51 protein-coding genes (2 of these 51 only partly in view) are annotated in these 57,671 nt (G+C 40.2%); 28 read left to right on the forward strand and 23 right to left on the reverse strand.

Annotation, left to right across the window (positions count from 1 at the left end; genetic code table 11):
- Positions 1-410: the 5' end (the start) of a TMAO reductase system periplasmic protein TorT gene (gene torT / locus PR809_RS06330; protein ID WP_442959984.1), read on the reverse strand. It extends 613 nt beyond the left edge of the window; the window shows 410 of its 1,023 coding nt (coding positions 1-410); the start codon lies at positions 408-410; the stop codon falls past the left edge of the window.
- Between the two features lie 93 nt (positions 411-503).
- Here torT and torS point away from each other — a divergent pair, with 93 nt between their 5' ends.
- On the forward strand, positions 504-3,257 hold the full coding sequence (torS, locus tag PR809_RS06335) for a TMAO reductase system sensor histidine kinase/response regulator TorS (protein ID WP_272524491.1): 2,754 nt from the start codon (positions 504-506) through the stop codon (positions 3,255-3,257).
- A gap of 51 nt (positions 3,258-3,308) precedes the next feature.
- On the opposite strand, the gene cfa is transcribed toward torS, so the two are convergent.
- The 3 genes from cfa to PR809_RS06350 all read right to left on the reverse strand — a co-directional run bounded on the left by cfa (position 3,309) and on the right by PR809_RS06350 (position 7,169).
- Positions 3,309-4,472 (reverse strand): cyclopropane fatty acyl phospholipid synthase, encoded by a 1,164-nt coding sequence (gene cfa, locus PR809_RS06340; protein WP_239979069.1) that lies wholly within the window; start codon positions 4,470-4,472, stop codon positions 3,309-3,311.
- A gap of 472 nt (positions 4,473-4,944) precedes the next feature.
- The gene (locus PR809_RS06345; protein ID WP_206275935.1) at positions 4,945-6,237 is read right to left on the reverse strand and encodes a cytosine deaminase; all 1,293 of its coding nucleotides are present in this window, start codon (positions 6,235-6,237) and stop codon (positions 4,945-4,947) included.
- 32 nt (positions 6,238-6,269) lie between these two features.
- The gene (locus PR809_RS06350) at positions 6,270-7,169 is read right to left on the reverse strand and encodes a LysR family transcriptional regulator (RefSeq protein WP_102140003.1); all 900 of its coding nucleotides are present in this window, start codon (positions 7,167-7,169) and stop codon (positions 6,270-6,272) included.
- 101 nt (positions 7,170-7,270) lie between these two features.
- Here PR809_RS06350 and PR809_RS06355 point away from each other — a divergent pair, with 101 nt between their 5' ends.
- Positions 7,271-7,714 (forward strand): PACE efflux transporter, encoded by a 444-nt coding sequence (locus PR809_RS06355; protein WP_102140002.1) that lies wholly within the window; start codon positions 7,271-7,273, stop codon positions 7,712-7,714.
- A gap of 56 nt (positions 7,715-7,770) precedes the next feature.
- On the opposite strand, the gene dbpA is transcribed toward PR809_RS06355, so the two are convergent.
- Positions 7,771-9,144: an ATP-dependent RNA helicase DbpA gene (gene dbpA, locus PR809_RS06360; protein ID WP_206275934.1), complete on the reverse strand. Its 1,374-nt coding sequence runs from the start codon at positions 9,142-9,144 to the stop codon at positions 7,771-7,773.
- 556 nt (positions 9,145-9,700) lie between these two features.
- On the opposite strand from dbpA, the gene PR809_RS06365 reads away from it, so the two are divergent.
- The 3 genes from PR809_RS06365 to PR809_RS06375 all read left to right on the forward strand — a co-directional run bounded on the left by PR809_RS06365 (position 9,701) and on the right by PR809_RS06375 (position 13,664).
- The gene (locus PR809_RS06365; RefSeq protein ID WP_102140000.1) at positions 9,701-10,846 is read left to right on the forward strand and encodes a trans-sulfuration enzyme family protein; all 1,146 of its coding nucleotides are present in this window, start codon (positions 9,701-9,703) and stop codon (positions 10,844-10,846) included.
- Positions 10,847-10,886: 40 nt separating this feature from the next.
- Complete coding sequence (locus tag PR809_RS06370; protein WP_206275933.1) at positions 10,887-12,311, forward strand: Na+/H+ antiporter NhaC family protein; 1,425 nt, start codon at positions 10,887-10,889, stop codon at positions 12,309-12,311.
- Between the two features lie 210 nt (positions 12,312-12,521).
- Complete coding sequence (locus PR809_RS06375) at positions 12,522-13,664, forward strand: trans-sulfuration enzyme family protein (RefSeq protein WP_206275932.1); 1,143 nt, start codon at positions 12,522-12,524, stop codon at positions 13,662-13,664.
- A 143-nt stretch (positions 13,665-13,807) separates the two neighbouring features.
- On the opposite strand, the gene dmsD is transcribed toward PR809_RS06375, so the two are convergent.
- The 7 genes from dmsD to PR809_RS06410 all read right to left on the reverse strand — a co-directional run bounded on the left by dmsD (position 13,808) and on the right by PR809_RS06410 (position 21,299).
- Positions 13,808-14,425, reverse strand: coding sequence for a Tat proofreading chaperone DmsD (gene dmsD, locus PR809_RS06380; protein ID WP_102139996.1), 618 nt, complete (start codon positions 14,423-14,425; stop codon positions 13,808-13,810).
- Between the two features lie 121 nt (positions 14,426-14,546).
- Positions 14,547-15,404: a DmsC/YnfH family molybdoenzyme membrane anchor subunit gene (locus tag PR809_RS06385; protein ID WP_206275931.1), complete on the reverse strand. Its 858-nt coding sequence runs from the start codon at positions 15,402-15,404 to the stop codon at positions 14,547-14,549.
- Position 15,405: 1 nt separating this feature from the next.
- On the reverse strand, positions 15,406-16,023 hold the full coding sequence (locus PR809_RS06390) for a DMSO/selenate family reductase complex B subunit (protein ID WP_102139994.1): 618 nt from the start codon (positions 16,021-16,023) through the stop codon (positions 15,406-15,408).
- Between the two features lie 10 nt (positions 16,024-16,033).
- Positions 16,034-18,460 (reverse strand): selenate/tellurate reductase subunit YnfF, encoded by a 2,427-nt coding sequence (gene ynfF / locus PR809_RS06395; RefSeq protein WP_206275930.1) that lies wholly within the window; start codon positions 18,458-18,460, stop codon positions 16,034-16,036.
- A 476-nt stretch (positions 18,461-18,936) separates the two neighbouring features.
- The gene (locus PR809_RS06400; RefSeq protein ID WP_102139992.1) at positions 18,937-19,683 is read right to left on the reverse strand and encodes an energy transducer TonB; all 747 of its coding nucleotides are present in this window, start codon (positions 19,681-19,683) and stop codon (positions 18,937-18,939) included.
- Positions 19,684-19,967: 284 nt separating this feature from the next.
- Entirely contained in the window at positions 19,968-20,438 is a 471-nt protein-coding gene (locus PR809_RS06405; protein WP_166265516.1) for a hypothetical protein, read from the reverse strand.
- A 390-nt stretch (positions 20,439-20,828) separates the two neighbouring features.
- Positions 20,829-21,299: a multidrug/biocide efflux PACE transporter gene (locus tag PR809_RS06410; protein ID WP_166265513.1), complete on the reverse strand. Its 471-nt coding sequence runs from the start codon at positions 21,297-21,299 to the stop codon at positions 20,829-20,831.
- A 109-nt stretch (positions 21,300-21,408) separates the two neighbouring features.
- Between PR809_RS06410 and PR809_RS06415 the strand changes: the two genes are divergently transcribed.
- Both PR809_RS06415 and PR809_RS06420 read left to right on the forward strand, forming a co-directional pair.
- A complete protein-coding gene (locus PR809_RS06415) occupies positions 21,409-22,269 on the forward strand; it encodes a LysR family transcriptional regulator (RefSeq protein ID WP_102139989.1) in 861 nt (286 codons plus the stop codon).
- 179 nt (positions 22,270-22,448) lie between these two features.
- Positions 22,449-22,928: a DUF4822 domain-containing protein gene (locus PR809_RS06420; protein WP_102139988.1), complete on the forward strand. Its 480-nt coding sequence runs from the start codon at positions 22,449-22,451 to the stop codon at positions 22,926-22,928.
- A 67-nt stretch (positions 22,929-22,995) separates the two neighbouring features.
- Here the strand turns inward: PR809_RS06420 and yegD are convergent, their stop codons facing one another.
- Positions 22,996-24,348, reverse strand: coding sequence for a molecular chaperone (gene yegD / locus PR809_RS06425; protein WP_206275929.1), 1,353 nt, complete (start codon positions 24,346-24,348; stop codon positions 22,996-22,998).
- A 220-nt stretch (positions 24,349-24,568) separates the two neighbouring features.
- Here yegD and PR809_RS06430 point away from each other — a divergent pair, with 220 nt between their 5' ends.
- On the forward strand, positions 24,569-24,820 hold the full coding sequence (locus PR809_RS06430; RefSeq protein WP_272524492.1) for a GDCCVxC domain-containing (seleno)protein: 252 nt from the start codon (positions 24,569-24,571) through the stop codon (positions 24,818-24,820).
- A 179-nt stretch (positions 24,821-24,999) separates the two neighbouring features.
- Here the strand turns inward: PR809_RS06430 and PR809_RS06435 are convergent, their stop codons facing one another.
- The 7 genes from PR809_RS06435 to nrfA all read right to left on the reverse strand — a co-directional run bounded on the left by PR809_RS06435 (position 25,000) and on the right by nrfA (position 32,339).
- Entirely contained in the window at positions 25,000-25,398 is a 399-nt protein-coding gene (locus PR809_RS06435; RefSeq protein WP_102139985.1) for a hypothetical protein, read from the reverse strand.
- A gap of 328 nt (positions 25,399-25,726) precedes the next feature.
- Entirely contained in the window at positions 25,727-26,776 is a 1,050-nt protein-coding gene (gene nrfF / locus PR809_RS06440; RefSeq protein WP_206277058.1) for a heme lyase NrfEFG subunit NrfF, read from the reverse strand.
- Entirely contained in the window at positions 26,769-28,643 is a 1,875-nt protein-coding gene (locus PR809_RS06445; RefSeq protein ID WP_206277059.1) for a heme lyase CcmF/NrfE family subunit, read from the reverse strand. Before PR809_RS06445 ends, nrfF begins: the two co-directional genes overlap by 8 nt.
- A 24-nt stretch (positions 28,644-28,667) precedes the next feature.
- Positions 28,668-29,624 (reverse strand): cytochrome c nitrite reductase subunit NrfD, encoded by a 957-nt coding sequence (gene nrfD, locus PR809_RS06450; RefSeq protein WP_166265501.1) that lies wholly within the window; start codon positions 29,622-29,624, stop codon positions 28,668-28,670.
- Positions 29,621-30,292 carry a cytochrome c nitrite reductase Fe-S protein gene (nrfC, locus tag PR809_RS06455; RefSeq protein WP_206277060.1) on the reverse strand — a complete coding sequence of 224 codons (672 nt, stop codon included), beginning with the start codon at positions 30,290-30,292 and terminating at the stop codon, positions 29,621-29,623. The genes nrfD and nrfC overlap by 4 nt, the downstream gene beginning before the upstream one ends.
- Positions 30,289-30,858 (reverse strand): cytochrome c nitrite reductase pentaheme subunit, encoded by a 570-nt coding sequence (gene nrfB / locus PR809_RS06460; RefSeq protein ID WP_102139980.1) that lies wholly within the window; start codon positions 30,856-30,858, stop codon positions 30,289-30,291. The genes nrfC and nrfB overlap by 4 nt, the downstream gene beginning before the upstream one ends.
- Positions 30,859-30,905: 47 nt before the next feature.
- Complete coding sequence (gene nrfA / locus PR809_RS06465; protein WP_102139979.1) at positions 30,906-32,339, reverse strand: ammonia-forming nitrite reductase cytochrome c552 subunit; 1,434 nt, start codon at positions 32,337-32,339, stop codon at positions 30,906-30,908.
- 805 nt (positions 32,340-33,144) lie between these two features.
- Here nrfA and napF point away from each other — a divergent pair.
- The 16 genes from napF to PR809_RS06545 all read left to right on the forward strand — a co-directional run bounded on the left by napF (position 33,145) and on the right by PR809_RS06545 (position 48,004).
- Positions 33,145-33,636 carry a ferredoxin-type protein NapF gene (gene napF, locus PR809_RS06470; protein ID WP_004262238.1) on the forward strand — a complete coding sequence of 164 codons (492 nt, stop codon included), beginning with the start codon at positions 33,145-33,147 and terminating at the stop codon, positions 33,634-33,636.
- Positions 33,626-33,904 carry a chaperone NapD gene (gene napD, locus PR809_RS06475; RefSeq protein ID WP_181490085.1) on the forward strand — a complete coding sequence of 93 codons (279 nt, stop codon included), beginning with the start codon at positions 33,626-33,628 and terminating at the stop codon, positions 33,902-33,904. Before napF ends, napD begins: the two co-directional genes overlap by 11 nt.
- Entirely contained in the window at positions 33,885-36,371 is a 2,487-nt protein-coding gene (gene napA, locus PR809_RS06480; protein ID WP_206276922.1) for a nitrate reductase catalytic subunit NapA, read from the forward strand. Before napD ends, napA begins: the two co-directional genes overlap by 20 nt.
- A gap of 6 nt (positions 36,372-36,377) precedes the next feature.
- Complete coding sequence (gene napG, locus PR809_RS06485) at positions 36,378-37,088, forward strand: ferredoxin-type protein NapG (RefSeq protein ID WP_102139976.1); 711 nt, start codon at positions 36,378-36,380, stop codon at positions 37,086-37,088.
- Entirely contained in the window at positions 37,075-37,938 is an 864-nt protein-coding gene (napH, locus tag PR809_RS06490; protein ID WP_102139975.1) for a quinol dehydrogenase ferredoxin subunit NapH, read from the forward strand. Before napG ends, napH begins: the two co-directional genes overlap by 14 nt.
- Positions 37,935-38,384: a nitrate reductase cytochrome c-type subunit gene (gene napB / locus PR809_RS06495; RefSeq protein WP_004913351.1), complete on the forward strand. Its 450-nt coding sequence runs from the start codon at positions 37,935-37,937 to the stop codon at positions 38,382-38,384. The genes napH and napB overlap by 4 nt, the downstream gene beginning before the upstream one ends.
- Before the next feature lie 9 nt (positions 38,385-38,393).
- Positions 38,394-39,032 carry a cytochrome c-type protein NapC gene (gene napC, locus PR809_RS06500; RefSeq protein ID WP_102139974.1) on the forward strand — a complete coding sequence of 213 codons (639 nt, stop codon included), beginning with the start codon at positions 38,394-38,396 and terminating at the stop codon, positions 39,030-39,032.
- 197 nt (positions 39,033-39,229) lie between these two features.
- Positions 39,230-39,970 (forward strand): heme ABC transporter permease, encoded by a 741-nt coding sequence (locus PR809_RS06505; RefSeq protein ID WP_195697564.1) that lies wholly within the window; start codon positions 39,230-39,232, stop codon positions 39,968-39,970.
- On the forward strand, positions 39,967-40,179 hold the full coding sequence (gene ccmD, locus PR809_RS06510) for a heme exporter protein CcmD (RefSeq protein ID WP_004262214.1): 213 nt from the start codon (positions 39,967-39,969) through the stop codon (positions 40,177-40,179). Before PR809_RS06505 ends, ccmD begins: the two co-directional genes overlap by 4 nt.
- Positions 40,176-40,667, forward strand: a complete 492-nt coding sequence (gene ccmE, locus PR809_RS06515; protein WP_036958480.1) for a cytochrome c maturation protein CcmE — start codon at positions 40,176-40,178, stop codon at positions 40,665-40,667. The genes ccmD and ccmE overlap by 4 nt, the downstream gene beginning before the upstream one ends.
- Complete coding sequence (locus tag PR809_RS06520; protein WP_102139971.1) at positions 40,664-42,595, forward strand: heme lyase CcmF/NrfE family subunit; 1,932 nt, start codon at positions 40,664-40,666, stop codon at positions 42,593-42,595. Before ccmE ends, PR809_RS06520 begins: the two co-directional genes overlap by 4 nt.
- On the forward strand, positions 42,592-43,149 hold the full coding sequence (gene dsbE / locus PR809_RS06525; protein WP_004262204.1) for a thiol:disulfide interchange protein DsbE: 558 nt from the start codon (positions 42,592-42,594) through the stop codon (positions 43,147-43,149). The genes PR809_RS06520 and dsbE overlap by 4 nt, the downstream gene beginning before the upstream one ends.
- Entirely contained in the window at positions 43,146-44,216 is a 1,071-nt protein-coding gene (locus PR809_RS06530; protein WP_102139970.1) for a cytochrome c-type biogenesis protein CcmH, read from the forward strand. Before dsbE ends, PR809_RS06530 begins: the two co-directional genes overlap by 4 nt.
- A 154-nt stretch (positions 44,217-44,370) precedes the next feature.
- Complete coding sequence (locus tag PR809_RS06535) at positions 44,371-45,111, forward strand: hypothetical protein (protein ID WP_272524493.1); 741 nt, start codon at positions 44,371-44,373, stop codon at positions 45,109-45,111.
- A gap of 252 nt (positions 45,112-45,363) precedes the next feature.
- The gene (locus PR809_RS06540; RefSeq protein WP_206276920.1) at positions 45,364-45,789 is read left to right on the forward strand and encodes a DUF2946 domain-containing protein; all 426 of its coding nucleotides are present in this window, start codon (positions 45,364-45,366) and stop codon (positions 45,787-45,789) included.
- 181 nt (positions 45,790-45,970) lie between these two features.
- Positions 45,971-48,004: a TonB-dependent copper receptor gene (locus PR809_RS06545; protein WP_206276919.1), complete on the forward strand. Its 2,034-nt coding sequence runs from the start codon at positions 45,971-45,973 to the stop codon at positions 48,002-48,004.
- Positions 48,005-48,088: 84 nt separating this feature from the next.
- Here the strand turns inward: PR809_RS06545 and PR809_RS06550 are convergent, their stop codons facing one another.
- Positions 48,089-48,973, reverse strand: a complete 885-nt coding sequence (locus tag PR809_RS06550) for a helix-turn-helix domain-containing protein (RefSeq protein ID WP_166265486.1) — start codon at positions 48,971-48,973, stop codon at positions 48,089-48,091.
- A 908-nt stretch (positions 48,974-49,881) separates the two neighbouring features.
- On the opposite strand from PR809_RS06550, the gene PR809_RS06555 reads away from it, so the two are divergent.
- Positions 49,882-50,136, forward strand: coding sequence for a helix-turn-helix domain-containing protein (locus PR809_RS06555; RefSeq protein ID WP_102137344.1), 255 nt, complete (start codon positions 49,882-49,884; stop codon positions 50,134-50,136).
- Between the two features lie 99 nt (positions 50,137-50,235).
- On the opposite strand, the gene PR809_RS06560 is transcribed toward PR809_RS06555, so the two are convergent.
- Together PR809_RS06560 and PR809_RS06565 are read right to left on the reverse strand one after the other, a co-directional pair.
- Positions 50,236-51,231 carry a hypothetical protein gene (locus PR809_RS06560; protein ID WP_229597474.1) on the reverse strand — a complete coding sequence of 332 codons (996 nt, stop codon included), beginning with the start codon at positions 51,229-51,231 and terminating at the stop codon, positions 50,236-50,238.
- 234 nt (positions 51,232-51,465) lie between these two features.
- Positions 51,466-52,302 (reverse strand): MurR/RpiR family transcriptional regulator, encoded by an 837-nt coding sequence (locus PR809_RS06565; RefSeq protein ID WP_004913314.1) that lies wholly within the window; start codon positions 52,300-52,302, stop codon positions 51,466-51,468.
- 393 nt (positions 52,303-52,695) lie between these two features.
- On the opposite strand from PR809_RS06565, the gene PR809_RS06570 reads away from it, so the two are divergent.
- The 3 genes from PR809_RS06570 to iolG form a co-directional block, all read left to right on the forward strand.
- Complete coding sequence (locus PR809_RS06570; RefSeq protein ID WP_195697558.1) at positions 52,696-54,207, forward strand: CoA-acylating methylmalonate-semialdehyde dehydrogenase; 1,512 nt, start codon at positions 52,696-52,698, stop codon at positions 54,205-54,207.
- Positions 54,208-54,219: 12 nt separating this feature from the next.
- On the forward strand, positions 54,220-56,157 hold the full coding sequence (gene iolD / locus PR809_RS06575) for a 3D-(3,5/4)-trihydroxycyclohexane-1,2-dione acylhydrolase (decyclizing) (RefSeq protein WP_206277039.1): 1,938 nt from the start codon (positions 54,220-54,222) through the stop codon (positions 56,155-56,157).
- 600 nt (positions 56,158-56,757) lie between these two features.
- Positions 56,758-57,671 carry the 5' portion of an inositol 2-dehydrogenase gene (gene iolG, locus PR809_RS06580; protein ID WP_206277038.1) on the forward strand. Its footprint extends 73 nt past the window's final position, so the window shows 914 of its 987 coding nt (coding positions 1-914); it begins with the start codon at positions 56,758-56,760; the stop codon falls past the right edge of the window.

Raw genomic sequence — 57,671 nt, forward strand, 5'->3', positions numbered from 1 at the left:
TTATCGTGGGTGGCATTGATGACTTCTATGACAGGCGTATTTCCCACGAGTTGGCTAAGGTTTGGAAAAGTTGTGGTGCTACTTCCCAGTAAGATAGCATCTGCTCCCCATTGTTGGCATTGCGTAATTTGCTTTTGCTGGGTTGCTAGTTGGTTATATCCACCGGCTTCTAGTACGTTTAAGTCAACGTCATAGTGTTTTGCCGCTTTTTGCATGCCATAATTAATTGATAACCAATAAGAATCTTTTAAACTAGGGTAAAGCGCGCACAACTTCCAGGTTTTTGTGGCGGTTACGGGATCATGTGTTTGGTGATTAAAATGTAGGTTATCACGCCACTGAATGAGTGAACTATTCTGTGCCATTGCTAGGTTCAACAACGAGTGAAATATGAACAGGAGTAAAATCAATACACGCATGATAGCCTCACAAACCAGAAACCGTTATCCTAAATGCTTTCTTACTACTAACTCAATCATTTTAATTTTTAGGCTAACCAAACCGTGAATTTATCACTAACTAGACGATTGTGGATGGGCTTTGCGCTGATGGCCGCATTGACCTTTATCAGCACCCTTGTAGGGTGGTACAACTTACGTTTTGTTAGCCAAGTTGAACAGGCCAATACCGAGGCTCTGATCCCAACCATGAATATGGCAAGGCAACTGAGCGAAGCAAGTGCTTGGGAATTATTTTCTGCACAAAATCTCACAAATGCGGATAGTGAAAGTATTTGGTTAGCACAAGGGCGGATGTTAACAGCACAAAGCCTGAAAATCACGAATATACTGAAAACATTACGAGAACAAGGTTTTAATACACAAGATATTGAACAGCAAGAAAAAGAAATTGCTCAATCATTAAGCCAACAGGGTGAGTTAGTCGGGCAGCGTTTAAAACTGCGCGCAGAGCAACAACAATTAAGGCAGCATATAATTGCAGCGGCAGGTGATATCGCCCAAATGGCACATGGTCAGGCAAACAATGCTGCCACTTCAGCGGGAGCAACTCAGGTCAGTATTTATGACCTTATCGAAAGGAATCAAGGGGAACAAGCCCAACAAGCCCTTGATCAACTAATTGATATTGACCTTGAATATGCTAGCCAAATGAATGAACTTCGATTAAGCGCGATGCGTGTACAGCAAATGGTACTTAATTTAGGTTCAAACCAGCCCCACCGTAATATGGCTGAATTAGAAAAACAGTTGAATTCTGCAGTTAAAATCTTACAACGTCGGCAAAAATATATTGAAGACCCCGCAGTGCGAGGCCAAGTAGAAAACGCGTTAAATAGCGTGAAGCGCTATACAGAGTTAATTGCGTTGTACCGGCAAGATAACGACATCACAACACGTTTACAGATTTTATCACAAAATAATATTGACCAATTTGCACGTTTTAGTAGTGAAGTAGCGCAATTAGTTAACATCATTGAGCTGCGTAACCAAACCGCATTGGGGCAACTAAAGCAAGCCAGTGAGCGGGGGCAGAATTGGTTGTTAGCATTGAGTATTGTCTCTCTACTCTCATTGGTTTTGATCCTTTGGCGAGTGGTTTATCGCTTAGTGACAAAACCGTTGGCGCAGCAGACTCAAGCACTTCAACGGTTGTTAGAGGGCGATATTGACTCCGCATTTCCTGAAACCGCAGGAGTGAAAGAGCTTGATACTATTGGCCGTTTAATGGATGCATTTCGTGAAAGTGTTCATGCCTTAAATAATCAGCGTGAACAGCTAGCAGATGAAGTCAAAGCGAGGACGGCAGAACTGCGTGTGATGGTCGTTGAGCACCGAAAAGCTCGTTCTGAAGCGGAACAAGCCAATCAGGCGAAATCGGCATTTTTGGCGGCAATGAGCCATGAAATCCGTACTCCTCTTTATGGGATTTTGGGGACAGCGCAACTGTTATTAGAAAATAAAGCACTTAATCAGTATCATGATGATTTATATGCAATTACTGACTCAGGTGAATCTTTATTAGCCATTTTAAATGACATTTTGGACTACTCCGCAATTGAAGCCGGAGGACATAACGTGTCTATCAATGATGAGCCTTTCGAACCCAAGCCGTTATTAGAAAGTACTTTGTATTTAATGAATGCGAGTAATAAAAACCCTGCTATTCAGTTAGTTGCAGATATTGCGGATGATTTGCCGATTGCTTTACAAGGGGACCCGCTACGGATCCGACAAATTATCACGAATTTACTCAGTAATGCATTGCGCTTTACTCAACAGGGGCAAATTACGTTACGCAGTTGCCGTTATGGCAAATATTGGTTTATTGAAGTGGAAGACACAGGGTGCGGCATTGATAGCTCGCGATTTACGGATATTTTTAAGCCATTTGTGCAAGTAGATAGCCAGCGGGGTGGAACGGGGCTTGGACTGACAATTAGTGCAAGTTTAGCGCAAGCGATGGGCGGTGAATTAACGGTTAGTAGCCAATTAGGGAGCGGGAGCTGTTTTCGTTTAACACTGCCGCTATGTATCGCCTCGCATCCCGTAAGTAAATCGTCTGATCTGCCATTAGACATGTTGGGCGTGCATTTATTACTCATAGAAGACAACCCATTGACTCAGAAAATTAGTGGGGAAATGTTAACCCGCAGCGGGGCACAGGTCACTATTGTTGGGTCTGCAGCTGAGGCGCTAGCAGCCCTACAAACTGGGCAACAATTTACCGCGGCATTGGTGGATTTCGGTTTACCTGATATCGATGGTATCACCTTAGCTAAACAATTAGCGAAAACCTATCCCCAATTGATTTTGATTGGTTTTAGTGCTCATGTGATTGATGAAACTTTACGCCAACGGACCAGCCAAGTTTTTCGTGGAATTATTCAAAAACCGGTACCAAGAGATACGTTAAACAAGTTAATCGTTAAATATATTTCAGGCGGTGAATATACATTGCCTGCTCCTAGTATTCAGGAGAAATTTATAGATTTACAACAGCTTATTAGTGATGCCGAACTAATGGGGCTTCCGAAAATTCGCGAATGGGTGAGTATTTTTAAACAGCATTCCTTGCCTTTGATTGACCAAATTGACATTGCACGAGCAGAAAATAACACAGAACAAGTCAAGCGCCTTGCTCACCAGTTAAAAAGCAGTTGTGCCAGTTTAGGAATGCAAAGTGCAGTAAAAACTTGTGAGTTATTAGAGCAGCAGCCAATGGCGGATACTCAATTGAAAGATAATGTGCAGCAAGGCTTACAGGCTATTGAGCAATGGTTGAATGAAACACATTGATTCTTTAACTAGCCCGTAAGATTAACGAAGGTATATGTTCAAGACAGAAGCTTAGCGAGCAACCCGTAGGCCTCCATTCACACCTTGTGGGCTCCAAAGTATTTGCCATAACTGAATGTCTCTAGCTCTAAATGCACCTGCACAAGCATTTAGATAATAGGAAAACATGCGTTTGAAACGAGGTGTATAATTAAATTCGAGTTCAGGCCAAGCGGCTTGGAAACGGGAGTACCATGCCATGAGTGTATGGTCATAATCAGCACCAAAATTATGCCAATCCTCCATCACTAATTTACCTTCACTGGTTTCACCAATATTTTGCACAGAAGGTAGGCAGCCGTTTGGAAAAATATACTTATTGATCCACGGGTCGACATTCACTTTACTTTGGTTAGAGCCAATGGTGTGAAGTAAAAACAGGCCATGAGTTTTTAAATTGCGCTGAATAACATCAAAGTAAGCCGCATAGTTTTTCGGGCCGACATGCTCAAACATGCCGACAGAGACAATACGGTCAAATTGGTCATTGAGACCTCGATAATCTTCTAATTTAATATTGACATCTAAGCCTGCACAGCGCGCTTGAGCATATTTTTGTTGCTCCGCGGAGATAGTGACACCGGTGACAGAAACGCCAAAGTTTTTTGCCGCATAGGCGGCAAGTCCCCCCCAGCCACAGCCAATATCAAGTAATCGCATCCCCGGTTTTAATTGCAGTTTTTCGCAAATTAAATTTAATTTTTGTTCTTGTGCGAGATGAAGGTTTTCAGGAACCGTTTCTATGCCTTTCCAGTAGCCACAGGAATATTGCATATAAGGGTCGAGCATCAAGGAAAATAAGTCATTCCCGAGGTCATAATGTTCTTCTCCAACAATACGAGCGCGTTTTAAGGTTTGTAGATTACGAACACGTGCAACAGCAATTTTTAATGTATCACTGAAGTTATGAGGTATTTTTTTATCGAGTCTATGGCGTAATACATATTGGAAAAATATATCTAAGCGCTCGCAATCCCACCAACCATCCATATAGCTTTCACCTAATCCTATTGAACCTTGTTGTAGCACGCGTTTAAAGAATAGGGGGTTGTGAACTTGAATATCAAAAGGGCGGGAACCATTAATTTTAATGCCAGCTTCACTTAATAGCTCGGCAGCAATGCGTTGCCAAGGGTCGATAGTGTTTTTTTGGTTAACGATGTGTTCAGTACTCATCTGATCTCCAATTTTTTTCAAAGTGGGATTCAGAGAACTTTATTTGTGACGTATTCGCGGTACAGCAAAACAGGAATATTGACCACCACTGCATGACAGTCAGTGTATTAGCGTTATTGTTGCTATAAATAAAGCTCAAATCCAGTTTCAGATAACTCTCTAAAAAATATAAAACGTTCACATTGAATTTCAATAGAAAATGCACTTAATACGTAGAAATGGCACTTATAACCAAAAAAGGAGTTCTTATAAGACGTTTATTTGCACTCCAAAGCTTTTTAAGCTCTGCAATAAGTATTGGATTAAGTCTAGTATATAGGAATGACTTTTGTGTGAAAAATACGCTATTAGTTGCTTTTTGTCCGATTAAGATTAGTTTTCGGGCTGATCATATTTAAATTTAATGATGAGCTACAAGATAAATGGCTCACCGATGATTATAGGGAGCCATTTTGGAATAAAAAATTAATGGTTAGATTTTTGGAGTATATCCATAACGGATTGTTTCCGTTTGTTCTAAATGAATTTGGGTTACCGCAGGTTGGGTATTGGCGATCACCTGACCATCTCGAATAGAGTAACGCACGGGGACTTGACGGCGCACGGCATCGAAGCCATTTTCTGCTGGTAAAATCAATAAACTAGCGCGTTTTCCTTCACTCACACCATAATCTTGCAAGTTCAACGTACGTGCGCTGTATTCACTGATCAGCTTTAATCCGTCATTGATTTGCTGGTAACCCATTAATTGGCAAACATGTAATCCCATATGCAAGACTTGCAGCATGTTGGCAGTACCTAGTGGGTACCATGGGTCAAATACATCGTCGTGACCGAAACAGACGTTAATCTCCGCGGCTAGCATCTCTTTAACACGGGTGATACCTCGACGTTTAGGGTAAGTATCAAAACGGCCTTGTAAGTGAATGTTCACTAACGGATTAGCCACAAAGTTAATCCCAGACATTTTTAGCAGGCGAAATAAACGAGATGTATAAGCACCATTGTATGAATGCATTGCGGTGGTATGGCTTGCTGTGACGCGAGAGCCCATGCCTTGTGCATGCGCTAACGCTGCGACCGTTTCAACGAAACGGGATTGCTCATCATCGATTTCATCACAGTGGACATCAATCAAACGGTCATACTTCTGCGCTAAAGCGAATGTTTTATGGAGAGATTCTACGCCATACTCACGGGTAAACTCAAAATGTGGAATAGCACCGACGACGTCGGCACCGAGGCGTAATGCTTCTTCTAACAGGGCTTCGCCATTTGGATAAGACAGGATACCTTCTTGAGGGAAAGCAACAATTTGCACATCAACCCAAGGTGCGATTTCTTGTTTTACCTCTAACATCGCTTTCAGTGCAGTTAATGTCGGGTCTGACACATCCACATGGGTGCGAACATGTTGAATACCATTGGCTATTTGCCATTTAAGGGTTTGCCACGCTCGGCTTTTAACGTCATCGTGGGTGAGCATCGCTTTGCGCTCAGCCCAACGTTCGATACCTTCAAAGAGCGTTCCAGACTGGTTCCAATTGGGTTGCCCAGCGGTTTGAGTGGTATCTAAGTGAATATGTGGCTCAACGAAGGGAGCGGTTACTAAACCACCTTCACCGTCTACGCTGTCTGGCAATACTTCGCCTTTAATTTGTGGAAGAATAGCTTGGATTTTCTGATTATCGATATCAATACGCCACAGCCCATCACACTCAGGTAAACGGATATTATGGATATGTTTGATAGTTTGATTAAGCACGGTTATCTCCGAATCAGTAGTATGGCGGCGATTTAAGAATGGGTTGAGGGTAGCGTCACTTTTTTTAGTAATTCAATGCATTCTTGTGCACCACGTTTAAGCACATGCCCTTTCAAACATACTGCATGAATAGGCAACTTAAAGCCATTTGGGGTATTTTTAAACTCAAGGGGTTTTAGTGAGCCATCGTTTAATTTATCTTTAATCAGTGATAAAGGAAAATTTCCCCATCCCATACCATTCTCGACTAAACCGAGAGCCAAAGAGAAACTGTCTGCTTTCCAATAATTACTGGAAACTAGAATGCGGATATCACTCAGTTCACGCTGACGACTCGCAATAATTATTTGCCGACTTTCAACAAGATCTTCGATATAAAGTGAAGTTTTATTTTGTAGAGAGGGATGTTTAGCAGAAATGGTAGCAATAATTGATTCTTCGCCAATATAATGAAACTGCTCTTGGGAATTAACATTTAAACCACCAAAGACAATTGCGAGATGAATTTGTTGTTCATGTAATAACGGTAAAAGATCATCTTGAGGGGCGGTAATCAGTTCAATATGCAGTAAAGGGTAACGTTGGCTTAAAATATGTAGAGCATCAAAGAGTAAATTGGCATTAATACCAGCCGCAATACCAATGGTCAGTGTGCTTTCAACACCTTGAGATAATTCCAGAGAAAAAGTATTGAGTTGAGATAAATTGGCAATAATATGTCGTGCGTAGGGCGCTAATGAAAGCGCTTTTTCTGTGGGTTTAGGTTCCCGCGTATGTCTATCAAATAATTCAAATCCAAGTTCAGCCTCTAGATTCGCTACTGCCATGCTAACCGCTGAAGGTACGCGTTTTAAGGCCCTTGCCGCTGCAGAAAATGAGCCTTTATCTAATACAGTAAGAAAAACTGTTAAGTTATCACTATTAAATGGCATTGTTGACCTTTCAATAAAACTGATAGAAGCTGACTTTTATTATCATTGAATTATATTTATTTTACCACCTTATTGATAATGATATTTTTGGGGGTGGAAAAATGCAGGGGATTAAACGTAAAATTGTTTTTGTAACGGCTTATGAGGTTATTGGTTGGTTAATTTCAGCTTTAGCATTAGCTTTTCTTTCTGGTAATTCTGCGGAAACAACAGGTCCATTAGCTTTAGTCATAACAACGATTGCGGTTAGCTGGAACTTTATTTTTAATACTGCGTTTGAATATTGGGAATCAAAGCAAAAATCACGCATTAGAACTTTTAGGCGCCGGTTTGTACACGCCATATTATTTCAATTAACGTTGGTGGTTTTTTTAATTCCTTTAATTGCATGGTGGTTGTCAATTAGTCTTTTACAAGCATTAATACTTGATTTTGCCCTAATTATTTTTATCCCAATCTATACTTTCTTTTTTAATTGGGCTTTCGACAAAATATTTGGTTTACCGAAATCGGCATTACCGCAAGAAAACAACGTGGCATTATAGAATGACTAATGTGTTTCCTTCCTTTTTATATTGGAAGGAAACACAGAAAACATTGGTTATTTTAGTAGCCTAGCTTTAACGGATTTCCCTTTGATTTTCCCTTGCTGTAAATGTTTCCACGCTTGTACCGCAACTTCACGTTTGAGTGCGACATAGGCATGGGTAGGGTGGATCACAATCTTGCCAATATCGGCACCATTGAGGCCAACTTCGCCGGTCAAGGCACCGAGAATATCACCGGGGCGTATTTTGGCTTTTTTACCACCATCAAGGCATAAGGTCATCATCGTCGCTTCTAACGGAGCGATACGTATACCTGTAGGCTCGGCTTGCCAATTAAGCTTCATATTTAACATTTCTTCTAGAGCATTGGCTCGCTGGGCTTCTTCTGGTGCACACAAACTCACCGCTAAACCGCTTTCTCCAGCACGTGCAGTTCGGCCGATGCGATGAACATGCACTTCAGGATCCCATGATAATTCATAGTTAATCACCATTTCGAGGGCTTTAATATCTAACCCTCGGGAGGCAACATCCGTAGCCACTAATACACGGCTACTTCCGTTAGCGAAACGCACAAGAGTTTGGTCGCGTTCACGCTGTTCCATGTCACCATGAAGCACTAAGACACTTTGCTTGCTTGCGGTTAAGGCATCATAAACGGCTTGGCAATCTTTCTTCGTATTACAAAAAACGACACAAGAAGCTGGCTGTTCACGGCTCAAGAGTTTTTGTAATAATTCAATTTTTTCGTGACGAGCGACTTCATAAAATTGTTGTTCAACGGCAGGAAGTTCATCAACACTATTGATTTCAATTGTTTGAGGGTCATTCTGAATTTGCTGACTAATTCGTGCAATTTCATCTGGCCAAGTAGCTGAAAATAATAGTGTTTGTCTATTAATTGGTGCGTAGTCAATGATGGACTCAATATCTGGCATAAAGCCCATATCGAGCATTCTGTCTGCTTCGTCTAAAACTAATGTTTGCAATGCATCAAGTTGTACTGTTTCACGATTTAAATGATCAAGTAAACGTCCCGGGGTGGCAACAATAATATGAGCAGCATGGGCAAGGGAGTCGCGTTGTACACTAAATGGCACACCACCACAGAGCGTTAAAATTTTGATATTAGGGATCGCGCGAGCTAAACGACGTAATTCATTAGCGACTTGGTCTGCCAGTTCGCGAGTTGGACATAAAACTAATGACTGAGTTTTAAATAATTTAGCGTCAATATGTTGTAATAAACCCAGACCAAAAGCAGCCGTTTTGCCGCTGCCAGTTTTGGCTTGTGCTCGAACGTCTTTTCCGGCAAGGATAGGGGGAAGAGCGGCCGCTTGGATATGCGTCATGTTTAGGTAGCCTAACTCTTGCAAGTTAGCGAGTTGTTCCGCAGAAAGCGCGTTTAGGTCAGCAAATGAAGTCACAATACAATCTCAAATAGAATAAAAGACATAATGGCGCTAATAATACTATTCCTACCTTACTCTGTCTGTTTTTAATTCAAGATTAACGTTAAACCCTACAATCATCGATATGGGTTAAATGTCTGAAATGAGAGGGGGAGAATAAATTTCTCTCATATTCTTCTTTAATAGTATTACTCGATGGAAATTAAGAGTAATTACAGATATTAATGTTAAATAAACTCGGTTTTTGCCACCAATCAATTACATTACGTGATGATACATTTAACCAAAACAAAACATTTATTGTTTTATTTTAATGGGTTATATGATTATTGCGATATGGTTGATTGTGAAGGATAAACAAAATAATAATATTGTGACGGCTAGCTCATTTGCTGGTAATTAACTAACGTTATGAATTTAAAGAATATTAACATCCAAATAGAAAAGTTTTCTCTTAATTTGGAAAAAGGCATCAGTTTTTAGAAAAAATTTTCTATTTCCCTGTGGCATATTTCTTTTGGCAACAAATATAAAGATATCGTTTTTATTTTACTATATTGGGTTTTAGATTATGACTAAGAATATTGCTACAGTTTTAATTCATGGTGGGAAGCAGCAAGATACTGTTAATCATGCTATTTTTCCTGCTATTACAACGGCCAGTACATTTGTTCAACAAAGTTTAACCGAGCATGGCGAATATTGTTATTCACGTTGCAGCAACCCAACGCGTTATGCATATGAAACCTTATTAGCTGAAATCGAAGGTGGAAGCTATGCAACAGCAACGGCTTCCGGTGTGGCTGCTTCAAGTTTAGTATTAAATTTATTACCAAAAGATTCACATATTATTGCGATGAAAGGTGTTTATGGTGGAACATTTCGGTTATTTGAACGAGTTTCAACCATTAATAGCGGTCACCAAATAGACTATGTTGATTTGAATAATCTTGATGAAGTTAAAACAAAAATAAAAGATAACACACGCTTAATTTGGATTGAAAGCCCAACTAATCCATTATTAGAATTAGTTGATATCAATGTCATTTGTTCACTTGCCAAAGAGCATAATATTTTAACTTGTGTTGATAATACATTTGCAACAGCTTGGAACCAAAAACCATTAGAATTAGGAGCCGATTTAGTGATGTTATCGGCAAGTAAATATATTGGTGGCCATTCCGATTTAATTGGTGGTGCGGTGATCACCCAAAGAGAAGACTTAGCCAGCCGCCTCGATTTTCTAAAAACGACCCTTGGAGCAATTGCCTCTCCTTTTGACGCCTACCTTGCTTTACGTGGATTAAAAACATTGGCTTTACGTATGGCGGCACAATGTAGCAATGCAGCACAAGTCGCGAAATATTTATCAACTCACCCGAAGGTGGAGCAGGTTTATTACCCGGGGTTAGCTTCACATCCACAACATGAATTATGCAAAAAACAAATGCGTACAGGTGGAGCGGTTGTGACGATTAATTTGAAAGGGGATATTGAAGACACCAAAATATTTTTATCTAAAGTTAAATATTTTGTTTTAGCGGAATCGCTAGGTGGTGTTGAGAGCATGGTAAACCATTCGGCAACCATGTCACATGGGTCGATGACAAAAGAAGAAAGAGAAAGTATCCATGTCTATGATACTACGTTACGTTTATCTGTAGGCATTGAAGATATCACAGACTTATTAAATGATTTAGAAAACGCATTATCTTAATTTATTAAAATCAAAATAAAATATAATAAGAGAGCATCTAATGAATGATTATGGAATTTGGACCATTGTCACGCCAATGGTGACGATACTTTTAGCCATTTTTACACGACAAGTTATATTGTCATTATTACTGGGGATATTAGTTGGTTTTACCGTTATATATGATCACAATATATTATTGGGTATAAATGGAACGCTCGATGGTATTATCAATACATTTGCATCCCCGGGAAATACTAAAACAATTCTATTTATGGTCATGATTGGCGGTATTATGCGGCTAGTCGTTGTTACTGGTGGTGTGCGATCATTAGTTAAATTATTAACGAATAAAACAAAGTTAATTAAAAATAAAAAAGCTGTTCAATTAATGGCGATGATTATTACATCATTAATTTTTATTGAAACCTCTATTAACCAATTAATTGCTGGAGCATCAACAAAAACATTAGCGAAAAAATACGGTGTTTCGCCAGAAAAAATGTCCTACATTGTGCAGACTTCCTGTGTATCAGTGTGTTCATCAGCCATGATCAATGGTTGGGGAGCGGCAATGATGGGCGTTATTGGCGTACAAATATCTAAAGGCCTTATTACTGGAGAACCTTTTGAAATTTTAGCCGGCTCCATGGTATTTAATATCATGGCGTGGTTTTCTCTCGCTTCAGTGCTATTTTATATTTTCTCCAATGTGTCTTGGGGGCCAATGAAAAAAGCAGATTTACGTGCAGAGCAGCAGGCTTTAACGCTGTTATCCGCGGAAGAAACTGAGCAGGATGATGAAGATATTATTGAGCACCCTAATTGTCATACCTCTCTTAACTTCTTTATCCCAATTTTATCAACGGTCTTAATGGTACCTGTTGCACTTTATATCACAGGTAATGGGGATTTTAGTAAAGGTAGTGGTTCAACATCGGTATATTGGGGAGTCATGTTTGGAACTTTAGTCTCTTTTGTATGGTTCTTAGCGCGTCGAGTACTCAATATTGAGACTTTCTTTAAAGAATTATATATCGGCTATGCCAGCATGGTAAAAATTAGCTCAGTGATGATCCTCGCTTTTTTAATGGGAACCGTTTCTTCCGATTTAAATACCGGTGCTTATATCGCAGAAGTCACCTCGGGTGTTATTTCGCCTGCTTTCTCAATTGGTTTTATCTTTTTAATCAGTGCGGTGATGTCATTAGCAACGGGAACATCGTGGGGAACATTTGCCATTATGATCCCAATCGGTGTGCAGTTAGGGCTTTCAGTTGGAATGCCTGTTGAATATATGATTGGTGCAGCCATTGCAGGTTCAATATACGGAGACATGACATCACCCATTTCCAGTGATGCAATTGTGGCGTCTATGGCAACAGATTGTGACCATATTGAGCACATTCGTACCCAAATGCCTTATGCCACTGTGACAGCTGCATTTGCGCTGATGGTTTACCTCTATTTAGGTTTTACATACTAATAAGGTGAATAATTCAACGAATATTAGACAACGATCAGTCGCCATAAATAAAATAGATTTACTTCAAGGGCTAACACCGTTAGCAAAATTAAATAATCTTTCAGAATACTTAGGTCGTGATATTTATACGAGTGGTGCACTCGCTATTTTTGCTTATTCTGAAATCAATGTAGCAATGATTAAATACACTTTTGATAATGCGATTTATTTATGAAAATTAATACTAAGGTTATTCATGGTTACCCCATGACGGATAAATATACCGGAAGTTCCTCTATCCCGTTATATCAATCATCGACTTTTTCACAAGCCAATATTGAGGAAAGTTACGACCATATTTATTCGCGTTTTTCCAATCCAACGAGAGATGCATTAAGTGAGGCTATTTGCGCAATTGAAAATGCAAAATTTGCTGAGGTTTTTTCTTCAGGAATGGCAGCAATAAGTGCCGTATTGCTTAATTTTAGTCAGGGCGACCATATCGTTGCCTGCAAAAATATTTACGGTGGTTCTTTTCAATTAATGACTGAGTTTCTGCCTCGTTATGGCATTTCAGTGACCTTTGTTGATGCGACCAATCCAATGAATTATCAGCAAGCCATAACGGAAAACACCAAAGCGTTTTATATTGAAACGCCATCTAATCCAACATTACAAGTGACTGACTTAAAAACTGTTATTGGGATAGCGAAACAGCATAATATGATCACCATCTGTGATAATACCTTTATGACGCCATTGTTATCAGATGTTATCTCTCTTGGAATTGATTTTTCTATTAATAGCGCGACTAAATTTATTAATGGCCACAGTGATGTGATCTTGGGGACGGTAGCAACGAATAACGCTGAATACGCTAGGTGGTTACATAAGTCAGCAGTTGCTATTGGTAGTATTGCTGCACCATTTGACAGCTGGCTGACGATGCGTGGTTTAAAATCAATGGCAATGCGAGTTGAACGAGCCAGTGAAAATGCACAAAAGCTTGCAGAATATCTGAATGAGCACCTAAAAGTACAACACGTTTTTTATCCGGGGTTAGCTTCACACCCAAATCATATGACTCATATGCAGCAGTCTAAAAATGGCGGAATGGTGGTTTCCTTTGATTTAGGGAGTTATGAAAACGTAAAACGATTTTTAGATACGGTTCGTATTCCACTTGTTGCGGTCAGCTTAGGGGGAATTGAGTCAATTATTTCCTACCCCAGAATGATGTCCCATGCTTGTATTCCTGATGAGGAGAGATTATTGCAAGGCGTAACAGATGGGTTATTACGGTTCTCATTGGGCTGTGAAGATATAGATGATTTACTCGCTGATGTCGATTCTGCTTTATCGCAGATTCAGTAATTAGGCCATTAGTGATGCATTTTACTTCTGAGTGATACCTGCCATACACCTAAAAAACCCCCATAATATTTTAAGCCCTCTAAATAGTCAGATTATTTAGAGGGCGTTATACTTCGCAAAATACTTATTTGAGTAAGGTAAAATTAAAGACAGATTTCTTTATTGACAGGATTTAATTGAACAGCTTGTTGGATATGTTTTAAAGTTTCAGTCGCGAGCAGCGCGCTGGCTACATAAAATGCATTCCCACTTTGCAATTGCATTTTTTCTAAATAGCGATATACCCAAGGTAAAAAATGTATTTCTAGAAATTCACGTAATAATTCTGGTTTATTTTCAATCACCCAAGCGGTGAGAAGAAATAATAGCCCTACATGATCTTCAGGTTCTTTTTGATTTAATTCAATATTAATTTGGTTATTACGAAGCCATGCTCTTAATTCAAGTGTCGAAATACCAAAAATAACATTTTCTTTATCAAGATAAACGGAACCCCAAGGTGGTGCAGGTAATGCATAAGGGCCAATAAATAAGCGCTGGTAGGCTTCTTGTAATGTTTCTGTTTCAGAAAGACTATCTTGAAAGAGTTTATCAATAGATTGGCAATCATAATCCTGAGTAAATGGCCACTCAGCTAACCATTCGCTCGTTGTAAATAAATCAATTAACGTATTTACGCGTGCATCAGAAGGATCATAATAAAATAATGCTCCCAAAGTTTGCGCGCAAAGCGAAAAATCTGCCAATAATTTTTGTTCCATATTTGTCCACTTGCTATGTTGATGATGATGCGTTGGTGTGATCGTAGCGAAACATGAGATTGTTGTCGATGATAAGAAGGTAATTGTCCTTCTTATCATCGCAAAAACAAGGGATTAGTAATTAGCCTACAACCGCCATACCCACAGTCATATGCAGCCCGTAGAATATGCCTCTACCAATCAATTCACCAAGAATTACTAATAAGACGGCGACTAATAGCCCAATAATTGAAGGGTTCTTCATTTTAACATGCGGGTAAATCCAGAAAGCTAGCCCCAATGTTAAGCAAACAGTACGCCATCCCATTAGCGAGGCATAATCAGGAACAAGCTCTGAGGCTTTTTGTACTGAACTTTGGATAGAGCCTAATTCAAACCCTTGTGCCGTTACCAAAATACTACTCGCAATCACCGCAACAATACTGATTAATGTAAAAAAGCGGACGTTATTGATATCATAGCTTGCTATGCGCAATAAAAATGCAGCAAGTACAGGCCCCGCAATAAAACTGGTTAAGATAAACTGCAAACTACCATAATGATTAAACCAAGTTGGGACGGTATCAATTTGGTATACGCGAGATATGGCATAAATAAATATTGCCGCACAAATAATTGTGACAATTAACCAAATAGTACCAATAGACTTGGGCATCTTCTTCAGTAATGACAGTAACCAATACAGCCCACCTAAGACAAAGAATATTGAGCCACTGACTATTTCGTTACTGAGCGCTGAATGACCAACACGTATCATTGAATTGAAGGCGCGCATCGGTGATCCCATATGCAACATGGACAGTAAAAAGCCAATTCCCATTAATGCCCATAAACCGAACATGCTCATGACAATTCTATGATGCTGTTCTTTTATGGGTTTCATTAATAATACCAGAGCCATAAGTATAAATGCGCCAGCAACACTTTGACCTATAACGGTGAAGAAGATTAACGGATATTCATGTAAACCTGCGCCCATTTTAAACTTCCTCCGGATTTGCTAAATAACCTGTGGTGTCGCCAACAGGACGGCAATTTGCATTGAGATTTAACACAATATTGGGTTTGGTATAGTGTGCTGCTGGTAGAGGAGCTATCTCATTGATAGTACCGTATTTTGTACGTAATTCTTCAATAGGCCCGAAATCTAATGCACGTAGTGGACAAGACTCAACACAAATGGGTTTTTTACCTTCAGCTACACGTTCATAGCAGCCATCACACTTCGTCATATGCCCTTTAACGGCATCAAACTGAGGTGCACTATAAGGGCATGCCATATGGCAATAACGACAACCAATACAAACACTTTCATCGACAACGACAAAGCCATCTTCACGTTTATGCATCGCGCCACTTGGGCAAACTTTAACGCAAGCAGGGTCTTCACAATGGTTGCATGAAATGGAAACATAATAAGAAAATACATTTTGATGCCATGCACCATCTTGCTCAGTCCAGTCACCGCCTGCATATTCATAAATACGACGAAAATGAACATCAGAGGATAAGTTTTTAAAATCTTTACAGGCGAGTTCGCACGTTTTGCAGCCCGTGCAACGTTGTGTATCAATATAAAAACCATATTGTTGTGACATACCGGGCTCCTTATAATTTAGCAATTTCAACTAAGTTAGTATGCTGAGGGTTCCCCTTAGCAAGCGGTGAAGGGCGTTGAGTCGTGAGGACATTAATACACCCGCCTTGGTCTACTTTTTTGCCAAACATATCGGCATCTAACCAAGCCCCTTGGCCCATAGCAGTCACGCCTGGCATGATCCTTGGTGTCACTTTTGCTGGAATATGAACTTCACCTCGGTCATTGAAAACTTTGACCATATCACCCTGTTTAATACCACGTGCTTTAGCATCTATTGGGTTAATCCATATTTCTTGGCGACAAGCTTGTTTTAAGATATCAATGTTGCCATAACTGGAGTGCGTTCTGGCTTTATAATGAAAACCTGTCATTTGTAATGGGTATTTTTTATTAAGATTATCGATATGGCTTTCAAAGCCTTCGGTGTAAATTGGTAACGGGTCAATCACATCATCAGGTGCTAATTGCCATGTTTTCGCTATTTCAGCTAGGCTTTCAGAGTAAACTTCTATTTTCCCGGAAGGTGTCTTCAATGGATTGGCTTGAGGATCCTCTCGAAAGGCTTTAAATCCAATGACATGCTCATCTGGGCATTTGTGTTTGAAAATACCCACGGTTTTCATTTCTTCATAAGTTGGCATGTCAGGGAAGCGTTCACGGCTTTTTTCACATAAATATTTAACCCATTCGTGTTGGGTGCGGCCTTCAGTGAATTTTTGTTCGACATCAGGGCCTAAGCGTTTAGCAATTTCAGACAAAATTTCATAGATGGGCTTACGCTCAAATTTAGCGCTAGTGGCTGGTTGGCCTAAGATCATGTATGACATGTTTCCTGCGGACTCACTAGGAATGAGATCTTCTTGTTCGGTAGGCATTAAATCAGGTAGTAAAATATCGCAATATTTTGCAGATGCTGTCATGAAGTGGTCGATACCAACAATCATTTCACATTTGCTGTCATCTTGTAAAATTTCATGAGTGCGAGCGATATCACTGTGTTGATTTATCAATGTGTTACTGGCATAGCACCATAAAAATTTAATGGGAACATCTAATTTATCTTTCCCTTTTATACCATCATGAATAGCAGTCATTTCTGTACCGCGTTCGATAGCATCTGTCCATGTGAAAACAGAAATTTGAGTTTTGACTGGGTTATCGAGCATTGGAAACCATTCAACACCGGAATCATAAGTGTCTTCACGACAGCCTGAATTTCCACCACTGATGCCAACATTCCCCGTAATAATGGCTAACATGGCAATTGCTCGAACGGTTTGCTCACCATTTGAATGACGTTGAGGACCCCAGCCTTGAACAATATAAGCGGGTTTTGCTTGGCCTATTTCACGGGCTAACTTTATGATTTTATCTGCTGGAATACCTGTAATTTTAGCGGCCCACTGTGGTGTTTTAGCCACACCATCAGTACCTTGGCCTAAAATATAGGCTTTATAGTGACCATTTTGAGGAGCAGAAGCCGGTAAGGTTTTTTCGTCATAGCCGATACAGTATTTATCAACAAACTCTTGGTCGACCATATCCTCAGTAATAATCACGTAAGCTAATGCAGCAGCGAGTGCACCATCAGTACCAGGGCGAATAGGTAACCATTCATCTTCTCTACCAGAAGCAGTGTCATTATAACGAGGGTCAATAACTATCATGCGCGCATTGGAACGTTCACGTGCTTGTTCGACATAATAAGTCACACCTCCACCACTCATACGAGTTTCCGCGGGGTTATTTCCAAACATCACAACTAATTTTGTATTTGCGATATCATCAGGGCTATTGGCTTCTTGAGAACCATACAGATAATTCATACCCGCACGAATTTGCGCGGTACTATAACTGCCATAGCGGCTCAGGAAACCACCACATGAATTCATTAAGCGGTAGGGAACATTTGAGTTGGTGATATTACCGCCGTCAACACCCGTTCCATACAAAACATGAACGGCTTCATTACCATAATTTTTTATTGTATTGCGTAAGCTATTGCCGACAGTATCTAGGGCTTCTTCCCATGAAATTCGGACAAATTTGCCTTCTCCACGTTTTCCTACGCGTTTCATTGGGTATTTCAATCTATCCGGGTGGTTCATTCTCCTGCGGATTGAACGGCCACGTAGGCAAGCTCTTACTTGATGATTACCATACTCATCTTTCCCAGTGGTATCAGACTCAACCCAATATACCTCATCGTCACGAACATGAAGGCGTAATAGGCAACGGCTACCACAGTTGACGGTACATGAACTCCAAACGGCTTTTTCTTCAGGGGATGTTGAGTTTTGAGTGTTATCGATTGCTTTTGCATTAAAAGGAAGTGATAAACCACCGACTGCAGCAAATAAACCGCTGGCAGTGCCAGATTTCACGACATTGCGCCTTGTGATAGGGCTATTTAATAATTTATTTTTTGTATTCATTGATATTAGCCTTTATGACCATATTAAATATAGTGTTATTCAAGGGCTATGTTACTCTGACATATTTAGTTTTTTTTGCGCCATATCAACGAAGTTATATTTGTAAAACTGGTAACTATTTCATAATAAATAAATATTAATGATAATTGATATCACTCTAACATCATGAATAAAAAGGTTTTCTCTATTTTCTTATTAGAGGTTAAAAATTTGGAAATGTTAATATTGGGTTTAATATAGAAAATATTTCTCTTGGTAAGGCGTTTTCGGGAAATGGGGGAAATATCTTTGGCAGTATTGTCAGAAAATAATAATAAATTTCTCTCGGATCATTTGTTATTCTGAAAAAATAATGAACTTTAATATTATTAAAAGGATTGAAAAGTAAATGCAGAATAATTATCTATAAATTGCTCATCTAATATCCTATTAAGGTGTAACTTTTTAGTGAGAATAGTTTTTATTTTCAAAAGTGGTTAATTAAATTCAATATTGAGTGTTATCGATTGAGCAAAACCTGCTGGTGGTTTACCGACAGAACGACTTTTTTGTACTGCAAGTAAAGCAGCCTGGTCCAATAAATCACTTCCTGAACTACTTGCTAAGCGAATTAAGCTAATTTCTCCGGTTTGGCTTAATTGAAATTGAATTGTTGCGATACCACGGTTTTTCATTTTTTTTGCGCGGCGAGGGTATTGTTTATTTCTCTCAACTTCTTGGCGTAGTTTTTCACGGTAAGCATTAATTAATTGGCTATTAGTATCACTCGTTGCATATTGGTTTTTGGGGCCTTTTATTCCTGCTGATTGAGACGAAACAAGGTCACCTGCTTTTTGTTGTTGTGCGATCGGTAAATCATTTTTAACCTCTGAATCAGCTTGTTTATGAGTATTTTCATTTCTTTTAGTCAGTTCTCTAGGTTTTATAGGCTCTTTCTGTGTTTTTATCACCTTTTTTGGTTTTTTAGGTACAACAATAGCAGCGTGTTCCGCTATTGGGCTGGGATCTATTTTTACCTCACGAAGGGGGTCTGTAGGTTGGGGGATCTCTTCAGGTTCTGCAACGTTGACAGCTTGAGTTAATGCGATCGAGATAATAGGCGCATCCTGTTGTGCTTGGTTTTTTAAGGATAATGATTGAGCCGTAACATAGGTTAAATACCCAATAACAAGAACATGTAATGTTATTGATAGAATAAAAGTCACTAATTTTCGACTCATCATAAAACCTCAATATTTTTTCTCACTGAACCTAAAGAGGGCAAACCATACAGGTATTAAGTAGTTATGTTTGAACTGTAACTCATAAGATAAAATAATGACTCGAATTATATGTTAATAATTATCAATTGCAAATGATAGTTATTATCAACTTTGATGGGCGTATTTCATTACATATTAATCCTTTGATTTTTAAGGAATATTATTTCAAATAAAAAGGCTTGGTGAGTAACCAAGCCTTAATGAGGCTAACTATGTGATAAATCAGCTAAATACTATTCTCTTTTTTACGACTTTGTCTGGCTCCTACTTAAGTGTTGTTGTACTGAGTATTTGATTGAAGGGGATTGGTTGTTTTCGGTAAAACTCAAGGCGACAGCGGCTTTTTCATGGTCATCCATCGCTAAAAAGCTTTTACTGATACCATTAATTTTATTTGTTGATAAATTACCCGCTTTTATATGTGAATTAATCGCTGCTTGATTTGCTGCGGACATACTATTTTCATTGAAACTTAATGCAGTAACTGCTTTTTCATGCAAATTCATTTGTGCAAAAGATTTCGTAACACCTTGAATACCATTAGGAGATAAATTAGCGGCTTTTGCATGGTTAGCAATAGCCGCTTGGTTTGCATAAGCGGTATTATTTTCAATAAAATTGAGAGAAATAATGGCATTTTTATGGGCAGTTACGTCTGCTTGAGCACTTAGACTAAATACCAATAAAAATGCAGAGGAAATAAATAATTTGTTCATCGGAATACCTTTAAATAACATTGCCTATATTTTGGACAAAATAATGGATAACTTTATATAAATAAGTTCTCAAAAATGAAGGCAAAGCATTTTTAACGCCCATTTTCACACTCTATCTTAGGTATGTTATTGAATAGATAAACTATCTAAGCTGTATTTTTATAAAGTTATCGTAGAAATAATCATTGCGATGCCGTAAATATAGGTGATCGTGTTCAATGATAAAATTGATATCTATGCAAATGATGAGTGCATAAAACGCATTCATCATTTTACATTCACAAAAGAAAAGAGAATTATTTTGGCGTCTTTATCGGTGTCTTGAAATACAAATAACGCCGTGTAGATAATAAGCTACACGGCGTTAGAATATTTAATTAATATTTTAAATTAAGAGCGTTTAACCACTGTTTCTGATACGTGTATTGTGTTCTCTTTATTCGCAAACCAACGGTCACGTAAGTTGTCATATCCGAGGTTAAATGCATAGGTATAAAATAAGAAAAAGGCAAAAAAGCCGATTTCAAGTAAGAATGCATCTAAGAATGACATTTTGAGTAAAAACGCCAACATGGGTACACCCATGATAACAAAGCTTAATTCAAAACCAATGGCGTGAAAAACGCGCACTTTGGCTGGGCGAGGCCCCTTAGACAAAGGCCAATAACGGTCAAAGATCATGTTATAAACTACGTTTAATAGCATTGCTAGTGTTGATAAGACAATCGCCACTGTTCCCATTTGGAAAATTGAGCGTCCTAAAAGCCACGCACTGACCGGTGCAGTTATTGCGATAGCAATGACTTCAAATGAAACTGCATGAAAAATTCGTTCAGTTAATGTTTTTGTATGCTTGCTCATAACTACCTCAAAGATATAGAAAATTATTTTTTGGGTAAAAATCGGGTGCAATTATTTGCTATTTTTTATATATATACAAAATGGCAGCCATCGAAAAAAGCGATACCTTATGAATTATTCTATAGAAACGTTGCGTACCTTTGTGGAGGCAGCATCCTTAAAATCATTTTCTGCTGCAGCACGTAAATTGAATAAAAGCCAATCAACCGTCAGCTCAACGATCAGTGGTTTTGAAGATGATTTAGGGTTTGTGCTGTTTAATAGGCAGGGGCGTGAATCAACATTAACTTTTGCGGGTAGAAAAGTTTTGAGTTTAGTTGAGGATATTTTATCGGCAGACGAGCGTCTTCAAGCGCTACGAGTTGAATTACTGCCAGATATTGAACCTAGACTAAGTTGTGCTTTTTCAGATATTTATCAACCTCCACATGCTGAGCATATTTTAACGACATTAGATAGGCAATTTCCACATCTTGAATTCGAATTTTTAATTGCAGAAAATAATGACGTTATCGAAATGATCCAAAACCAGCAAGCTCATGTTGGAATGATGGAATCCCGAACAGAATATCCTGCGGATATTTCCTTTTCTCGTTTACCTATTCAAGGTGAACTAGGTTTGTATGTATTAAATAGCCATCCATTAGCTAAAGAGAAAAAAATAACTTATCAGCATTTAACAATGACACGCCAACTACGGCTAAGCAGTAGTAGCCAAATGATTATTAATAGTGAAAAGAACTGGTTTGCACCTAATTATTTACTATTATTAGAAATGGCAGAACAAGGTGCTGGGTGGGCTATATTACCGACATGGTTAGTTAAGCAATTTGGCCATAATCGTTTGGTGAGTATTAATTATGATTTATGGCCTCGAAAAATTGATGTGGATTTAGTTTGGTCTAAGAATAATCCACCGGGAAAAGCCGGTTATTGGTTGGTCAATAAGTTGCTTAATAGCCAAGATTAAGATTGTTAATGCTAAAAGTTGTTAATTTTCGATATATTTTATATTGTAAAACAATATATATTAAATGTAATAAGATGTTATCTTGTAAATAAACGTAATATAATTTTAAAAATTGGTTTTATATCGCTAATCTGAACTTAATCAAATTGTTGTTTGAGTTAATTTATTAGAGGATAAAAATGAAAAAATTATTAGTACCTACACTTTTTGCTGTTGTATCTACTATGTCATTTGCTGTTCAGGCAGCGACAACTCCAGCAGCAAGCCAATCGCAGAGTGCGGAACATAAATTAAATGCTTACGAAGAAATTATGGTAGGCAAAGTTTGGACAACGACAGAAGCTTTAGATCAAGATAAAAAAGAAGTTAATGCGGATGATAAACAAGTAGCTAACTTTTTTGGTTTAGCGGAGTATTATCCAGATGGTACATTTAATATGACCACGTTTGATGGAAAGCCTAAAATGAAAGGTGACTGGTCATTTGATGAAAATGGCAAAAGCCGCTCATTAACAGCAAAAGATGGCGATGGTAAAGTCTTATTTACTCGTGTTGTCGAAAATGTCACAGTAACCCCAGAAGAATACACATATCGTATTTATCCAGAGCAAGATAATAAAGATAAGTACTTTGATATTGTTCATAAAGTTAAGAAATAAGATTTGTACCAATAGCGCAGTCTAAATATGAATCTTATTTATTCTGCGCTATTAGTGTTTCTGTTGTTTATTTAAAACACGTTTCAGCCCAGCGTGTTAATCCTGCGGTAACGGAACCAAAGTCGTCCCCACGTACTATCGGAATATTAGGTAATTCTTGGCTAATAGCCTGGTGTAATACTGGTGAGCGAGCACTCCCGCCTGTAATGTAAATGGCATCTGGCTTGACTCCTCCTTGCTTGACAGCTTCTTTAACTAACTCAATCATTTTACTTTTCGGTGATTCAATTGATTCCACCATGTATTCATGTGGAATATCCACCTCTAGTTTTTCAGAAGCTAATTTAATTTGAGCTAAATAACTAGGCGTATCTGATAATGCAATTTTAGCCTCTTCAGCTTTACGTACTAAGCTATAACCTAGTGTTTCATTATAGACTTCTAACAATCGAGCTATTTTTTGAGGCTCTTTTGCATCTTGTTTTAGTCGTGTTAACGCAGTTAAATTTTGTCGTGAGTAAAATTCTTTTTGTGCTTCAACATTATTAATGGCAATAGGGTTCCAAAATTGTAGAAATGGCATTTTAATACCTGATAAAGATTGGCTCTCCATCCCAAATAGCGGCATCAATTGTTTCAATGCAAGGTAAATATCAAGGTCGTTTCCGCCCACTCGTTGCCCACTATGAGCAAGTAAGGATTGTGTTCTGTCCTGTGCATTTCGATAAGTTGGCCCCATTTGGATTAATGAACAATCTGTTGTTCCTCCACCAATATCAACGACTAGGATAATCTGGTCTTTATTCAATGTTGATTCATATTCAAGCCCCGCAGCAACAGGTTCAAATTGAAAAGCAATATGATTAAACCCTGCGCGCTTTGCGGCACGATAGAGTATTGATTCAGCTTGTTGGTTCGAGAGTTCTCCCCCACGGCCATGAAAGTTAATAGGCCGGCCAATGACAGTATCATCAATAATCTGTTGTAACTTTTGTTCTGCAGTGTCTTTTATATTTTTCATCATAGCGCAGACAAGGTCTTCAAAAAAACTAATTTGGGTATCATGTAAGCCAGACGCCCCCAAAAATGATTTCGGAGATTTTACATAATAAACATCTCTAGGGTCGCTTAAATATAAATCTAAAGCGGCTTGTCCAAATACGATGTCTTCAGGCATTAAATCGATCCCTTCATCACGGTTAAACGCGATAGATCTTTTTAAAATTTGCTGCCCGATTTCATTTGAAGGGGATATTTTGCAATGGCGAAATAAATGCTCAGAGACTGATTCTCTTGTTGGTGCGCATAAGGTTGATGGGATATAAACACTATCGCCTTCTAATGGTAATAGTGTGGGTACCCCGTTTTCCATGACCGCGACAGCACAGTTAGATGTACCGTAATCAAAACCAATAAACATTTCGCCTCCAAAATAACGATTTTGAAAAAAGGCTGAGACTTTATATCAAGCAACAATGAATTACTATTAAAAGATGGGTGATGCACGGCAGGGGGGTGACGAGGAAAACAGTAAGAATTAGCACTAAATAGGGTATAAGCGCAAAGAAGTCTCGATGAATTTAGTGTTCAATAGATGCTACTTTTAGCTAGCAGCGTGATAAAAAATTATGGGAAAGTCGATGAGTAAATTTCATATAGAACTGAAATCAGAACTAACATGTCCAGAGTGTCATTTTAAACAAGTCGAGGAAATGCCGACAGATGCTTGCCAATGGTTTTATGAATGTAAGCACTGTGGGGTATTATTAAAGCCATTAAAGGGGGATTGCTGTGTTTTTTGTTCATATGGGTCAGTAAAATGTCCTCCAATACAAGAAGTAATGTTAACTGGAGGACAGGCATGCTGTTGTTCTTCAAAAGATATTTGTTAGTTTATCTTAATATATACAGTGGTGTGAGATAATCTGTAAATAATATGGTAAATATTTTTTATAGCTATCTATGTATTAAATATAAGTAATCACTTAATTGAAATTTTCTTAATATATTAATGAAGTATTAAAAGTGACTCTCGGAAATATCTTATTAAAAAACTGGGCTTTATATCTCTTTAATTATTACAATACTTATTCCAAATAACATTAAAATCATTATCAGGAAACTCTTTATCATCTCTATCTATTAATGGAATAGAAACAACATTACGCCCATCATTATGAAGGTAGGTTTTGACCACAAAGCGCTGAAATGAATATGAGTTTTGGCTAGTGAAAATAAGTACCTCACCACATACATAGCCTAGCATACCATGATCTAAGGTTTCTCTTATCTCATGATATTTAACATTTTTATATTCAGCTGTTTTGGGGAATGCTAAAAAATCCTCAACTGCTTTTTGAGATTTTTCTACGATATCTAAATCAGGTGTATAGTTACTTACAACGCCTCCTATAAAGGAAGCGCCCGCAATTAAGCCGACGACTAAAAATGAAAATATTTTATTTTTCATAGTGTTTATTTCTTATGTAATTATTTTTGATATCCCCAAAGAATGCCAAAATATATAAAGGAAATGAAATATTCCGCACTTAAGCTAAATTTGATTGTTAATTTCACTTAGGTGGATATACTTGAATTACATTTGGGGTAATTAACTGGAGCCAATCTAACATAAGATTATTTGAAGTAATATAGAAGGGAAACAATGGTAATCAATAAGAAACGAAAAATTACACATTTAAATAAATAGACATTTCATTAAGGGATATTTAATCACTATTGTGATAATTTATTATGTATTAATCCCTAAAGTAACAAAGTTAATAATAAAAATAAGATTAGCCTTTTTTATTCTTCATTATTTTTGCCATATGAATAGCTTCAATGAGCTGAGAGCGATTAATACGGGAACTATTACTATCTAATAACTTTTGCCAAATATCAATTGCTTGCTCATAATTTGCATTCATAAAGGCATCTGAAGCGACTAGCATCAAAGCAGTAACTTCTTGATTATCAATCTCTAATGCTTTATTGATTACAACTCTAACATCATCTGTTAGGTGTTGGCCTGCTTGATAATATAGTACGGTTGCAATAGCGGAATATATTTGAGCATTTTCCCCTCCATATTTTAGAGCTCTCTGATAAGCAATCAGTGCATTATCATAACTATTTTGATAGAGATAATATTCACCTAGTGTAGCCCAAAGCTCACTGTTTTTAGGTGATTGGCGAATATCATTTTGCAAACGTAATAAATCATTTTGTTCTTGCTGTAATGGTGTGAATGATAGCAAGGGATCGGAAATACGTTGGTATTCCTGATAGGCTAATTCAAATCGAGGTGAGAAAAAGTAACCAACAACGACCGACACAATTAATATGGTAAGTACTTTATTAACATGCTGTAGCCGGACAGCTGATGGTGTTGTTGTATCTGAGGACAATAACTGTTCGGATATCTGTCGATGGCTAAAGTTGTTCTCTATGATCCGTTGTTTATGTGACCGGTTGAATTTGAACGTTAAATAAAAAATTCCAACTAAAGCAATTCCAGGTAAAACCCAAAGTAGGGCAGTTCCAAAAGTCAGCGGTGGATTATACAGTACAAAATCACCATATCGCTCGGTCATATAGTGCATAATTTGTGCTTTATCTTTCCCTTCAGCGACCATTTTGAAGACTTGATGACGCATACTGACAGCTGTCGGGGCATTAGATTCGAGTAAGTTTTGGTTTTGGCACTGAGGGCAACGTAATTGTGAGGCTATCTGCAAAGAATATTCTTGTTCTTCAATGGAATTAAATTGCCACACATCAACAATTTGAGCATTGGATATAAAAGAGCAAAATAGGAAAAAAAGTGCGAATAGAGCTTTAAGCATTTCTTATCCTCCTTTTTATCCAGCTTATTAATAGGCCAAAACACATCACAAATGCACCGCTCCAAATCCATTGAATGCCATCTTGGACGTAAAGACGTATTGCATAACTATTTGTTCCCGTTTTCTCACCTAATACCGCATACCAATTACGTAGCCACCCCCAATATATACCGGGTTCAATCATTAATTGCTGACGAGCGGTATAAAACCGGCGCTCAGTGATTAACTGGTGTAACGGTTGATCCGCTTTGCTAATTTGTATGATGGCTTTTTCGGTTGTGTAGTTAGATTTAGCACCAAGCTGCAGCTCGTTGAATTGAAATTGATAACCTGCGAGAGAAATAGATTGTCCAATAGAAAGACTAACACTGGTTTCGTGGTGGCTACCAACTGACAAGGCAATGCCAGCTGCAAAAATCACAACTCCTGTATGAGCAATAAGGGATGGGAATTGTTGTCGAATAGCATGTATAGGACGTAGCCAAAAGATAAGCAAAATTGCAAATAAAAAGCCGCAAGAAAGGGCGATAATAAGCCCTTTAGGCCAAAGAAAGAAGCTTAATAACATACTGGGAAGTATGATTAAAAGAATACGCCATCGGGGTTTAATGCGAGTTTTGTTCTGCGGGTAAATGGCACTGACCGCCATTATAATTAGCATCAAAATACCAAATGGTAATAATGTTTGATTAAAATAAGGTGCCCCAACCGATATTTTTCCCCAACCAAATAATGTGTAAATCATCGGGTAAAGTGTGCCCGTCAGGACAATAAATAATACAGTTGAAAATAGGATTAACGTGAGTAATAAGTAAAGCTGACGGCGATTAATGTTGGTTGGTGAATCATCAATATTTTTAGCTTTCCAGCCATATATACATAAAGCACCGAAACTCAGAAAACTGAACAATAAAAAGAGGGGAACAGCCCTAACGTTATCCAAAGCGAACGCATGGACAGACATTAAAATACCTGAACGGACAATCAACGTGCCCAATAGAGATAAAATAAACGTGAGGATCGCCAGTAGTATTGACCAATGGCGATAATGACCTGTTTTGTATGTAACGCTGAGGCTGTGGAGTAACGCGGTTGCACTTAACCATGGCAACAGCGACGCATTTTCAACGGGGTCCCAAAACCACCATCCTCCCCAACCAAGTTCGCTGTATGCCCACCATGACCCTAAAGTGATACCCAAAGTGAGTATGCACCAACTAGGAACGACAAAGCGCCAACAAAGTCCTGAAATAGTTTGGTTAAATTGCCCGCACAGCGTGGATGCAAGTGCCAAGGCGGTCACGACCATTAACCCGCTATAGCCTAAATAAAGTAGCGGAGGGTGCAATATTAGCCCCCAATGTTGCAGCATTGGGTTGAGATCTCGTCCTTCTATAGCGGGTGGGAAAATGCGTACAAAAGGGTCGGAATAAAAGACGATAAACAGTAATAATGCTGCACTAATAATGGCAAGTAGGGTTAATGTGAGGGGAAATACAGGGTGAGTTTGCCGACGATAACGCCAAGCAAATAGACAACTCCAAGCTGAAATAAACAGCAACCAAAGAAATATTGACCCTTCATGGCCTCCCCATACTGCCGCAATTTTAATATATAGTGGCGTTAACCTGTGACTATGCTGCGCCACATATACGACAGAAAAGTCACTTTGAATAAAACTGATGGTTAAACAAAAATAAGCAACGAGTAAGAAAAGAAATTGTAAGTAGGTCCAAAGGACATTCCGAGGCATTTGCCTCGGAATATGGCGTAAAAAACCAATAACTCCACATGATGCTTGAAAACAGGCAATACAAAGTGCCAATGTTAGGCAGAGAAAGCCAATTTCTGGGAGTATTAGTTCCAATGATTACCCTTATTGTTGAGTGAATTATGCAACGGTCAACTGCCCTGCGTATAACACAAAAAAGCGTAAGCAGAAGACACCCAGTAGGCTTGCACCACTGATAATCAATACTCTTACTGCACCTTGCCCTTTATCCATCCATTTTTTGAATAGAAGAGGAATAATAAAACCAAACCCAACAACGCCAATCCAAAACCACCAAGTCCAGAAACCACCACCTAATGCGGCAATTAATGAGCGAATTTTCCCATCGTCTCCTAATGCTAGCCCGACGAAAAAGGCCGCTAATAGGAATATCTCCAACCAAATCACAAAGCCTTCGATACGATGTAAAAATGCGGTTTCAGTATTATGGATATTTTTACGATAGCGCAATGCGATTGCCATTAACGATACCGCGATACCTGAAGATATTCCTGAGAATAGGAATAAAGCCGGTAATAATGGGTTGTTTAAGAATGGATAAGATTTTAATGCTGAAAGTAAAAAACCAGTATAAGCCCCAAGCAAAACAGCCAATATTAGCATTACAATATCGAGAAAACGCATCGCACGGTTTAGTAGGGTTAATACTCTTGGGATCAGCGTCAATTTTGGCAGCCATTTTTGCTGTAAAACAATGAGCTCTTTTTCATAGATTTTAGCCAGCCAAATAACAAGTACCGCCATATATACTTGGAATAACATCACCCCCATCGACATCACTGAAGTTGGGCTGTAATGAAACATTAATTTCCAAAACGTCCATGGACGCGTTAAATGGAGAATTAAGATCAATAACCCAAAGATGATCGTGGTCGGCGCCAAAATCAGTGTTGTGCGCATGATTGTGCTATCACTGCCAGCCGCAGTGGGATAATACTGGCGCATAAGCACCGCAAGCACCACGAGCCCAGCTGAAATACCAATTAAAAATAAGTAAACCGCAATGGGCCAGTCCCACACTAAGGATTCAAAATGGAAAGCAGAAGCTGTTGTCATTGGCTAACCTCCCCATATTTGAACGGAACCCGATACATTTTGGGGTGAGTACCGAGTGCAATTTTGAATCGATAAGTCGGTTTTTCTTTTAGCATCAACGAAATATCGCTCTTAGGGTCATCTAAATTACCAAAGGTTAATGCTTTGGTCGGGCAAGATTCGACGCAAGCCGGCTGCTTACCCTGTTTTAGATTCGTTTTACGGCAGAAATCGCATTTATCTGCGGTTTTATTGATGGGGTGAATAAACCTGACGCGATAAGGGCAGGCCGCAATACAATATTGGCAGCCGACACATAAGTCGGGGTTGACATCAACAATCCCTGTCGTTTTATCAATAAAAGAGGCACCAGTAGGGCAAACATCGACACAAGGTGCACTTTCACAATGTTGACAGGAGTGGCGAAAAAAACGGTATTTAACATCAGGAAACTGGCCAATAGGCTCACTACGGATGATAGTTAATCGCGAAACACCTTCCGGCACTCGGTTAACCTCTCGGCATGCATCCATACACGCCGTACAGCCGATGCACAGATTTTCATCGTGCACCATGCCGTAGCGAACGCCATCTATTTTCATGGTGTTAGCTAGCGCATGGCTAGCAACTCCTCCTACCGCCGCCAGTGCTCCTGAGTAAATAATGAATTGACGACGAGAACAACTCATGGCTGCTCCTTACGCAATTTCACCGCTGCCGGGTTGAAATCAGGGTTATTGCGTTGGTCTGAGTGACAATCGACGCAGATTTTTACTTTGCCCTTATCAGTCAGTACCTTCATGGTGTCTTGTTTCGGGTGAAGGTCATGGCAACTTGCGCAGGCCACTTTGGTGACGTGGACATCATGAGGCCAGAACGCTTTTTGCAGTTGTTCTGGCAAGTGACATGATAGACAGACACTGTTTTGTTGCTCAACGGTATACATTGGGTTGTTAAAGCGCATGACATCTTTGACGCCTTCACGGTGATCAGGCCCTGGGTTACCGTGGCAATTGGTGCAAGTTACGGGTAAATTATTGTTAGGGTTAATTACTTCTGCGTGGGTACCATGCATGCCTTCTTGGTCAGGCTTATGGCAGTCTAAACAGGCTTTGTCAGCACTGCGTTGCTGCGTAACAACCCAACGGCCTTCTGCATTTTCTTGGGCCATTTGTGGGGTTGTGGATGCGGCTGTTGCCCATAATAAGCCTGTTGCCAGCACCCCAGCAGTTAATAACGAACGTAGTACGCTCATATTCACTCCATTGGTTGTATTGCCCCATTATTTGGGGCAAATCATGGTTATTTGGCTAATAGGTCATTTTTACGAGCTTGTTCATCCCACTGCGGAACCACAGTTTTTAAGAACTCTTGTTTCTCCGCATTGATTTTTTGCATATCTAAACCGATAGCTTGTTGCGCTTTTTCCTTAGTTGAAATATCTGGAATGGCAATTTCATGGGTGATGCCTTTTGAACCTAATAGACGAGCGAGTTTGGTTCGTGCATCTGCGGCTTTATCCATCGAACCACCTAACATGCGCAAGCCTTCATCTGGTGCATGCATATGAATACCGTGGGAAGCGATAGCTAAATCCCAACGCCATTGTGCATGACGAATATCCGTTAAGATTGGTTTCATTTCATCTTCTGTTGCGCCTGCATCCCATGCGGCTTTCGCTTCAAAGTGAGCTCGAACCAATTGGTCTTCCGCTTTGATTTTCATCTCTTGGATAGCGACTTTACGTTCAGCAACGACATCTTGCAGCTGTTGTTTGCTCTGGGTATGGCAAGTGCTACAGGTTTGTTCGAAATTGTCGAATGGGTTACCAATTTTATGGCTGGTATACAGTTCGCCTTTTTCGTTTTGCAGTTTTGGCATATGGCAATCAATACAGGTCACATTATTTTTGCCATGAATACCTGCACTCCAAGTCTCATATTCAGGGTGTTGAGCTTTCAGCATCGGTGCTTTCGACAATGAGTTGGTCCAGTCAGAGAAACCAACATTGTCGTAGTAAACTTCCATCTCTTCAACTTTGGTGCCGTTATCCCATGGAAATTTCACGGCTTTTTTATCGCCAGAGAAATAATATTCCACGTGACATTGGCCACACACCATGGACTGTTGGTCGAATCGGCTGGCTTTATCAAACGGTTTGCCAATCGTTTCCATTGCACGCTCCGCATAAGGGCGAGAAAGCGTTAGCTCTGGTTTACCTTTTGCAAAATCTGCAGAATCTGTTTTATGGCAATCAGCGCAGCCTAAAACATTAACCACTTCAGGGCCACCTTTTGCCCACTTACCTTCGAAATAGCCATCTTCGCCATGTTCTTGGATTAGCCTCGCCACATCGGGACTTTTACAGCTCCAACATGCCATCGGGAGCGGGCCATCTTGGGCGTCTTTCGGTGCACCGGTTCGTAAGGTTTCACGGACGTCGATAATGGCATAAGCGTGGCCACGTGGTTTGTTGTAGTCGCGTGAGAATGGGTATCCAGCCCAAAGTACGACTAAGCGAGGGTCTTCCGCTAATGCATCTTCACGGTTTGATTGCTCGGATGTTGCTCGCCAAGAGTGGTATTGATCAGGGTGAGCAGCTTCGAAAGTTTCATTTCGAGCGTTAATAGTGGATGTACTATCTTTGGTAGGAGTTTGAGCATGAACAGAGGTAAAGAGAAATATTCCTGCAACCAGACTCAATAAGCATAGTGCATTATTTCTTATGTTTGCCATAAAAAGGGCCTCGAGTAATTTTAGCCAGTCATCCCTTCATTTTTCGAGTTGTTTTTGTATTGTGACCTATGACTCGAACTATTTTGGGTATCTTTTTGTTATTTAGGTTTGATAGTAAGCGCACAGAGACTATCAAGACATTGCCAATTTATATGTGTAACAAAAAACCACACTAAAAATATTGTTTTTGATCAAGAGTTAATTTGGAATAAGGAAATAGAATGTGAAAAAATAATAAAAAATAGGTATTATTGAAATTGATATAGTTATTTTTTAATAGTTCTAAATTGTTAGTTCCAATAATTAATTAGTAATGATTCTTATTTTGACATTCTACATTTGCTTGTTGTAGTTTGTTGATTTTTAATTAATTTTTTATCTTTAATATTTCTGGGTTATTTTTAAAAAAAAGTGACAAACAAAATTTGTTTAATATCAAAAAAAATGCATATATTTTTTTGCTAAATGACATTGCATATACCACTTTAGTGGTAGTTTTTGGTTGATGTTATAATTTAAAAAATTAAAAATTGAGTTTAAATTAATAATCCACATTAAAAAAATGTTAATAAATAATTAAAAACCCCTATTCCTTTATCATTTTAAGGCTGTTTTGAGGTCATGCATAGCAAATAGCGTAAATCTGGTTATTTCTAGTCGTATACGGGGAATTACCTCTTTTACCTACTTGGTAGTATGTATTTTTATAGCTGCTATCGTTAATATTTCTCATAAATACACATATAAAAAATGCGGTTTATCAATACGTTTTAGTTTTTTTGTTGGCAATGTAAAGGAAAAAAACATGGTTGATCTCACCCGTCGGGGAGTATTAACTGGTGCGTGGCGCAGCGCGGCTCCAGTGGTTCGGCCGCCATGGAGTGGTAGTGAAACGCAATTTATTGAATTGTGTACCCGTTGCAATGCCTGTGTTGAGAGTTGCGAAACGGCAATTATCCAACCGGGAGCAGGGGGCTACCCTGTTGTTGATTTTAAGCGTGGTGAATGTACATTTTGCTATGCATGTGCAACAGCATGTCCAGAACCTATTTTCCTTCCAAAACATTCCCAACCTTGGGATATCTCAATTTCGATTGGCCAAAATTGTCTTGCTTATCTTTCGATTGAATGTCGTCGTTGCCAAGACAGTTGTGAGCCTGAAGTCATCTCTTTTCGTCCGTCAATGGCAGGTATATACCAGCCAAAAGTAGAAACACCAGGTTGTACAGGCTGTGGTGCTTGTGTAGCAGGTTGCCCAGTTTCAGCCATTACCGTGGAGCATGAACATGCACAGTAACTATCAAGTGTGCAGTTTAATAGTACAAGTAAAAAGTGAGCGACTGTCTACTGTGGCCGAAGAAATTAATCAATTTTCTAATTGTGAGGTGGCGTTAAGCGCCCCAGAAAACGGAAAGCTGATTGTGGTTGTTGAAGGGCAAGGTAGTAGAACGTTGTTAGATACTATTGATTTAGTACGCGATATTGACGGCGTACTAGATGTTTCGCTGGTTTACCACCAGCAGGAAGAGCAAGGTGAGGAAGATTATGAAACTCAGTCGTCGTAGCTTTATGAAAGCCAATGCGATAGCGGCCGCTGCTGCGGCGGCAGGTATTGGCGCACCGAGCATTGCGAAAGCAGTGGTTGGTCAACAAGAAAGTATTAAATGGGACAAAGCCCCTTGCCGTTTTTGTGGGACAGGCTGTGGGGTACTGGTGGGAACTCAAAATGGTCGCATTGTGGCCAGCCAAGGTGACCCAGAAGCGCCAGTAAACCGTGGTTTAAACTGTATCAAAGGGTATTTCTTACCAAAAATCATGTATGGAAAAGACCGTTTAACGCAGCCAATGTTGCGTATGAAAGACGGTGAATATGACAAAAATGGGGAGTTTACACCGATCACGTGGGAACAAGCCTTTGATGTTATGGAAGAAAAAGTCAAAACCACATTAAAAGAAAAAGGCCCAGAAGGGATCGGTATGTTCGGTTCGGGCCAGTGGACAGTTTGGGAAGGCTATGCAGCATCAAAACTGTTCAAAGGTGGGTTCCGTTCTAATAACTTAGACCCTAATGCACGCCACTGTATGGCTTCTGCGGTAGTGGGCTTCATGCGTACTTTCGGTATGGATGAACCAATGGGCTGTTATGATGACATTGAGCATGCTGACGCGTTTGTCCTTTGGGGCTCAAACATGGCAGAAATGCACCCAATCTTGTGGTCTCGTATTACTAACCGCCGTTTGTCTAACCCTGACGTGCGTGTTGCCGTGTTATCGACTTTCAAACACCGTAGCTTTGAATTAGCAGATAACGGCATCGTCTTTACACCACAATCTGACTTAGTGATCCTGAACTATATTGCAAACTATATTATTCAAAACAATGCAGTTAATCAGGAATTCCTCGATAAACACGTGAATTTACGTCGTGGTGCTACAGATATCGGTTATGGATTACGTCCAACTCACCCACTCGAACAAAACGCGAAAAATGCAGGTTCTGATGCATCTGAGCCAATGACGTGGGATGAATATAAAGCTTTTGTTGCGGAATATACTTTAGACAAAACCGCAGAAATGACGGGTGTTCCAAAAGATCAGTTAGAAGAGTTAGCTAAACTTTACGCAGACCCTAAAACTAAAGTGGTTTCTTACTGGACCATGGGCTTTAACCAGCACACTCGTGGTGTTTGGGCAAATAACTTAGCGTATAACCTGCACTTACTGACAGGCAAAATTTCTCAACCGGGTTGTGGGCCATTCTCATTAACAGGCCAGCCATCCGCGTGTGGTACTGCACGTGAAGTGGGTACGTTCTCGCACCGTTTACCTGCTGACATGGTGGTTACCAATGAAAAACACCGTGAGAAAGTCGAAGGTGTGTGGGGACTACCCGCGGGGACGATCCCTGAAAAAGTCGGTTTACACGCCGTTGCCCAAGACCGTGCTTTAAAAGACGGTAAATTGAATTTTTACTGGGTTATGTGTAACAACAACATGCAAGCGGGCCCGAATATCAACCAAGAGCGTATGCCTGGTTGGCGTGACCCACGCAACTTTATCGTGGTTTCTGACCCCTATCCAACGGTCAGTGCGTTAGCCGCTGACTTGATTTTACCGACGGCAATGTGGGTAGAAAAAGAAGGGGCTTACGGTAATGCGGAACGTCGTACTCAATTTTGGCGCCAACAAGTTAAGGCACCAGGCGAAGCAAAATCTGACTTAATGCAGATGGTACTGTTTTCTAAACGCTTTACAACGGATGAAGTGTGGCCTGAAGGGTTACTCGCGAAAAAACCTGAATTACGCGGTAAAACGTTGTATGACGTGTTATTCGCTAACCAAGCGGTAACGAAGTTCCCTGTGAGCGAGTTAGCAGAAGACCAACTTAACGATGAATCACGTGAATTAGGCTTCTACTTACAAAAAGGGCTATTCGAAGAGTACGCAGGCTTTGGTCGCGGTCATGGTCATGACTTAGCGGATTTTGATGACTATCACAAAGCGCGCGGTATCCGTTGGCCAGTGGTTGATGGCAAAGAAACTCAGTGGCGTTACAGCGAAGGAAATGACCCTTATGTTGAAGCTGGTGCTGGCTATCAATTCTACGGTAAACCCGACGGTAAAGCGGTAATTTTTGCACTGCCATTTGAGCCTGCTGCTGAATCGCCAGATAAAGAATATGACTTATGGTTATCAACAGGTCGTGTTTTAGAACATTGGCACACCGGTAGTATGACTCGTCGTGTTCCTGAATTACACCGTGCTTTCCCTGAATCTCTAGTGTTTATTCATCCAATCGATGCAAAAGAGAGAGGTTTACGCCGTGGTGATAAAGTCAAAGTGGTTTCACGTCGTGGTGATGTGACAACAATTGTTGAAACACGCGGCCGTAACAGACCACCAAAAGGCTTAGTTTACATGGCGTTCTTTGACGCTGCGCAGCTAGTGAATAACTTAACACTGGATGCAACCGATCCGCTTTCAAAAGAAACGGATTACAAAAAATGTGCCGTTAAACTGGAAAAGGTGTAATTGCTCATGCCCCAGAAAGCTAAGTCTCAACAGGCTAAGTCCCAGAACAGCCGTCGTCGCTTTTTACGCGATGTCGCCCGCACTGCGGGCGGGTTGGCGGCTGTTGGTGTGGTGCTGGGGCTTCAGCAACAAACTTCCCGTGCGAGTGGCGTCAAGCTCCGCCCGCCGGGCGCCCTTGATGAAAAAACATTTGCCAGTGCATGTGTCCGTTGTGGGCAATGCGTTCAAGCCTGCCCGTATGACATGTTGAAGTTAGCGACATTGGCATCAGGCTTGGCTTCTGGAACGCCATACTTCATCGCTCGAGAAAACCCGTGTGAAATGTGTGAGGACATTCCTTGCGCTAAGGTTTGCCCAAGTGGCGCATTGGATAAAGACATTGAGTCGATTAACGATGCACGCATGGGGTTAGCCGTTTTACTCGATCAGGAAAACTGCCTGAATTTTCAAGGGCTAAGGTGTGATGTATGCTACCGCGTATGTCCACTGATTGATGAAGCCATCACATTGGAACTGGAACAAAACCACCGAACCGGTAAGCACGCGCGCTTCTTACCCACAGTCAATAGCAACTACTGCACCGGATGCGGTAAATGTGAACAAGCCTGTGTATTGGAAGAGGCAGCTATCAAGGTATTACCAAGGTCGTTGGCAAAAGGTGAGTTAGGGCACCATTACCGCTTTGGTTGGCTGGAGGGTAACAATGGCGAATCGTAAACGTGATGCCGGACGTGAAGCTCAGGCAAAAAAAGGCTGGTGGCAAAGCCACAAATGGTTGGTGTTTAGACGCATAAGCCAATTGCTGGTGTTAGCGATGTTCCTAAGTGGGCCTTGGTTTGGGGTGTGGATTTTACATGGTAACTACAGCAGTAGCTTATTGTTAGACACCGTACCTTTGACTGATCCCTTAATTACGTTAGAGAGCTTAGCAAGTGGTTACTTACCGGGGATCTCCGCGCTAATTGGGGCTGCTATCGTATTTGGGGTTTATGCACTGTTGGGTAAGCGCATTTTCTGTAGTTGGGTCTGCCCTGTAAACCCCGTGACGGATGCCGCAGCGTGGTTAAGACGTAAGTTTGATTTTAACCAGTCTGCAACCATACCCCGCAATATTCGCTATGTATTGCTGGTGGTGATCCTGATCGGTTCTGCGATTACAGGCACCTTACTTTGGGAATGGCTTAATCCCGTTTCATTAATGGGGCGCAGTTTAATTTTTGGTTTTGGCAGCGGTGCATTGGTTTTAGTTGCACTGTTTTTATTCGATTTATTAGTTGTGGAACATGGTTGGTGCGGTCACCTTTGCCCATTAGGTGCGCTATATGGCGTAGCTGGGTGTAAAGGCGCATTGGTTGTTACAGCGGAAAATAAAGAAAACTGTAGCCGTTGTATGGACTGTTTCCACATTTGCCCGGAGCCGCAAGTTCTGCGCGCACCGGTCCTAGATAAACAAGCTCCAGCGCAGATATCAGATAAGGATTGCATCACTTGCGGTCGTTGCATCGATGTTTGTTCTGAGGATGTTTTTAAAATAACACTAAGATGGAGTTCGGGAGCGAAATCATGAAAAATCCTGTCCTGAAAAAGACGATCAGCCGTTGGGTGGCTGGAATGGCCTTTGTTGTAAGCAGTCTTGTTTGGGCTGCTAATGGTGTAGACCTGACCCAATCACCAGAAGTATCCGGTACGTCAGAAGGAAGCATTCATATTCCGAAAGAGCAAGAAAGAATGGCATTAAACTATGTGAATCAGCCACCAATGATCCCACATAGTGTTGAAGGTTATCAAATTACCACTAATACTAATCGTTGTTTGCAATGCCATGGCGTGGAAAATTATCGTACCACAGGGGCACCAAGAGTTAGCCCAACGCACTTTATGGATGCAACAGGCAAAGTCCTCGGCGAAGTCGCACCAAACCGTTACTTCTGTCTACAGTGCCACGTGCCGCAATCAGACACAGCACCGATTGTTGATAACACATTTACCCCATCCAAAGGTTTTGGGAAATAAGGGGGAATTATGTCAAATAACAATGATAAGCAAACACATGATGACAAGCCGAAGAAAAAGGGTTTGTTTGGGCTAATCGGCCGAGTATGGCGGTGGTGGCGTAGGCCAAGCCGTTTAGCATTAGGAACCTTATTACTGATTGGTTTCGTGAGTGGTGTTATCTTCTGGGGCGGCTTCAATACGGGTATGGAAATGGCCAATACGGAAGAGTTCTGTATTAGCTGCCATGAAATGCGTGAGAATGTCTATGAAGAATATATGGATACTATTCACTATACTAACCGTAGTGGTGTCCGTGCAACTTGCCCAGATTGTCACGTACCGCATGAGTTCGGCCCCAAAATGGTGCGTAAAATTCAAGCGAGCAAGGAGTTATACGGAAAAATTTTTGGCATCATCGACACGCCTCAAAAATTTGAAGACCATCGGTTAGCGATGGCGCAAAGCGAGTGGCGACGGATGAAAAATAACGACTCACAAGAGTGTCGTAACTGCCACAACTTTGAGTATATGGATTTCACGGCACAAAAAGGGGTTGCAGCTAAAATGCATGACCAAGCCATCACGGATGGCAAAACCTGCATTGATTGCCATAAAGGGATCGCCCATAAGTTGCCGGACATGCGTGAAGTTGAACCTGGCTTTTAATTTAAGGTAATCATTTTATGATGAGTTATACCGATGAATTATAAGTAATGATCAATAAATAGGCTGGTTATGCGTTTGAGTATGATCAGCCTAAGTTATATTTGTGTTAAATCAATATATTTGCTTTTTTAATGTGTATTGTATGATTCTGTCGCGCAGCATTTACTAACAATATAATAAATCAGGGTAATTAAACTATGTGGAAAAAGCTTCATCAACTTGCCATCCCAGTTAACCTTTACCGGTTATGTGGGCGTCTAATACCGTGGTTTATCATATTGAGTGTAATTTGTTTAGCAGTGGGATGGATTTGGGGATTTGGCTTTGCGCCAACCGATAAAGTCCAAAGCCAAAGTTATCGTATTATGTATATCCATGTGCCTGCTGCAATGTGGTCAATGGGGATCTATGCCACCATGGCGATCACCGCTTTTGTCGGTCTCGTATGGCAAATGAAAGTCTCTGAATTGGCGATAGCTGCAATGGCGCCTGTCGGGGCGGTATTTACCTTTATCGCATTGGTTACCGGTGCGACATGGGGTAAACCAATGTGGGGGGCATGGTGGGTATGGGATGCACGTTTAACTTCTGAATTAATTCTGTTTTTTCTGTATGTGGGGATTATTGCTTTATGGCATGCGTTTGATGACCGCCGTACAGCAGGAAAGGCCGCTGCAATTTTAGTATTAATTGGTGTGATTAACTTACCTATCATTCATTATTCAGTTGAATGGTGGCAAACCTTGCACCAACCATCTACACGTATGCAAGAAAGCATCGATCCTGTAATGCGTACGCCACTACGTTTAGCTATCCTTGGTTACCTGTTTCTTTTTATCTCATTAACGTTAATCCGTTTACGTAGTCAATTATTGATGTTAGAACGTAACCGTCCATGGGTATTAGATATTGTGAATAAAAAAGGACGTCAATCATGACTAGCGCATTTGCATCTTGGAGTGAGTTTTGGGCGATGGGCGGCTATGGTTTTTATGTATGGCTGGCAGTTGCGCTGACATTAATACCTATTTTGTTACTCTGTTTGCATACATACATACAAAGAAAAATGATAATAAATGCAATTATTCAACAGCAAGCTCGTGAAGTAAGACAAAAAGCAGCAAGAGCGCGTAGGGAGGGAGTGTGAATATTCGTCGTCGTAACCGACTTTGGTTGATCTGTTCCATATTGGTTGGCGTGGGGTTAACCCTCGCATTGATTCTCTACGCATTGCGCTCAAGTATTGACTTGTTTTATACCCCCGGTGAAATCATCTACGGTAAGCGGGAAACTCAGCAAATCCCTGAAGTTGGGCAACGTTTGCGCGTTGGCGGCATGGTGATGCCCGGTAGTGTGGTACGTGATTCTGACCCTGTCTCTAATGCCGTCAATATCACTTTCACGGTTTATGATGCCGAAGGTGAAGTGGACGTAAGTTATCATGGAATTTTGCCTGACTTATTCAAAGAAGGGCAAGGTGTTGTTGTTCAAGGGGAATTACAAGAGAATAATCATATTTTAGCGAAAGAAGTGCTTGCTAAACATGATGAAAACTATACGCCACCAGAGGTTGAAAAGGCGATGCAGGAAAACCATCGCAGGCCAGCTGCTGCCTATAAGGACAATGCATCATGATCCCTGAAATTGGTAGCGTTTTACTGTGTTTGGCATTAGGTCTTGCCGTTTTGCTGTCTTTTTACCCGCTATGGGGAGTGGCTCGCAATGATGCCCGCCTGATGGCATCATCGCGTCCATTAGCATGGTTACTTTTTCTCTGTGTAACAGGGGCATTCCTAGTATTAGTGAATGCCTTTGTTGTTAATGATTTCTCAGTCACTTATGTTGCCAATAACTCGAATACGCAATTGCCAATTTGGTATCGTGTTGCTGCAACATGGGGAGCTCACGAAGGCTCATTATTACTTTGGGTATTATTAATGAGCGGCTGGACATTTGCGGTAGCAATTTGCAGTTACCGAATGCCTCTCGACATTGTCGCCCGTGTTTTGGCCGTCATGGGGATGGTTAGCGTTGGTTTCTTACTGTTTATCATCTTCACTTCAAATCCGTTTTCTCGCACGCTGCCCGCCTTTCCGATTGAAGGGCGTGACCTCAACCCATTACTACAAGACCCCGGGCTGATTTTCCACCCACCATTGTTATATATGGGCTATGTCGGCTTCTCAGTGGCATTTGCCTTTGCGATTGCGGCATTGTTAAGTGGCCGGTTAGATAGCTCTTTCACGCGCTTCGCTCGCCCTTGGACGATGGCAGCATGGTTCTTTTTAACACTGGGGATCATGCTAGGTTCCGCATGGGCCTATTACGAATTAGGCTGGGGAGGCTGGTGGTTCTGGGACCCAGTGGAAAATGCCTCCTTTATGCCATGGTTAGTGGGGACGGCATTGATCCACTCACTTTCCGTTACTGAACAGCGAGCCACGTTTAAAGCCTGGTCACTATTATTGTCGATTTTTGCTTTCTCACTGTGTTTACTCGGGACTTTCTTAGTCCGTTCAGGGGTATTGGTTTCTGTACACGCCTTTGCCTCAGACCCATCTCGGGGGTTATTCATCTTAGCCTTCATGGTGTTAGTGATTGGCGGCTCTTTATTGGTGTTTGCACTGCGTGGGCACAAAGTACGCTCAAGAGTTAACAATGCGCTATGGTCTCGTGAATCCATGTTATTGGGCAATAACGTTATCCTAACAGCAGCGATGTTAGTCGTGTTACTCGGTACATTGCTACCGTTGGTCCATAAACAAATTGGTCTGGGTACGATTTCCATTGGTGAACCGTTCTTTAATACCATGTTTATCGCGTTGATGGTGCCATTTGCCTTGTTACTTGGAATTGGCCCACTCGTACGCTGGGGGCGTGACCGCCCTGCGGCTATCAAAAAATTATTAATCATTGCAACGGTATTAACCGTTATTCTCTCTTTTGCCTTGCCATTATTAATGGAAGATAGGGTAGAAGCGCTGACGGTTGTCGGCTTAATGATGGCGTGCTGGATAGCTATTCTTGCGTTCGCGGAAATGCGAGTGCGCATCAGTAAGAAAATCAAGCTCACGCCAAGTTATTGGGGAATGGTACTGGCGCACTTAGGTTTAGCGGTAACCATCGTCGGTATTGCCTTTAGCCAAAATTACAGTATTGAGCGTGATGTGAAAATGAAGCCGGGCGATAGCATTTCAATTCGTGCTTATACCTTTGTATTTAATGGGGTAAAAGAGGCTGATGGCCCTAACTACCAAGGCGTTATTGGCAGTATTTCAGTGAAAGAGAAAGACAAAGTCATCGGTGTTTTAATGCCAGAGAAACGTTTTTATAGCGTTAGCCGAGCAGTTATGACCGAAGCCGCGATTGATGGCGGTTTTACTCGCGATTTATATGCCGCATTGGGTGAGGAAATTGCTAAAGATACGTGGACGATGCGTTTGTATTATAAACCGTTTGTTCGTTGGATCTGGTCTGGTGGCGTATTAATGGCTATCGGTGCGTTATTTTGCTTGTTTGACCCACGTTATCGTCGTCGTAAATTACAAGGGGAAACAGCATGAACCGCAAAGTCTTCTTAATTCCTTTTATTATTTTTGCAGGAATTGCTGCGGTTCTGTTATGGCAATTGATGCGTAATGCAGAAGGGGATGACCCTCGCTTATTAGAATCCGCTTTAATTGGTAAGCCAGTGCCCGTTTTTCGCCTTGAGTCACTAGAAAACCCCGGTCAACATTATGAATCGGATGTGCTAACACAAGGGCAACCTATCTTGTTGAATGTTTGGGCGACATGGTGCCCAACATGCCGTGCAGAACATCAATATTTGAATAAATTGTCTGCACAAGGTGTCCGTGTGGTCGGGTTGAATTATAAAGATAAACGGGATAAGGCCATTGTGTGGTTACGTGAGTTGGGTAACCCTTATGCTCTGAGTTTATTTGATGGTGAAGGTATGTTAGGCCTTGATTTAGGGGTATATGGTGCACCTGAAACGTTCTTAATTGATGGCAATGGAGTGATCCGTTATCGTCACGCAGGGGCAATGGACGAGCGCGTTTGGGAAAAAGAATTTAAACCCCTTTGGGAGCGCTATAATCAGGAGGCGAACCAATGAGGTATTTATTGGGTTTATTGATGTTAGCGTTAAGTGCAACGGTGACATATGCATCGACAGAAGTGTTTACTTTCGATAATGAACAGCAAGAGCAGCAATTCCGTAAGTTAACCGAAGAACTGCGTTGTCCTAAATGTCAAAACAACAGTATTGCGGATTCTAACTCAATGATTGCACTGGACTTGCGCCAAAAAGTGTATGAGTTAATGAAGGAAGGCAAAAACCGCGATGAAATCGTTGATTATATGGTTGCTCGCTATGGTTACTTCGTCACTTATAACCCACCTCTGACACCGCTCACGGTGATGCTATGGGGGTTACCATTTGTTGCTATAGCGGTAGGCGGCTGGATCATTTTTGCCCGTTCTAAAAAACGCGTTAGATTAAAACAGGTTGAGCAGGGTGATGAGGAAGCATTGCCTGAGGCCTCTCGTACCAGCAATTGGGTTTATTTACCCGGGTTTATCATCGCATTAGGTGTTGCGGGTGGGGCTTATTATCAGGTAGGCAGTTACGAGAAAGTGGCAGATTGGAATAATGCCTATCAACAAGCCCCTGCTTTGTTAGATAGAGCACTAGACCCATCTGAGCCGCCACTCAATAATGCGGAAATGGAACACCTTGCTTTAGGGTTACGCACTCGACTGCAGGAAGACCCGCAAAATGTAGAAGCGTGGGAAATGCTAGGCCGTATTGGTATGGTGTTGGGGAATGCTACTATGGCAACCGATGCCTATGGCCGTGCTTATCGCCTAGCCCCTAAAAATGAAAATGTAGTGATGGGATATGCGGAGGTTTTGACGCGCTCTTCTGATCCTGAAGATAACCGCCAAGGTGCAGAATTACTTAAAAAGCTGATCGCAGAAGACCGCACTAATGTGAAAGCGTTGAGTATTTTTGCATTCAATGCATTTGAGCAAGAACGCTACGCTGAAGCCATTTCTGCTTGGCAAATGATGCTAAAACTGCTGCCAGAGAATGATCAACGTCGTCCTATTATCGAGCGCAGTGTTGAACAAGCTCTGATGATGGTGCATGAAAAGAAAGGGCAGCCTTCCGATAAGTAAGTTTTTTCACTGATAGTGTTATACAGGTGTTCGCCTGTATAACACTCCCTTTCATATTATAATCCACGATTTTGATTACTTCGGTTTGTTAAAGATAGCTGATATCAATTCTTTTAATATAGTTTGAGTTTATAACTAGATAAAAGGAAGCAATATGGCCACTCGACTAATGCGTAATTATCATCAAACCAATATCTCTCACCCAGTCGTATCAGGTTTGAATAAACGCCCATTAGATAAAGAAGTTAAAAGAAAGCTTGTGAATCAGCAGCTAGAATTAAATAAATTTGCTGAAAGTATTAAAAAAAAGCAGATTGACCGGAAAGGGTCAAAAATTCCCACTCGTGTTTTTACTTTAAGACATGCCTATTCAGATCCTTCAAATATTCATCAAAAAAATATATCAGGGGCATTGGCATTAAATCGGTCGGTTTCGGAGCCAAGCAATCTAAATCGCTCCCACAGGACGCCAGTTCAAAAGAGGACATTAGCGAGAGCGCAACCTAATTATCAGCCAAGTCAGGCTCCAAGAAGCCCACAATATATTCAAAAAGCAAAAGACGACAAGATCGCCGCATATCAATCACTCTCTGATGTGGTTAAAAATTTTCTTAACGAAAAGCTCAGCTATAAAATTTTGGTCACTTTCAAAAAAGGGTTAGCTGGCAAGGAAGTAAAAAAATATATGGTTGCTTATGAAGAATTTAAACAAGGTGTTAGTGATAAAGAAAAAGAGCAATATTTACAGATTAAATTGAGTGGTTTGACGCCAGATAACCGATTTCAATCAACCAAAACGGTTTGGATTGAACTGGATAAACTCAAGCCAATTCAAACTAAAGAAGAGATAACCAAGGTAATGGTTAACACAAAATGGTCTCATCTAAATCGCTAGGGTTAGATGGTTAATAGCCAAATAATGTTAAAGTAAATAATGAGCTTATTATTTACTTTAATTTCAATCTGTTGTGTTGAGAATAGATATTTAATCAATAGATTGATTTTAATCAGCAATTGTCTGTTTTTTAGTCTTTTGTATGCGATGCTGCGCTGTGGTTAACATTAATTCTGAAAATAAATAACAACACCCTTCCAAATAAGATACAATTCCGCACTATAAAATTCATACTGAGATGACGGAAAAACGTTGCACCTGCGCCCTTTTATCAAACAGCTATCCGCTTATCTTGCTTTGCTTGCCATTGCAATGTTGTTTATTGCACCTTTGGTTTCTAAGTCCATGGTGCATATGGACACTTGTACAGATATACAAAGTGAGATGGTAGACTCTTCTATGCATTCGCATCACAGTATGCCTATGTCTGAAGGCTGTGACGTTTCTATACCAATGAACCATATGTTAATGACGGGGATAGGGCAGTCTCCGATGGAAGATATTGCATGTGGTTACTGCCAATTATTGATCCACTTCCCATTTCTTATCTTACTTATTGCTGCGGTTATTCGGCAATTTGCCACGCTAACGCTATTTATTCCCTTTGATAGCTGCACTCACATTTGGTTATTTAGACCATGGTCATTACATCTCGCTCGAGCCCCACCAATCTCCTGATTTCTTAATATTATAAATTTTCAAATTAATTAAATTGCTACTTTTGCTTTTATTGTGCAAAGCGCTTTCGTTCATCTTGAATTTCTTTGATTTTTAAGAGGTTCATTCATGAGGGCTGAAAATGTATTTGCAAGCTAAGAGGCGAAAGCAGCGTAGCTATACTCTAAGAAACAGGTAAAAAATGAACACACACGTTTTTAAAGTGGCTCCTATTGCAACACTGGTAATTAGTGCAATTTTTACGGCATCTACAGCCGCTAAAACTGAAATCAACCAAAGCCCAATTTCAGATAGCTCAGTGATGATTGTGACTGCGCCAGTTGATTCACCATTAACGATTACGACATCACCTAAAACACCAAGGCAGCCCGTCCCTGCGAGTGATGGTTCTGATTATCTCAAAACTATTCCGGGTTTTTCACAAATACGAAACGGTGGGACTAACGGTGATCCTGTTTTTCGTGGCATGTTCGGCTCGCGTTTGCGTATTTTGACCAATGATAGCGAGATGTTAGGTGCATGTCCTTCTCGTATGGATGCGCCTACATCTTATATCTCACCGGAAAACTTTGATGTACTGAATATGATTAAAGGCCCTCAAACTGTTTTATGGGGGCCTGGGAACTCTGCGGGAACCATCCGTTTTGAACGTGAAAAACCGCTATTTACTGAAGCAGGAATGAAAGGAAACGCGAGTGTTTTAGCCGCATCTAATGAGCGTTGGGATGGCAATGCAGATGTGAGTTTAGGTAATGAGTCTGGCTACATTCGCGTTATTGGCAATAAGTCACGTTCTAATGATTATAAAGATGGTAATGGGGACAAAGTACCGTCTAAATGGGACAAATGGAATACTGATATTGCGGTTGGTTGGACACCTGATGAATACACATTATTAGAGTTGACTGCTGGTAAAGGCGATGGGGAAGCTCGCTATGCGGGGAGGGGAATGGATGGCTCTCAGTTTAAACGCGAAAGCTTAGGATTGCGCTTTGAGAAAAGTAATCTCAGCGATGTGTTAGATAAAATTGAAGCGAATGTCTACTACAATTATGCCGATCATATAATGGATAACTACTCGCTTCGTTCTCCATCAGGTGGCGGAATGAGTGGTGGTCATATGGGGCATGGTGGCCATGGCATGATGAATATGCCAATGAAAATGCGAGTTGACCGTGAAACCATGGGGGGGCGAACGATGGGAACATGGTTATGGTCAGACTATGAACTGCGTGCCGGCGCAGACATGCAAACCAATAAGCATCGAAAAAACAATCACAATAGCTGGAAAAAAGATGCACAATTTCAAGATTATGGTGTTTTTAGCGAGCTAACTTGGCATCCAACTGAACAAGGCAAAGTGGTCAGCGGGGTACGTTTAGACCGCGTGATAGTCGAAAATAATACAGGAGTAGGTTCTTCAGGGCGTAATACTGTGATGCCAGCAGGCTTTGCGCGTTATGAGCATTCTTTATCGGGTACGCCTGTTATGTTATATGCAGGTGTCGGTTATACAGAACGCTTTCCTGATTATTGGGAATTGTTCTCGCCTAAACTCGGCCCGGATGGCAGCAATAATGTGTTTGATAAGCTAAAAACTGAAAAAACGACTCAGCTAGATATTGGTGCTAAATATAGCCATGAAGACACCAATGCATGGGTTTCTGCATATGTAGGGCGTGTTGATGATTTTATTCTCTTCCGTTATAGCGCAACAAATCCAAGAATGAGCCAGGTGGAAAATGTGGATGCGTTAATTATGGGAGGAGAACTCGGTGTTGCACAAAAACTCAGTGATGAGTGGAAAGCGGATGCAAGCCTTGCGTATTCATGGGGCGAAAACCGTACAGATGGAAAGGCATTACCGCAAATGCCACCGTTGGAAAGCCGATTTGGCTTATCGTGGGAAAAAGGCGATTGGACCACGACAGGCTTAGTACGAGTCGTGAGCCGCCAAAATCGCGTTGCCATTAATGATGGTAATGTAGTGGGTAAAGATTTTAGCAAAAGTGCGGGTTTCACAATTTTTTCATTAAATACAGCGTATAAAATTAATGAAAACATGAAATTAAGCGCAGGTGTTGATAACCTTTTTGACAAAACCTATAGCGAGCACCTTAATTTAGCTGGAAACAGCGGTTTTGGCTATTCATCCAACGTGCCAGTGAATGAACCAGGGAGAAATTTCTGGGCAAAAATGAATGTGACTTTTTAATTATTAGCTCAACAACCCATACAACTTTTGTGTGGGTTGCTTGCTGGCTGGTTGTTAAATAGCTAGTTGTTAAATACCTAGTCGTTAAATAATAACGGGAATATAATAATTTAGTTCTTGAATGAAATGGCGTGAATCATTAATGAATGCCTCATAAGAGGGTTTAGACTTTAGGACATATTGCTCAACATCTGGCCCTTCACCACGGACGATATCCATTTCAGCAAGCACCTTCCCATAAGCAGTATAGATAATGTCATTGTAATCTATACCATGAAGGCTACTAGTGATTTTGATTTCTAAATAATTTCCTGAGGGTAACTGTAAGTTAGTTGCTTGCGGAAGCGCAATACTAACATCTTGTTCATCTAGAGCCGTGGTATATAGGAAATGCCCTTCTGCATTAGCGCTTTGGTCAATACCATGGATAGCATATAAATGCTGCGTGACATAAGGGTTTTTCTCAAAAAAAGCCCTCCAATAGTATCGGCGCAGTTCATCGGTTTTTAGGTTCCACTCATTAATATCTTTAGTATAACGATGCTTAGTTCCGAGTAAGTTGATTGCGGGTAACTGAGCCAATTTAACTTGAACACTGAGCTCTTTACTCTCTCGTAAAGGTAAACAGAACCCTTCAACTTTCCATCCTTCTCGTTTTCTATATTCAGAAGGGGTCAGATTAAATTGCTTTTTAAACGCGCGGCAAAAAGTTTGTTGCGAGTCAAAGCGGTATCTTAGAGAAATGTCCATTATGCTGTCATTTGTTAGCCGTAATGCGACAGCAGAACAAGAAAGACGTCTTGCTCGGATATAGGAGCCAAGTGCGAGTCCTGTTTGGTTTTTAAATAGGCGCTGAAAGTGCCATTTTGTGTATCCTGATTTATCGGCAACAGTATCTAGGGATAGGCGAGATTCTAAATTTTGTTCTATCCAGAGAATGATTTCCCTGATAACACTTTCTTGTAGCATGATTATCCTTTCAGGTCTCTTTTACTTACCAATAAAATAAGAGGTCATATAATAACTCAGTGTGATGACTGGTAAGTATTCATAGGTGCTCGTAATAGGATAGCATGCTAACTGACAATTTTATTAAAAAGATGTGAAGTTAAGTAAGTTTTGATAAGGGAGGGGTTAGATTGAATGCTTAAATACACTTGTTAGGCGTTTACGTAATTTGCCTAATTTTTACATACTGTGTATAGACTGAAAGTAATGAATATGGCATAAGTGTGAGACATAATTTTATTTACATCTAAGACGATCTGTTATAGTAATCTATTTTAGAGATTCAAAATAAGATTGAAATAATGTAACTTACTAATCTTAAAAGTGCTTTAACCTTATAAGCGTAATATAGAATGTCTTATTATTATTACCTGAATCTAATCTTGTTATTTCGACTAATAAATAAAAAAAAACGTCTTTTTTTATGATGAAAAAAATTTTTCTTTATTATAATTGCTTTGTGGAAACTTATTGATACGGATGAATACAAATTGTCACGAATTTCCTAAGGTTATAACATTAAATTTGGCAATATAGTTTTATCAAATTGGAAATGTAAGCTAGAATTTAAATTAAATTGGAAATACAATTTATTAGCTGGTGACTGACTATAACCTAGTTTCTATCTTTATTGGGTCTTAAAATGTTATGTGATGACCATCACAACTAAAATGTAACAATGAAATAGATATAATCTAATTATATCATCTGCTTATCTGGTTTTTCTGTTTGTTTTTCATTAATGGATTGTCTTAAAACGATTCATTTAATCAGAGTTTTATTATTTTAAGTCAATTTATAAATTTACGGTTGGTGATAATTTACGCACCGGTTGATAATATTCATTTTAATATTTAGTAGAGGTTATTATGGGCAAGGAAAGCATTGCTAAAATGCTAGGGATAAAAATCCGAAAACAGCGAGAAAACCATAAAATATCGATAGAAAAAATGGCAAGCTTAATCGGTGTAACAGAAGAAGAAATGAATCGATTCGAGACTGGCGAAAGTTGCATTGATGTTGATTCATTATTTCAATTTGCTTATCTTTTCAATGTTGATCCTACGTCTTTTTTATATGGCGTCGTAAATGTAAATGGTGGTACATATAGCTCAATACATTGATTATAAGTGATTTAGGTGTGTTACAAATAATATTGCATTATTTACTTGTAGAATAATATTACTTGTTACTATTAGGGTTATCTTTATATTTTATAGAAATCAAATATATCCATAGGTATTTAGCTGTTTTATTACTTTATCTGTTAGTTCATTAGCGCGACTCCATTGATTAATCTTAGCTAACTTTGTGTTGCTACCGAGTCTTAAAACAAATTGGTCGAGTTGCTCTACAATAAAATTATTTTGATTAATTTCTTGATTTCTTTCATTAAAAGGGAGATTTTTCTCTACTTCATATCGGTTATTACATTGTTTTAAAGACAGTTTGTCTGAAACCTTTCCTGTATTGAAAAAGATTTCAAATGAAATCAATAAACCACCTTCTTGGCGAAAGTTAATCATCAATACATCGCCATCAGCTCTTTTCGTAAAGGGATGTGAGTATTGGATCGCAGGGTTTGAAAGTACAACATCAGGTATTAAAGATAACAATAGTTCTATATTTTTTGCGATAGTGTTTCGTAATGTATTGAATGGCAATTGGTTTTCAGTCTCTAATATTCTGTGTGTTACGATACGTAATAACCCTGTTTCTGTGCCACGTTTAGACATTAATGACGTTTTTATTTGGTTGAACTGGTAATCAAAGCTAAGAGGCTGGCTATAGTTAATCAATGTGTCATGGAATATTGCTTTCTTTAATACTTCCTTCAATTCACTTTCACTATAGTTGGGGATATCATTTAATAGGATATCTTTTCCTGCTGTTACAGCCATCTGAATAGCAAATTTTAGTAACTCATCACTGCAAGTGGACGTCATTATGATGCAATCAACATCATCATTATTGATCAGTTCTTCTATCTTTTTCTTTTGGCACATAAAGTCAGTCATAGAAGGGAGTGATGGAGTCAAATGGCAAATTGACTTTAGCTCACTATGATGGGTGCAGCATTTTATCGCATCAATATAAAGTTGGTTATAAGGTGCTGTGCCGATTAAACCAATACCAGAGCGATTAATTGACGTGACAGAATGCTGTTCTTCAAGTAAACGAAGGTGGCCGAGTAAATAAAGAAAGTGTGTATTTAACATGCTTAGCCCTCATTCTTGGTTTTATCTAACGCGAGATATAATCCCAACATAGCAGGGTGAAATAATAATTTCATTTGATTGTCTTTTTAGAATTTGTATTTTCTGATGAGATTCACAAATCCAAGAAAAAGATGAAACTTAATTAACATTCAATAAATACGTTTATGTTAATGAGGGAGAGGATTGGAAGGGGCTCTGAATTAATGGAGGTGTTTAATTACAGAGCCGTATAACTTAGACTAAGCTGCTGCCCTGGCGATAGGCTAATGCCACTGTCAGTGATTGTGCTAAACATAAGGTGGCTGATTGCGAACGAAATGCATCTACTTGGGCTTCTTTGATAACAAAACAAACATCACTGAAACTTGCCAACGGGCTGATTTGGCTGTCAGTAATAACGATCTGTTGTGCGCCTGCTTGAGCTGCTTTCTCACTTACCATGACCGTTTCCGAGGCGTAAGGTGTGAAACTGATTGAAATAACAACGTCATTTTCACTGATCCGGCTGATCTGCTCCTTGAACATCCCACCAAGTCCATCAATGAGTACTGGGCGACATTCCAAATGGCTAAGGGCGTAGCTCAAATACGTTGCAACGCTGAATGAGCGACGCAAACCGATAATGTAGATATTTTGTGCGTTCGCTAATAACGATACCGCTTTTTCGATATCCTCTGCGGGAGTTCTAGCTGCCATTTGTTGCAAAGCTTGGGCGTTAGAGTGCGCGAATTCCTTCAAAATTTGTGAAGGATCATCACTTAGTTCTTGAGAGCCATCCATTTCACGAAACATGCGCGCTCTATCGGTATAGCTGGCGGTTTCTTCAACAAGGTTCATACGAAACAATTGTTTCATTTCATTAAACCCACTGAAATTAAACGCATTTGCAAAACGGATCAGCGTCGAAGGCGGAACTTTCGCTTCTTTTGCAATGACGGCGACAGTATCAAATGCGACGCTATTCGTATTGTCTAATACGTAGCGTGCCACTTGCTGTAGCCGTTTACTTAATTCGTCGTATCGCGAGCGAACCTGCTCTTGAAACTCATTTAAATTTGATGCACTTGACATATAACCTCCAGAATTTGGCTCTAATTGTAGTTGTTTTACGGCGTTAGTCGAATCTTTTTGAAACACTTAGTTCATATTTAAAAATTTTCTTTTCTTGAAATCTCAAAATAATTTGAATTTGGGATAATAAATTGAACAGCTTACATCAATTTGTTCTCTTGTTTTCTTGATTGAAAGCAAGACATATTTTGCTCAACACAACAGCCAAATAGCCAATAAATAAGTGATGAAAGTAAGTTTAAGTCTGGTGTTTTTTCGTCACTATTAGAAATTGCATAAAAACTTTGTCTAGATCACATAAATTGAATGTTATTTCAAATTTAGTTGTAAATGAAACAAATATTTCATATACATTGAGTAACTAGGTAACTCTGTCAGCTAAAGAGAGGCAACATGGAACAGATTCATAATTTTATTGGTGGTGAAATAGTATCCAGTAAAAGTGGGCGTTTTGCGCCCGTATTCAACCCAGCAACGGGGGAGCAAAGTGCTCAGGTTGTGCTTAGCAGTGCCGATGAAACAAAAAAAGCCATTGAAATTGCGAATAAAGCATTTCCTAAATGGTCAAAACTTTCTCCTTTGAAACGTTCTCGGATCTTATTCAAATTTAAAGCATTGCTTGAAGAGAATATGGATGAACTGGCGCGTTTAATATCACAAGAACACGGTAAAGTTTTTTCTGATGCGGTAGGTGAATTAACTCGTGGCTTGGAAGTTGTTGAATTTGCATGTGGTATTCCTCACTTACAAAAAGGTGAGCACTCAGCCAATGTTGCTACAGGGGTTGATAGCCACTCATTAATGCAGCCTTTGGGAGTTTGTGCGGGGATCACGCCATTTAATTTCCCAGCAATGGTACCGATGTGGATGTTCCCAGTGGCTATTGCAACAGGAAATACCTTTGTTTTAAAACCGTCAGAAAAAGATCCTTCTTTAGCCTTAGCATTAGCTAAATTGTTAAAAGAAGCTGGCTTACCTGATGGCGTATTTAACGTTGTTCAAGGGGACAAAGAATCTGTCGATGTGCTCTTAACTGCGCCAGAAGTTCAGGCAGTTAGTTTTGTTGGTTCAACGCCTATTGCTGAATATATTTACACGACGGCATCTGCTCATGGCAAGCGCTGCCAAGCACTCGGTGGTGCGAAAAATCACTGTATCTTAATGCCGGATGCGGACATGGGGCAGGCAGCTAATGCTATTATGGGTGCGGCATTTGGCGCTGCAGGTGAGCGTTGCATGGCATTATCCGTCGTCTTGGCAGTCGGTGATGAAACAGCAGATGCACTCATTGCTAACTTGAAAGGCCAAATTGCTAAAATGTCCGTTGGTCCTGGTATTACCGAAGGCAAAGAAAATGACATGGGACCCGTCATTTCAGCACAGCATAAAGCTAAAATCTGTGACTATATTACCAGCGGTGAAAAACAAGGTGCGACTTTATTGGTTGATGGCCGTGATTTTAAAGTTAAAGGCTTCGAAAATGGTTATTTTGTAGGGCCAACATTATTTGATAATGTCACCCCTGAAATGGACATTTATAAAGAAGAAATTTTTGGGCCTGTATTAGCGGTGGTGCGTGTTCCAGATTTCGAAACAGGTTTGAAACTAATTAACCAACATGAATATGGTAATGGAACAGCGATTTTTACCCGTGATGGTGAAACTGCGCGTGAGTTCCAAGAAAATGTCCAAGCGGGAATGGTTGGCATCAATATTCCGATTCCAGTACCGATGGCATTTCACAGTTTTGGTGGTTGGAAACGCTCTATTTTTGGTCCATTAAATGTACATGGAAATGACGGTGTTCGCTTCTATACTCGCATGAAAACAGTCACTAGCCGTTGGCCTGCAAGCGTTCGCTTAGAACACCATGAAAGTAGTTTCACAATGCCTACCATGGAATAAACGGAGACCCGTATGAATAAGCAGAAAATGACGACAGCTCAAGCGTTGGTTAAATTTCTAAACCAACAATACGTTGATGTTGATGGTGAGCAGTATCCGTTTATTCAGGGAGTATTTACGATTTTTGGCCATGGCAACGTTGTGGGTTTAGGTCAGGCGCTCGAAGAGGCGCCTGGGCATCTACGTGTTTACCAAGGTTGCAATGAGCAAGGCATGGCACATATTGCCACAGGCTTTGCAAAGCAAAAAAAACGTAAACAAATTTTTGCGGTTACGTCCTCTGTTGGCCCTGGTGCTGCGAATATGATCACAGCTGCAGCAACAGCAACGGCGAATCGCATCCCACTGTTATTACTACCAGGCGATACCTTTGCAACACGTCAGCCAGATCCCGTTTTGCAGCAAGTTGAACAGTATGGTGACGGAACAATAAGCACCAATGACTGTTTTCGTCCTGTTTCACGTTATTGGGATAGGATCTCACGGCCTGAGCAATTGATGGCGGCCATGATCAATGCGATGCGAGTGTTAACTGACCCTGCAGATACTGGTGCAGTAACCATTTGCCTTCCGCAAGATGTTCAAGGTGAGGCGTGGGATTACCCTGATTACTTTTTTGAAAAACGGGTTCATCGTATTGAGCGTAGGCCACCGACGACGGTGAGTATCGAAGAAGCCGTAAATTTGATCCGCAGTAAGAAAAAACCACTGCTTGTGTGTGGCGGTGGTGTACGTTACTCCGAAGCTCACGAAGCATTTTTGCAATTTGCTGAAGATTATCAGATTCCATTTGGTGAAACCCAAGCGGGTAAAAGTACTGTGGTTGCCTGCCATCCCTTGAATATGGGGGGAATTGGGACAACAGGTGGGTTAGCCGCAAACTTGTTAGCTAAAGAGGCCGACTTAGTTATTGGTGTCGGTACGCGTTTTACTGATTTTACCACCGCATCAAAGTCTTTATTTAGTCATCCAAATGTGAAGTTCTTGAATATCAATGTTGCGGAGTTTGATGCAAGTAAGTTAGATGCATTGAAAGTGGTTGCGGATGCCAAAGAAGCATTACAAGCACTGAGTATAAAATTGAAAGATCCTCACTATGAAACTCAATGGGGGGATGAAATTCAGCAGGCTAAGCAACAGTGGAAGGATGAGCTAGAACGATTATTTAGTATTCAGTATCGCCCATTGGATTTTGTTCCTGAGATTGCAGGCCATCTTGATGATAAGCTTGAAGAATACAGTAAAACTTTAGGTACAGAGCTGGCGCAAACACGGGTATTAGGTTTGATGCAACAATACATGGAAGACGATGCCATTATTGTCGGGGCAGCAGGTTCATTACCGGGTGATTTACAACGTATTTGGCTACCAAAACAAAGAGATACCTATCATCTTGAATATGGCTATTCATGCATGGGGTACGAAATTGCGGCCGCTGTTGGGGCTAAAATCGCTGCGCCGAAGCAACCTGTTTATGCGATGGTCGGAGATGGTTCTTATTTGATGTTACACAGCGAATTACAAACCGCGATTCAGGAGAATATTAAGGTCACCATCTTATTGTTTGATAATGCAGGATTTGGTTGTATTAATAACCTGCAGATGAGCCAAGGAATGGGGAGTTTTGGTACAGAAAACCGCTACAGGAACCCACAAACGGGCTTGATGGATGGGCCGTTAGTGAAGGTGGACTTTGCCAAAAATGCAGAAAGTTATGGCTGTAAAAGTTATCGGGTACATGATGAGAAACAATTGATTGCGGCCCTGGAAGACGCTAAATCTCATTCAGGCTGTGTATTGATTGATATTAAAGTACTCCCAAAAACAATGACAGATGGCTATGAAGCGTGGTGGAGGACAGGAACAGCACAAGTTTCTAAAAAGCCTCAAATAGTTGCTTCCGCTGAAAAAATTAAACAAATGATTGAGCATAAAGTTCGTCTTTATTAATCAATCTATTGCGGTAGTGCTTTATATTATCGAAATAACTCGACGGTGTTTTACCGTCGAGGAATGTTCTTCGTTTTCTTAATGAGTCAGATGTAACTAAGTAGGGTAGTTATTGGAAATTTAGCAAGGATTGCTTTGGTTTTAATTTACATTTTGGTTTTAATTTACATAGTGGTTATTACTTGTCATTCTATATTTGTCATACTTCAAGTTGCATGGGGAACTGCGCTACGCTAGTCGCCTACGTTTAACTCGAATTATTTGGATCATATACCCAGCTTAGGCTGGGTTTTTTATGATTCTTATAGTTTAAAAAATGCATAATTGAAATATATGTTTTATTTGGGGGGTGGGTAAAAATTTAAAAAAGAGGCTATGAAAAATTAATATGCCAGCAAACACAGACTTTATTGTTAAATGCTTCTCGCTTACATTGTCAATTTGTGATCTGAATAACACTAAAAATACACTTTAATATAACATTTGTTATCCAGAGCCCAAAAATATAACTTTCAAAAAATTATAAATTGAAATGAATGTTTTATTTGGTATATTCCATAATATCCAAATAGTGGATTTAAGGTATCAAGGAGCATTTGAATGTTCAATATAGCACTATTCGGCGCAGGACGTATCGGACAGGTTCATGCTGTTAATATTGCCGGCCATAAAGAAACTAAACTTTATTCTGTCATCGACCCTTACCAACCGAATGCGGTTGCCTTGGCTGAAAAATACCAAGCAAAAGTGCAGACGACAGAAGAAGCGATGCAAGACCCTAATGTACAGGGTGTCTTAATTGCATCAGCCACAGATACTCACGCTGATTTAATCGAACTAGCCGCTAAACATAAAAAAGTGATCTTCTGTGAAAAACCGGTTCATCTAGACCTTGAGCGTGTGAAACAGTGTTTAAAAAGTGTGAAAGACCATAATGTTCCACTGTTCATTGGTTTTAACCGTCGCTATGACCCTCAATTTCGCCACTTGAAAAATTTATTCCAACAAGGCGCGATTGGTAAAGCAGAATCTTTAATTATCACGTCTCGCGACCCATCACCACCACCCGCAGAATACGTTAAAGTCTCTGGTGGTATGTTCAGAGATATGACTATTCATGATTTTGATATGGCTCGCTTTATGATTGGTGAAGAGCCTTGTTCTGTCTACGCACAAGGCAGTAATGTTGTAGACCCTGCTATTGGTCAAGCAGGTGATATTGATACCGCGTTTATTATCTTAAAATTCCCATCTGGTGCAATGGCGACAATTTCTAATAGCCGTCGTTCAGGTTATGGTTATGACCAACGGATTGAATTGCATGGTGAAAAGGGCTTATTAACGGCAGGAAATATCAAAGAGAATAGCGTTTCGCTTTTAAGTGAAGTTGGGTGCTTATCTGCTAAGCCAGAATATTTTTTCCTGCAACGTTACCACGAAGCATACAAAGCAGAGTGGCAGCATTTTGTTGATATCTTAGCAGGTCGTACGGTGCCTGAAACGACAGGTACCGA

The organism is Providencia sp. PROV201, assembly GCF_028479545.1.
Taxonomy (GTDB): Bacteria; Pseudomonadota; Gammaproteobacteria; order Enterobacterales; family Enterobacteriaceae; genus Providencia; species Providencia huaxiensis.

Excerpts from the sequence above, each read along its gene's own strand:
- cfa (WP_239979069.1), bottom strand. The coding sequence starts at position 4,472 with ATGAGTACTGAACACATCGTTAACCAAAAAAACACTATCGACCCTTGG.
- PR809_RS06350 (WP_102140003.1), bottom strand. The coding sequence starts at position 7,169 with ATGCCATTTAATAGTGATAACTTAACAGTTTTTCTTACTGTATTAGAT.
- PR809_RS06355 (WP_102140002.1), top strand. The coding sequence starts at position 7,271 with ATGCAGGGGATTAAACGTAAAATTGTTTTTGTAACGGCTTATGAGGTT.
- PR809_RS06365 (WP_102140000.1), top strand. The coding sequence starts at position 9,701 with ATGACTAAGAATATTGCTACAGTTTTAATTCATGGTGGGAAGCAGCAA.
- PR809_RS06370 (WP_206275933.1), top strand. The coding sequence starts at position 10,887 with ATGAATGATTATGGAATTTGGACCATTGTCACGCCAATGGTGACGATA.
- PR809_RS06375 (WP_206275932.1), top strand. The coding sequence starts at position 12,522 with ATGAAAATTAATACTAAGGTTATTCATGGTTACCCCATGACGGATAAA.
- dmsD (WP_102139996.1), bottom strand. The coding sequence starts at position 14,425 with ATGGAACAAAAATTATTGGCAGATTTTTCGCTTTGCGCGCAAACTTTG.
- PR809_RS06385 (WP_206275931.1), bottom strand. The coding sequence starts at position 15,404 with ATGGGCGCAGGTTTACATGAATATCCGTTAATCTTCTTCACCGTTATA.
- PR809_RS06390 (WP_102139994.1), bottom strand. The coding sequence starts at position 16,023 with ATGTCACAACAATATGGTTTTTATATTGATACACAACGTTGCACGGGC.
- ynfF (WP_206275930.1), bottom strand. The coding sequence starts at position 18,460 with ATGAATACAAAAAATAAATTATTAAATAGCCCTATCACAAGGCGCAAT.
- PR809_RS06400 (WP_102139992.1), bottom strand. The coding sequence starts at position 19,683 with ATGATGAGTCGAAAATTAGTGACTTTTATTCTATCAATAACATTACAT.
- PR809_RS06405 (WP_166265516.1), bottom strand. The coding sequence starts at position 20,438 with ATGAACAAATTATTTATTTCCTCTGCATTTTTATTGGTATTTAGTCTA.
- PR809_RS06410 (WP_166265513.1), bottom strand. The coding sequence starts at position 21,299 with ATGAGCAAGCATACAAAAACATTAACTGAACGAATTTTTCATGCAGTT.
- PR809_RS06415 (WP_102139989.1), top strand. The coding sequence starts at position 21,409 with ATGAATTATTCTATAGAAACGTTGCGTACCTTTGTGGAGGCAGCATCC.
- PR809_RS06420 (WP_102139988.1), top strand. The coding sequence starts at position 22,449 with ATGAAAAAATTATTAGTACCTACACTTTTTGCTGTTGTATCTACTATG.
- yegD (WP_206275929.1), bottom strand. The coding sequence starts at position 24,348 with ATGTTTATTGGTTTTGATTACGGTACATCTAACTGTGCTGTCGCGGTC.
- PR809_RS06430 (WP_272524492.1), top strand. The coding sequence starts at position 24,569 with ATGAGTAAATTTCATATAGAACTGAAATCAGAACTAACATGTCCAGAG.
- PR809_RS06435 (WP_102139985.1), bottom strand. The coding sequence starts at position 25,398 with ATGAAAAATAAAATATTTTCATTTTTAGTCGTCGGCTTAATTGCGGGC.
- nrfF (WP_206277058.1), bottom strand. The coding sequence starts at position 26,776 with ATGCTTAAAGCTCTATTCGCACTTTTTTTCCTATTTTGCTCTTTTATA.
- nrfD (WP_166265501.1), bottom strand. The coding sequence starts at position 29,624 with ATGACAACAGCTTCTGCTTTCCATTTTGAATCCTTAGTGTGGGACTGG.
- nrfC (WP_206277060.1), bottom strand. The coding sequence starts at position 30,292 with ATGAGTTGTTCTCGTCGTCAATTCATTATTTACTCAGGAGCACTGGCG.
- nrfB (WP_102139980.1), bottom strand. The coding sequence starts at position 30,858 with ATGAGCGTACTACGTTCGTTATTAACTGCTGGGGTGCTGGCAACAGGC.
- nrfA (WP_102139979.1), bottom strand. The coding sequence starts at position 32,339 with ATGGCAAACATAAGAAATAATGCACTATGCTTATTGAGTCTGGTTGCA.
- napF (WP_004262238.1), top strand. The coding sequence starts at position 33,145 with ATGGTTGATCTCACCCGTCGGGGAGTATTAACTGGTGCGTGGCGCAGC.
- napD (WP_181490085.1), top strand. The coding sequence starts at position 33,626 with ATGCACAGTAACTATCAAGTGTGCAGTTTAATAGTACAAGTAAAAAGT.
- napA (WP_206276922.1), top strand. The coding sequence starts at position 33,885 with ATGAAACTCAGTCGTCGTAGCTTTATGAAAGCCAATGCGATAGCGGCC.
- napG (WP_102139976.1), top strand. The coding sequence starts at position 36,378 with ATGCCCCAGAAAGCTAAGTCTCAACAGGCTAAGTCCCAGAACAGCCGT.
- napH (WP_102139975.1), top strand. The coding sequence starts at position 37,075 with ATGGCGAATCGTAAACGTGATGCCGGACGTGAAGCTCAGGCAAAAAAA.
- napB (WP_004913351.1), top strand. The coding sequence starts at position 37,935 with ATGAAAAATCCTGTCCTGAAAAAGACGATCAGCCGTTGGGTGGCTGGA.
- napC (WP_102139974.1), top strand. The coding sequence starts at position 38,394 with ATGTCAAATAACAATGATAAGCAAACACATGATGACAAGCCGAAGAAA.
- PR809_RS06505 (WP_195697564.1), top strand. The coding sequence starts at position 39,230 with ATGTGGAAAAAGCTTCATCAACTTGCCATCCCAGTTAACCTTTACCGG.
- ccmD (WP_004262214.1), top strand. The coding sequence starts at position 39,967 with ATGACTAGCGCATTTGCATCTTGGAGTGAGTTTTGGGCGATGGGCGGC.
- PR809_RS06520 (WP_102139971.1), top strand. The coding sequence starts at position 40,664 with ATGATCCCTGAAATTGGTAGCGTTTTACTGTGTTTGGCATTAGGTCTT.
- dsbE (WP_004262204.1), top strand. The coding sequence starts at position 42,592 with ATGAACCGCAAAGTCTTCTTAATTCCTTTTATTATTTTTGCAGGAATT.
- PR809_RS06530 (WP_102139970.1), top strand. The coding sequence starts at position 43,146 with ATGAGGTATTTATTGGGTTTATTGATGTTAGCGTTAAGTGCAACGGTG.
- PR809_RS06535 (WP_272524493.1), top strand. The coding sequence starts at position 44,371 with ATGGCCACTCGACTAATGCGTAATTATCATCAAACCAATATCTCTCAC.
- PR809_RS06545 (WP_206276919.1), top strand. The coding sequence starts at position 45,971 with ATGAACACACACGTTTTTAAAGTGGCTCCTATTGCAACACTGGTAATT.
- PR809_RS06550 (WP_166265486.1), bottom strand. The coding sequence starts at position 48,973 with ATGCTACAAGAAAGTGTTATCAGGGAAATCATTCTCTGGATAGAACAA.
- PR809_RS06555 (WP_102137344.1), top strand. The coding sequence starts at position 49,882 with ATGGGCAAGGAAAGCATTGCTAAAATGCTAGGGATAAAAATCCGAAAA.
- PR809_RS06560 (WP_229597474.1), bottom strand. The coding sequence starts at position 51,231 with ATGTTAAATACACACTTTCTTTATTTACTCGGCCACCTTCGTTTACTT.
- PR809_RS06565 (WP_004913314.1), bottom strand. The coding sequence starts at position 52,302 with ATGTCAAGTGCATCAAATTTAAATGAGTTTCAAGAGCAGGTTCGCTCG.
- PR809_RS06570 (WP_195697558.1), top strand. The coding sequence starts at position 52,696 with ATGGAACAGATTCATAATTTTATTGGTGGTGAAATAGTATCCAGTAAA.
- iolD (WP_206277039.1), top strand. The coding sequence starts at position 54,220 with ATGAATAAGCAGAAAATGACGACAGCTCAAGCGTTGGTTAAATTTCTA.